This is a genomic window from Vibrio hepatarius, from assembly GCF_043642085.1.
GTDB lineage: Bacteria > Pseudomonadota > Gammaproteobacteria > Enterobacterales > Vibrionaceae > Vibrio > Vibrio hepatarius_C.
The window spans coordinates 1-57671 of record NZ_JBHZSA010000012.1; the positions used below are offsets into that span (position 1 = coordinate 1).

Consider the following 57671-nt stretch of genomic DNA (forward strand, 5'->3'; position numbering starts at 1 on the left):
GGCCTGCCGCCAGCGTTCAATCTGAGCCATGATCAAACTCTTCAATTTAAGATTTTGTTCGGCTCAATGAATACTGACTTCAAAACTACTGTGTAATTTTAAAGCTATTATCGTTCCAACAGAACGATAATGAATTGACTGTGCCAAATAATCCCTCTCTATAAAGAAAGTAATTATTCGTATTGGTCACTTCGTTTCATTGAAACCTAATTTGAAACCGCTCTTTATTAAGAGAAATTTCTAATTGGATTATCATCAACGAGTGCCCACACAGATTGATAGGTTTATATTGTTAAAGAGCTTTTCTTTAAGAACTAAGCGTTAGCGCTTTCTCTCAAAGTGGACGTGCATTTTAGCGATTCAGACTTCAGTGTCAAACACTTTTTTGAAGTTTTTCTTAAAATCTATTTTGAAGAAGTTAAGTAGCTAAATTGTCTTATTCATCCTACCGACTTATCGCTGAGGCCTTGTGGCGTCTGCCGTGTCAGTGGATGCGCATTATAGGGAGTTCAGACTTAAGCGCAACCCCTTTTTCAAAAAAAAATGAAAAAAATGAGCGTTCGTTGAATTTATATTCAAAACCAAACAAAAAGGGAGCAAAACGCTCCCTTTTTCACCATATTTACTGGGTTTTAAATAAATGCATACGCATCAGCAAACATTCTTTCTGCTTGCGCCTGCTTATTTAAAGTGAATTGCTCTCTTGCAGCACCCGCCATTTCAAAACGGCCTGCTATATAGATATCAAATTCAGCCAGTGAGTCAAAATCTTGTTCAACCGCTTGAATTACATTGCCAGTCTTACCAGCCCACTCACTTGGCGCTTCTTCTACTACTGGCACAAAGTGCACATTGTTATGCTTCGCGGCGATCTCTTCTAATTCAGATTTCGCATACAGTTGGCATTCATCACGGCCACCCCAGTATAGGTGGATATCATTGTTTAGCTCTTGCGCCACACAGTGATCCAAAATTGAACGTACATAACTAAAACCAGTACCACCAGCGATAAGTAATAGTGGACGCTCACTCTCTTCTTGTATCCAAGCATCACCATGAGGAGCATCAATCGTGATCTCTCCATCTTGCTCAAGAGCGGCTTTCATTGCTTCCACCACTTCTAGCGCGTAAGCATTTTGCTCTGCGGCACCAATATGTAGTTCTAGCTCACCTTCATGGCGACATGGACTGCTCGCGATAGAGAAAGGTCTTTTATCCTTTTCTCCCATCACAACCATTAGGTACTGACCCGCTTTAAAGTCCACTGGGCTTTCTGGGTGTAATAATATTTGGTAAGTATTGCAAGCCAACGGCTGAATCGACTTTACTTTGCATTGAATAGTCATTTTGTTCCTCTTACTTACTCTTCAAAAGTAAGCACTAATTTACTTTCTGCGAAGGCTTGGCAAGCAAATATCCATCCTTGTTGTTGCTCTTTATCAGTGAGCATTGGTTCAAGGTGATAAGAGACTGTTCCTTCTAGTTTACGACACAAACAGGCAGCACATGCACCAACCTGGCAACGGTGTGGAAAATTAATATTATTGTTGAGCGCGGCTTCCAGCACCGTTTGTCCATCCTGCACTTCAAATTCTAGGTTATCAGGCTGCAAGATGACGGTATGCTTCATAGGATACCCAACTTATCCCAGAACGCATCGATTTTCGCTACGAGTTGAGGATCTTTCTTGATAGGTGTGCCCCATTCTCGAACAACTTCTTCACCTTCGACTTTATTGGTCGCGTCTAGTACTAAACGTGAACTATTTTTCTCGAAAGCTGATACTTGTTTCGTGTCTCGAGCAGGATCCATTCGAGTGGTGATCGCCCAGATAATGTCATTCCAATCTTTAGCGTTCACGTCACTATCACAAACAACAACAAACTTGGGTGCTCCTCGTTCTAGAAGAAACAGCTCAACCTTTTCGGCCAGTTGTTGTGATTGCCCTCCGGACTCTTTTTTCATCGTTACAATAGCAAAACTGTTATTCTCTGCTGTCGATGGAATATAGATATCAACGACTTCTGGATTTTGGGCGATAAAAGTATCTAGTTCGAATTGGGTTAGTTGAGGGCTTTGTTCACCGCCCTGCTCTGAACCCACCAACTCAGCTTCCCACTTAATGGTTGCATCTAATCCCATCTTAGAGCCAAGGCCAACCACTGGTGAGGCAAAATCAAGAGAGTCAATTGGCGTATTCTCAATGAACAAGGTATCTCGCACTGGGTCCATATGTTCTGTCATCGCTTTAACGACATCATCCCAGTTACGTGCATCGACTTTTTCATCACACACAACGACAAACTTGGTGTACATGAATTGACGCAAGAAAGACCATACTCCCATCATCACGCGTTTAGCGTGACCTGGGTATTGCTTCTTCATCGTCACTACAGCCATTCGGTACGAACAACCTTCCGGCGGAAGATAGAAATCTTCTATCTCTGGGAACTGCTTTTGCAGGATCGGCACAAACACTTCGTTAAGCGCAACCCCTAATACCGCTGGCTCATCAGGTGGGCGACCAGTGTAGGTGCTGTGGTAGATAGGGTCTTTACGCATGGTGATATGAGTAATGGTAAACACATGGTGCTTTTCTTTCTCATTATAATAACCAGTATGGTCACCATATGGACCTTCATCGGCAAACTCGTTTGGATCGATATAACCTTCCATCACAATCTCAGCACTAGCTGGGACTTCTAGGTTGTTACTGATCGATTTGACCACTTCCGTTTTACTTCCACGCAGCAAGCCTGCAAATGCATATTCCGATAACGTGTCTGGTACCGGGGTTACTGCGCCGAGAATCGTTGCTGGGTCGGCACCAAATGCGACCGAAACAGGGAAAGGTTCACCCGGGTTGGTTTCCATCCAATCACGTAGATCCAATGCACCGCCTCGGTGAGCAAGCCAACGCATGATAATCTTGTTCTTAGCAATTTTCTGCTGACGATAGATACCTAGGTTTTGGCGTTTTTTGTTTGGACCTTTAGTTACCGTTAAGCCCCAAGTAAGCAGTGGCGCAACATCGCCAGACCAACAGCTCATTACCGGAACTTTATCAAGATCGACTTCATCCCCTTGCCATACAATCTCTTGGCAAGCGGCTTTACGCAGTCGCTTAGCTGGCATATTCAATACCTGCTTAAAAACCGGTAGTTTATCCAGCGCATCTTTAAAGCCCTTTGGTGGTTCAGGCTCTTTTAAGTAGGCCAATAACTTACCTACTTCGCGTAGTTCTTTAACGTCTTGACGCCCCATGCCGATTGCAACACGCTCAGGTGTACCAAATAAGTTGGTCAACACTGGCATGTCATAACCAATCGGGTTTTCAAATAGGAGAGCGGGGCCACCTGCGCGCAGCGTGCGATCACTGATTTCAGTCATTTCATAATCAGGGTCAACAGGGTGAGAGATGCGTTTAAGCTTCCCTTCTTTTTCTAGATGAGCGATAAAATCGCGTAAGTCCTTAAAACTCATAGGCCTATTAGTGCACTGGTTAATCTGCAGGCAGTATAACAAAAAAGAGGAATCGACCGATCCCTCTTTTTATTGTGGTTATATCTCAAAATACTACTGACTGAGGACACTTAAAATCGCGCGGCTATGAACCCGCTGATTGCTACTTGCCAGCTCTTCTAGCCAGGAGGAGTAACCTTGACTCGCTAGCTCCCCAGCAATGAATTTAGCATCATCGGATGCGGCCATTCGAGCAATTAGAAAATCCTGAACCTCAGGAGACATTGGGCGTACTTTGGTTAACTCACTAATTGCACGTTCTTTAAGGCTGGGGTTACTCGCAGCTTGCATGACTTGGTTAAGCGAGAATTCATTCCCCACTCGCGCTAAACGCACCAACTCACGTTCACTATTAAAGTCTGCTTTCATAAGCCACAGTAGTTTATACACCTCAGCACTTTCACTCACTTGCGCCAATCTGACCATTACTTCCGATGAAGGTAACCAACTGGTGACCGCCTCCTGAGTTAACTGGTCAGTTAGTCCTTCAACCGCTTCTGGTGACAAGCTGTCTAGTTCACGTATCAAGAGTGCTTCACGAGCCTGAACCTGATATTCAGTACCCTTAAGCCAATCTTTGAGAATCAAATCTTTACGCTCAGCATCAAGTACAAACGCGAGAGTCGATTGATCTTGGTGCCATTGCTTAAGTAAGCGGTTAGCAATGGCTGGGTAATTAAAGGCTGGGACAGAAAACTCATAACCATCCCCTCTTTCCAATACTTGATAAGTAGGCACCATAGATTTTTGCTGCTCGACAAACAGCGCCATCTTAGGCGTTAAGATGAGATTCTGGTCTTCTATCTTTTTAAGTAGTAAGTAACGGGAAACTTCTTGGACAGGCAAAGCAAGCCTTTGCAGAGCAAAGTTGAGTCCATCAATATCATCTTCGACCACAAACTGAAGTAGTTCTGCGACCTTATCATGAACTTGTGACTCTTGAAGCCATTGCTCAACTCGCTGGGGCTGCATTTCCGTTGCAGTAGCGACTGGTACACCAATGAGTAGCGTTGCTGATAGGAGTACCGACGACAACATTCCTTGTTGCATGTTAACCTCCTTGTAACATTTATCTCATTGTGCTCGTTCTACTGAGATAATGCAAACAAAAACGCCACCGATAGCGGTGGCGTTCTATAAAATAGATTTTTCAGAATTTACTGACGACGCATCGCATCGAAGAACTCATCATTGGTCTTCGTCATTGCTAGCTTATCAATCAGGAATTCCATCGCATCGATCTCGCCCATTGGATGAACAATCTTACGTAGAATCCACATCTTCTGTAGCTCTTCGTTCTTAGTTAGTAACTCTTCACGACGAGTACCGCTGCGGTTGAAGTCGATTGCTGGGAATACACGTTTCTCTGCGATCTTACGGTTCAGGTGAATTTCCATGTTACCTGTACCTTTAAACTCTTCGTAGATAACTTCATCCATCTTAGAGCCAGTATCAACTAACGCTGTTGCAAGGATAGTCAAGCTACCACCCTCTTCAACGTTACGTGCAGCACCGAAGAAACGCTTAGGGCGGTGAAGTGCGTTTGCGTCTACACCACCAGTCAGTACTTTACCTGATGAAGGTACTACGGTGTTGTATGCACGAGCTAGACGAGTAATAGAGTCAAGCAGGATAACCACGTCTTTCTTGTGTTCAACAAGACGCTTCGCTTTCTCGATTACCATTTCAGCAACTTGTACGTGACGAGATGCCGGCTCATCAAACGTTGATGCGATCACTTCACCTTTAACCAAGCGCTGCATCTCTGTTACTTCTTCTGGACGTTCGTCAATAAGAAGTACCATCAACTCACAATCAGGGTGGTTATGGGCGATGCTTTGAGCAATGTTCTGTAGCAACATTGTTTTACCCGCTTTTGGCGGTGCAACAATCAAACCACGCTGACCTTTACCAATTGGTGAAGCCAGGTCAAGAACACGTGCAGTAATATCTTCTGTCGAACCGTTACCACGCTCCATCACCATACGCTCGTTAGCGTGTAGTGGCGTCAAGTTTTCAAATAGAATCTTGTTACGCGCGTTATCTGGTTTGTCATCGTTAACTGTATTGACTTTTAGTAGCGCAAAGTATCGCTCACCATCTTTTGGTGGACGAATCTTACCAGCAATTGAGTCACCTGTACGTAGGTTAAAACGACGAATCTGACTTGGAGAAACGTAAATATCATCTGGGCCAGCAAGGTATGAGCTGTCCGCACTACGTAGGAAACCAAAGCCGTCTTGAAGTATTTCCAGAACCCCATCGCCAAAAATATCTTCACCACTTTTCGCATGCGCTTTTAGGATGGCGAAGATAATGTCTTGCTTTCTTAGACGTGCTAGGTTTTCTAAGCCTAAGCTTTCGCCAAGTTTGACAAGATCAGACACAGGTCTGTTCTTCAGTTCTGTTAGATTCATAGTGGTGGATACTTGTTTAGTCAAAATAAGGATCTGTTTTTTGGTTAAGATGGATTTGGTCACAGGATCGACCAAGAAGAGAAAACTTGTTTAATTAACGTGCGATAAACTAGCACTAAATAGTAGCCTAGTCTAGATTTTGTTGGTATTCAAAAAACAAAACCGTGCACTATTCGATGCACGGTCTTATCTAACTATTATAGGTTAGCGTCTAGGAACTCTTTAAGTTGAGTTTTAGACAACGCGCCTACTTTAGTTGCTGCTACGTTACCATCTTTAAATAGAAGTAACGTTGGAATACCACGAATACCAAACTTAGGTGGAGTACCTGCGTTTTGGTCGATATTTAGTTTACCGATAGTGAGTTTGCCTTCGTACTCGTCTGCAATTTCGTCCAAAATTGGCGCAATCATCTTACAAGGACCACACCATTCTGCCCAAAAATCAACAAGAACTGGGCCTGCAGCGTTAATTACGTCGGCATCAAAACCGTCATCAGTTAGCTGCAAAATCTTATCACTCATCTTCCACTCCAATGTGTTTTTTCGGAACTGGTTGGATGATAACCAGTATTTAGATGCCCTATTGGAATGTATTTACTTTCGTATTGCAAGCTTAAGCTGATATTCTATAGCAATGAAAAAGACGCATATCACAGAGCAAAAGTTCGCCGATTTGGGCTTACACCCTCAAATTACTGAAGGTCTGGAGAAAAAAGGGTTCGAATTTTGTACCCCAATCCAAGCCTTGGCGCTGCCGGTACTGCTCACCGGCCAAGACATCGCAGGTCAAGCCCAAACGGGTACAGGTAAGACATTAGCCTTCCTGACTGCTACTTTTAACCACTTACTGACTACTTCTGAGCACGAAGGTCGTAAGCCAAACCAGCCGCGTGCAATTATTATGGCACCGACTCGTGAACTGGCGATTCAGATCTATAATGATGCTGAATCACTAGTCGCGAGTACAGGCATTAAAGCGGCACTTGCTTACGGCGGTGAGAGCTATGATAAGCAATTGACGAAGCTAGAAGACGGTGTGGATGTACTGATTGGTACAACCGGTCGTATTATCGACTTCTACAAACAGAAGGTATTTAACCTTAACCATATTCAAGCCGTTGTTCTTGATGAAGCTGACCGCATGTTCGATCTTGGCTTTATTAAAGACATCCGCTTCTTGTTCCGTCGTATGCCTGAGCCAAAAGAGCGTTTGAACATGCTGTTCTCAGCAACGCTGTCTTACCGCGTGCAAGAATTGGCATTCGAACACATGCACAACCCTGAGCATGTTGTGGTTGAGCCAGAAGTAAAAACGGGTCACCGCATTCAAGAAGAACTGTTCTACCCTTCAAATGAACATAAGATGTCTTTACTACAGACGCTTATCGAAGAAGAGTGGCCAGATCGCGCAATCATTTTTGCTAACACTAAACACAAGTGTGAATCTGTTTGGGGACACCTAGCAGCCGATGGACACCGTGTTGGTCTATTGACTGGTGACGTTCCACAGAAAAAACGTGAGCGTATCCTAGAGCAATTCACTAAAGGTGACGTCGATCTACTGGTTGCAACCGACGTTGCGGCTCGTGGCCTACATATCCCTCAGGTAACGCACGTATTTAACTTTGATCTACCAGATGACTGTGAAGATTATGTACACCGTATCGGTCGTACAGGTCGCGCAGGTGCAAGTGGTCACTCAATCAGCTTTGCTTGTGAAGATTACGCAATCAACTTGCCACCGATTGAAGAGTACATTGAGCACACAATTCCAGTATCCGACTACGACCCAAGTGCACTGATCGAAGAACTGCCTGCACCGATTCGCATGCGTTCTAATCGTCCGCAGCAGCAACGTCGTACCAATACTGGCGGTTCGCGTTCAGGAAATCGTCGTTCGAACCATCGCTCTCGCCCTCGTCAACAAAAGGATTCTTAAGTCGTCTATGAGCCAAGCAGTTTCATCTCCGCTTTACGCAGCCATCGACCTCGGGTCGAACAGTTTTCATATGCTCGTTGTGCGTCATATTGATGGCAGCATCCAAACTATGGCTAAAATCAAACGCAAAGTTCGCCTTGCCGCAGGTTTAGACGATACTAACGCGCTAAGCCTAGAAGCCATGCAACGCGGATGGGACTGCTTGAGTCTATTTGCAGAACGACTGCAAGACATTCCAACCGAAAACATCCGTATTGTTGGTACTGCAACATTACGTACCGCGACTAATGTGGATGTTTTTCTTGAGAAAGCGAATCAGATTCTCGGTCATAAGATCGAAGTCATTGATGGTGAAGAAGAAGCCGCCACTATCTATAAAGGTGTCGCGCACACTTCTGGTGGTAGTGGTCGCCGCTTAGTGGTTGATATCGGTGGTGCCAGCACTGAACTGATCATCGGTGAAGGTTTCGAAGCAAAAGCATTAACTAGCCTGAAAATGGGTTGTGTTACTTGGTTAGAGCGTCACTTTAAAGATCGCCAACTGACGGTAACCAACTTCAACAACGCGATTCAAGCGGCCAAAGAGACACTTCAGCCAATTCTAGAGCAGTACACAAAGATTGGTTGGGATGTATGTGTTGGCGCTTCAGGTACCGTTCAAGCTCTGCAAGAGATCATGCTGGCGCAAGGTATGGATGAGGTCATTACTCACGCCAAACTAAAGCGCCTACAAAAGCAGGCAATGTTAGCGGATCACTTGGAAGAGTTGGAAATCGAAGGCCTAACGCTTGAGCGTGCTTTAGTGTTCCCAAGTGGTTTGTCGATTCTGATTGCTATCTTTGAACTGTTAGAGATTGACTCTATGACCTTAGCGGGCGGAGCGCTGCGTGAAGGGTTAGTTTATGAGATGGTTGATGAGTTAAAGCAAGACGACATCCGTGCTCGTACTATCGCAAGCGTGCAGAGCCGTTATCAGATTGATGCTATTTACGGCGAGCAAGTGGCTAACATGGCCGCTAAACTGCTGTCTGAGTGTCAGGATGATTGGATTGCCGAATCTCAAGGTGACGTATTACTTGCCACGGCAGCCAAACTGCACGAAATTGGCTTAACCATCGATTTTAAGAAAGGTGGTGAGCACAGTGCTTACCTGCTGCAGCATCTTGATCTGCCAGGTTACACGCGAGCGCAGAAACATTTGCTGGGTGAACTAGCTCGTCGCTATAGAGAGCAGTTAACCTCGTTACCTGAGCAGCACGCCCTTTCTAGTACCAGCGCGAAACGCGTTTTACGCTTACTACGCTTAGCGGTATTGCTGACTCACCGTCGTAATCCTGAGCTAGAACCGAACATCAGTTTAAGTTCAGCGGATGACAAGCTAACTCTGACCATCAAGTCCCAGTGGCTGCAAGCAAATCCACTGACCGCGGCTGAGCTTGAAATTGAAGCCAACCGCCAGAGTGACATTGGTTGGCCGCTTTCTGTCGTAGAGTATTAGTGACTCCCAACAACGCAAATACAAAAAAGCCCGAGAGACTCAGTCCTCGGGCTTTTTCTTGCTCGTCATTTTAATTACGACTTAGCGCCAACCATTTTAAACTCTGGGTTCACTGCTGTTAGCTTACGTACTAAGTAGTTCAGTAGCACACCATACATAGGTACGAACAGACCTAAGCTGATCACTAGTTTAAAGCCATAGTCCACCAACGCGATCTCTGTCCAGTGCTCAGCCATAAATGGATCTGGACTTTGGTAGAACGCAATCGCAAAGAAAGCGATGGTATCTAGCGCATTACCAAATAGCGTCGAACAAGTTGGGGCTACCCACCACTGCTTTAGCTGACGCAGACGATTAAACACATGTACATCAAGAATCTGACCTAATAGATAAGCCATAAAGCTCGCGATCGCGATACGTGCAACAAATAGGTTGAACTCGCCTAACTGACTAAAGCCTTGGAATGCACCTTCGTAAAACAACACAGATAGACCATAAGAGACCGCTAACGCAGGCAGCATCACTAAGAAGATAATGCGACGTGCCAACTGAGCACCAAAGATACGTACGGTCAGGTCAGTTGCTAAGAAGATAAAAGGAAACGTAAATGCGCCCCACGTAGTGTGGAATCCGAATACGGTAAAAGGAAGCTGAACCAAGTAGTTGCTAGATGCAATGATGATCAGGTGGAATAGTACTAATAGAAAAAGGGCTTTGCGCTGCTGCGCAGGGGTAAAGTTACTCATGCGATACCTTTTTAGTTTGGTTTGGGGGTGAGGGAACCCAAATCGACACTCTCCGAGCCAGCGGAAATTGCCTTACCAACAATGTTAAATGAAAAAAGTGGCGACATTTGAATTATGACAAATATCGCGGCGGGCGATTATACATTAACCAATTTCACCTGCAATAGCTGAAATTGAAGCAATCGTTAGCGTGAATGTTCCTATTTAGAAGCCGCGTTGAAAAAGGGAGGCGAGGAAATCGAGTTCTTCTTTGGAATCATCAATAGCCAGCGCTTCAAACCAAACACTTTCGCTGTAATGTTCTGATTTAAGAAACAGTTGGCAACCTTCAAAATCAATCAACCATGAGTGAATATCCGCATCCCACTGTTTTTCAATTACTGAAGCGGATAACAGTTGAACTAGCTTTTCTGCCAATTGTGGAAAACTATCAAAGTCAAAACGAGGCGTTCGAATAATGATGCGCCCTTCTTGAGCCTGATAATCAACAAGACCAAATTCCGTTTGTTGCATTGAATCACCCATGATTAGTTAAATGCTCCTGAATCAAATCTAAGAATGGATCAGCGTACTTCTCTAGCTTACGTTGCCCCACTCCACTCACTGCTAACATTTCACCGTAAGAGGTTGGCAGAATCTCAGCCATATCAATCAAGGTAGCATCACTGAATACTACGTATGGCGGTAGACCATCTTCATCAGCAATCGCTTTACGCAGCTTACGTAATTTCGCAAACAGCTTCTTATCGTAGTTTTTGCTCGATAGCTTGTCTGACTTAGCAGCGCGTGCGGCAGTATCTAAACGTGGCACGGCTAATTCTAAGCTCATCTCGCCACGTAACAGTGGACGCGCTTCTTCGGTCAACTGCAGCGTTGAGTTACGGGTGATGTTTTGAAACAACAAGCCTTTATGAATCAACTGACGGAATACACTCACCCAATAGTCGTGACTGTTTTCTCGGCCGATACCATAGGTCGATAACTTATCGTGACCATTTTCTCGCACCCGGATATTTTGCATGCCGCGTAATACTTCAACCACATAGCCCATACCAAAACTTTGGTTGACGCGATAAACACACGACAGAGCTTTTTGCGCTTGCTCGGTAGCATCAAAATGCTTAGGCGGATCTAGGCAAATATCGCAGTTGCCACACGGCTTTTCTCGATATTCACCAAAGTAATTCAGTAGTACCTGACGTCGGCAGGTTTGCGCTTCAGCAAACGCGCTCATCGCATTAAGCTTATGCGCCTCGACCTGCTTTTGCGGGCCATCGTCTTTCTCATCAAGCATGCGGCGCAGCCAAGCAATATCCGCCGGGTCATAAAGCATCATCGCTTCAGCCGGTAAGCCATCACGCCCTGCACGGCCGGTTTCCTGATAGTAGGACTCTATATTGCGTGGAATATCAAAGTGAACCACGAAGCGCACGTTAGGTTTGTTGATACCCATGCCAAACGCCACTGTTGCAACAACGATTTGGATGTCATCACGTTGAAACGCTTCTTGAACGTAAGCGCGCTCATCGGCTTCAAGGCCAGCATGGTAGCTAGCCGCACGAAGGCCGTTATTGCACAGCTTTTCAGTCACCATTTCGACTTTCTTACGGCTACCGCAATAGATGATGCCGCAACTACCCCGTTGGTTTTCAAGAAAGCGCACTACCTGAGAGACAGGTTTGTGCTTTTCAACCAAGGTATAGCGGATATTAGGGCGATCGAAACTGCCGAGATAGGTATGCGGATCATTAAGCTGCAAACGCTGCATGATGTCCTTACGAGTGGCATCATCAGCTGTCGCGGTTAGCGCCATCACAGGCACATGCGGGAAGTACTGTTTAAGCTGACCCAGCGAGGCATATTCAGGTCTGAAATCATGCCCCCACTGAGAAATACAGTGCGCCTCATCGACAGCAATCATCGATAGAGGCAGACTTTCCAAACGCTCAATAAAGTCACGCATCAAGACGCGTTCTGGTGACACATAGACTAACTTAAGCGCACCAGAATGCATTCGATTGTAGACAGAGATAAGCTCTTCGCGCGACATGGTCGAGTTAATGCACTCAGCTGCAACGCCATTGGCTTTGAGCTGATCCACTTGGTCTTTCATTAAAGAAATAAGCGGAGAAATCACTAACGTCAGGCCACTGCGTGCCAAGGCTGGGATCTGGTAACACAGCGACTTGCCACCACCAGTAGGCATAATCACTAAGCTATCTTGTCCACCCACCGCCAGCTCTATCACTTCTTGCTGACCGTCACGGAAGCTCTGGTAGCCAAAAACATCTTCGAGAATGCTTTGTGGCGTAGGCAGTTCTTCCATAGGTTGTGATGCTAAAAGTGTCGAGGTCATGAGTTATCTCAGTATGAATGCAGGTCGAATGCGTGCTGAACGCAAGGGGCACATTGTAGAGGGGTTTAGGGGCGAATAAAACCGCAAATTGTTAGGTGATTTTGGGTCACGTTCGTATACTGCATGTTTCAATTTGTAAATTCATTCAATCTGAGCACACAACTATGACTCCAGACGAACAACAGCGAGCCAAGCAAGGTGTCCTTCTCGCGATTGGTGCCTACACGATGTGGGGGATCGCACCAATCTACTTCAAAGCGCTCGGTGATGTTTCTCCGCTAGAAATTTTAAGCCACCGCGTCGTATGGTCGTTCTTCCTACTGGCCGCTCTACTTCACTTCGGTCGTCGTTGGCGCAATGTACGAGACGTGCTCAAATCGAAACAAAAGCTGATGTATCTAGTTACGACTGCGGTATTGGTTGGAGCAAACTGGTTGATCTTCATTTGGGCGGTCAATTCCGATCATATGCTCGATGCGAGTTTGGGCTACTACATCAACCCTTTGATAAATGTACTGCTCGGGATGCTCTTCTTGGGTGAGCGACTACGAAAACTACAGTGGTTTGCTGTCGCTCTTGCCGCTTGTGGCGTGCTGGTGCAACTATTTGTATTTGGTTCGATTCCAACTGTTGCGATCGCTTTAGCTCTGAGTTTTGGCTTTTATGGTCTGCTGCGTAAAAAGGTCAGCCTTGAAGCACAAACAGGCTTATTCGTTGAGACCTTAGTGCTGTTGCCTGCTGCCGCTATTTACTTAATATGGATCGCCGATACTCCGACTTCAAACTTCACAGAGAACCCGCTAAATCTAAACCTACTACTGATTTCGGCTGGCATCATTACCACTCTACCGCTACTTTGTTTCACTGGCGCAGCAACACGACTTAAGCTGTCGACGCTCGGCTTTTTCCAATACATCGGCCCAAGTTTAATGTTCCTGCTTGCCGTACTGATTTACGGTGAAGCCTTCACCACGGATAAGGCCATCACCTTTGCCTTTATTTGGGGAGCTTTGGTGGTATTTAGCTTTGATGGGTTACGCAATAATAAAAAATCGAAAAAGGCAGCTCAAACGCACTGATCGTTTTTTACAAGACATTCAAGATGAGTAACGCTAAGCTTGGTGAAATATTCACCAAGCTTTTTTTGTTTTTATGGATAAGGTTCAATACCAAACAGTGCCCAATCAAGAGATAGGTTTGATCGACGCAAACTACCAGACGTTTGCCTTTCAGCGCCACTATCATCTTGATTTTCACATTGGCCTTATTACCCAAGGGGAACAAAAATTCCATTATCAGGGTGAGTCTCATCACGCTGGTCAAGGACAGATAGTATTAATGCCACCGGATGAAATGCACGACGGCCAATCCAAACTCGACTCTGGCTACAAGGTAAAAGTGTTTTCTCTCGATCCTCAATGGCTGAGCGATCTTTCCGATCTAAAACGATCTTCGGACATCATCGGCTTTAATCAACTTGTGATTGATGACCCACATGTTTTCAATACCTTATCTCAACTGCACCAAAATCTGACTGACACTAATCTAAGCCAACTTGCTCAAGACTGTCTGCCTTATGAGGGTTTTAGCCAGCTGTTCGAACGCTACGGTGCAAAAGAGCAAAGAAGTATCGTGCCGCTGGGCAATCAATCCGTCGCTACGCTCAAAGAGTACCTGATGGCCAACCTCGATCAGCCAGTTAAACTCGAGCAACTGTCTAAGCTGTGCCAACTGAGCCCGACGCAGTTTCAACGTCACTTCAAAGCCAAAATCGGATTAACGCCTTATGCCTGGTTGAGCCGATTGCGTATGGAACAAGGGATGAAATTATTGAAAGCAGGTGTGAAAGGCACAGAAGTCGCCCATCAAGTCGGCTTTTACGATCAGGCGCACTTCAGCAAAGCGTTTAAAGCGGTGTATGGCGTCAGCCCATCTCAAATCAACTAGTGTCGATTATTTACAATCTTTTGCTTGGCGCTGCTGGCACAATTGCGTGATACATCACTAATCACTACTGCTATGAACGAATTAACCATCCTAACCACTCTTGCCGTTGTCCACTTTGTTGCGCTGATGAGCCCAGGGCCAGATTTTGCTCTAGTGGTACAAAATGCCACGCGTTACGGACGCCAAACTGGCCTTTATATTGCGCTCGGTTTGTCTTGTGGCATCTTGCTGCATTCATTATTAAGTCTCACTGGAGTCAGCTACTTAGTCCACCAGCAGCCGACTTTATTTGCCCTATTACAACTGGCAGGCGGAAGCTATCTGTTCTATCTAGGCTATGGGGCTCTAAAAGGTACATGGGCAAAAATTAACTCCCCAACAACAACCGAACAAGAAAGCGAACCAACCAGTTTGCTATTAAACAATAAACGTCAGGCGTTTTCCCGTGGCTTTGCGACCAACATTCTCAACCCGAAAGCTTTAGTGTTCTTTGTCAGCTTAATGTCGAGCTTAGTGCCGGCCACTATGTCCTTATCCGGAAAAGGCATCGCACTGATTATTCTGTGGAGCTTGTCTTTGCTGTGGTTCTCGTTTCTTGCTTGGGCACTGTCCACTCAACGGATGCAGCGTAAAATCAAATCACTCGCAATCTATATTGATGGGCTGTGCGGTTTGTTGTTTAGCTTTATTGGCCTGAGCATTTTGTGGCAGTCCACCACTGCCCTTGCGGCTCAGTTTTGAGTCAGAAAAAATATTAAGTTTGATTCAAGGTTAAATTTTGAACAAAAACGTTTAGACCTACGCCCTTTCCACTGCCAATCTATTCTTCGCATAACAACAAGGAGAATAAGATGCAGTGGAAAATGAAATGCCTTACCACTTATTTATTACTGTCGTCAGCCAGTACCTTCGCTAATCAAGCCGCCGACTCCGTTGCTCCAGAACGCAGCAGTGGTTTAGAACAAAAACAGCTGGTGACCGCCAAAGATTGGATGGTTACCGCAGCCAACCCACTCGCCACTCAAGCAGGAGCCGACATTCTTGCCCTGGGTGGTAATGCGATTGACGCCATGGTCACGACGCAATTAATGCTAGGTTTGGTTGAACCGCAATCTTCCGGTATTGGTGGTGGTGCATTCTTGGTTTATTGGGATGCTAAAAACCAAAAACTGACCACTTATGATGGTCGAGAAACCGCACCACTCGATGCAACCCCTCGTCTGTTTCAAGATGAAAAAGGTGAGCCGCTCAAGTTCTATGATGCCGTAGTGGGTGGACGCTCTGTCGGGACCCCGGGCACCGTTAAATTGATGTGGGATACCCATCAAAAATATGGCCAGCTAGAGTGGCATAAACTGATTGAGCCAATCATTGAGGTAGCAACTAAAGGATTTGAGATCAGCCCGCGTCTTGCGACCTTAATTGAAAACGATGCCGAGCGTTTAAGTCGCTTTGCCACAACCAAAGCGTATTTCTTTAATCCTGATGGCTCACCGAAAACGGCTGGGACGCTACTTAAAAATCCTCAATATGCTGAGACGTTAACTGCAATTGCTAAACAAGGGGCGAAAGCTTTCTACCAAGGGCCAATTGCTGACAGCATTATCGAGACAGTACAAAACGCAGCGGGTAACCCAGGGGTATTGGCACAAAAAGATTTTGATGCCTATAGCGTCAAGCAGCGCGAACCTGTCTGCTCTGCCTACCAAAATTATGACATCTGCGGCATGGGACCACCGAGCTCTGGTGCACTGACAGTCGGTCAGATACTGGCGATGACGGAACAGTTTGATTTAAAAGGCTGGGGAGCCAATGACGCTAGATCGTGGCAAGTGATTGCAGACGCCTCGCAACTGGCGTTTGCCGATCGAGGCATGTATATGGCCGATGAGGATTTTGTGCCAATGCCAACCCAAGGCTTGTTAGATCAAGAGTACCTCAAGCAACGCGCACAATTAATCAAACCGGGCAAAGCTTTGGCGGCGGTAAGTGCAGGTAATCCTCCATGGAATTACGCTCAGCGTCAAAGCAGCGATGAATCAATTGAGCTGCCTTCCACCAGCCATTTTAATGTGGTGGATAAACAAGGAAATATCGTTTCGATCACTACCACGATTGAAAATGCATTTGGTTCTCGCCTAATGACCAATGGTTTCTTACTCAACAATGAGCTCACTGACTTTTCATTCCGAACTCACAAAGAGGGCAAACCGATCGCCAACCGCTTAGAGCCAGGTAAGCGTCCACGGTCATCGATGGCGCCAACCATTATCATGCAAGATGATAAACCCTATATGGCCATTGGCTCTCCCGGTGGTAGCCGCATCATAGGTTATGTCGCTCAGGCCATCATTGCCCATACCCAATGGGGAATGGATATCCAACAAGCGGTGAATCAGCCTCACCTACTTAATCGCTTTGGCACATTAGATATCGAGCAAGGAACGAAAGCTGAAACATTCAAAGCTGAGTTAGAAAAGATGGGCTTTAAGGTCAACGTACGTGACTTAAACTCGGGCCTGCACGCTATCTTAGTCCAAGACGGTCAACTGCAAGGCGCTGCTGACCCAAGACGAGAAGGAGCTGCGATAGGCAAATAGCGCCGATCGCCTCACTTGCTTGTGCGAGATCTCTCACAAGCAAGTGAGTAAATATAGCTTTTTTGCTGAGAGAAATGTAAACAATGAAGCGTAAATCACTGATTATAAACAACATGTATATTTTCAGTTCGAATTTTTATGTAGAAAAACGTTTGCGTCGTATTGCTGAAAATCGCCAAAAGCGTAATATTAATCCTGTCGGAAGGATACTGACACGGAACAGGAAATTACCACGGATTAGGTAATCTTCAGGAAGAAGATACGGTTACTTAGGATGAGTAGTCGGCATGGAAAGCAAATAGGACATTGAACGGACGCAATAGTAACTAGGATGGTTGCTACTAAGGATGGGAAATGGACACCTCTGGACGAGGAAAGGACTTATCATCAGGATGATGAAAAGGACACCGCTCAAGGAACAAGCGACGTGAGCTAACGAGGATTGTTAGTGGACCAGGATAGGGTCAAATACGGACACCGCTAGGATGGCGAGTAAAGGATTGAGCTGAAGGACATCAGCATACTATCAAGGATTAGATGCATGGAGCACCTATAGTAGCCGGATTGCTGCGAGTAAGACTATAACCCCGATGGGCTCACGCCCTCGGGGTTTTTCTTTATCCTTTCTCTGCATATTTGAACTTTAGACTGCGTTGTCTGCTTTCACTCCCAGTGTGCTGGCCCAGTCCCATCACATCAGTTCCCTATTTCTGCCGCGACACCGCTCTGTAAGCTTTTAGATCATCATAGGCCAAATAGTATAAAGGCATACCGAAGCATGCCTTTAGAAGTTACTTTCACTGAAGATTAAAGCTGCTCTAACCGAGCGTAAGCGGTCACCAACCACTTAATCCCTTCACCATTAAAGGCGACTTGAACTCGGCTTTGTGGACCACTGCCTTCAAAGTTGATGATGGTGCCCTCTCCAAATTTTGGGTGCATAACGCGTGAACCCAGACTAAAGCCAGTTTCGTTAAAGCTCTCTTTCACTACGGTTTGGCTAAAGCGGCCAGAGCTTGCTGGGCGGCTCACTTGTGCTTTCATACGAACTTCATCCAGACACTTCTCTGGTAGCTCACGAATAAAGCGTGATGGCTTATGATACTTATCTTGACCATACAGACGACGCATCTCAGCGTAGGTGATGTAGAGTTTCTCCATTGCACGGGTCATGCCCACGTAACAAAGTCGGCGCTCTTCTTCCAGACGGCCGGCTTCTTCTGCTGACATCTGGCTCGGGAACATACCCTCTTCGACACCGACAATAAACACCAATGGGAACTCCAAACCTTTCGCACTGTGCAAGGTCATCAGCTGAACGGCATCATCAAATTCGTCCGCTTGACCTTCACCTGCCTCTAGCGCTGCGTGAGTCAAAAACGCCGTCAGCAGCGTCATGTCTTCTGCTTCTTCTGGCTTTTCAAACTGACGTGTTGCAGTAACAAGTTCTTCCAAGTTCTCAATACGTGCTTTCGACTTCTCGCCTTTCTCTTGTTCGTACATCGCGAACAGACCAGAGTATTTGATCACATGGTCAGTTTGTTCATGCAGCGACAATTCGCAGGTGTCATCTTCAAGTGCATTAACCAATTCAATAAAGCGACTGAGTGCGCCGGCTGCTCGCCCTGGCAACACTTGGTTTTCTAGCAAATGCAGACTCGCTTGCCACATGGTGCTGCCTTGGTCGCGCGCGGCAAAACGAATTGTCTCAAGGGTTTTATCCCCTAGACCACGCGTTGGTGTATTCACCACACGCTCAAAAGCCGCATCATCATTACGATTCGACATCAAACGCAAATAGCTTAAGGCATCTTTGATCTCTTGACGCTCGAAGAATCGCATCCCGCCATAAATACGATATGGCAGACCTGCTTGAATCAAAGCTTCTTCAAGAACACGTGACTGGGCGTTATTGCGATACAGCATTGCGGCATCATTGAGTACGCCGCCTTTATCCTGCCACTCTTTGATTTTATTGACCGCAAAGCGTGCTTCATCTAACTCGTTGTATGCAGAATAAACCGAGATCGGCTCACCTTCTGCGCCGTCAGTCCACAGCTCTTTACCCATACGCTCAGTGTTATTGGCAATCAGTGTGTTTGACGCTTCGAGAATGGTCTTAGTCGAGCGATAGTTCTGCTCAAGACGAATGGTATTAACGCTAGGGAACTCATGAGTAAACTTCTCAATGTTCTCAATCTTAGCGCCGCGCCAACCGTAGATAGACTGGTCATCGTCACCAACAATCATCACATGTGAGTCAGGGCCGGCCATCATACGTAGCCAAGCGTACTGAATGTTGTTGGTATCTTGGAATTCGTCGACCAGAATATGCTTAAAGCGAGCTTGGTAATGTTCGCGGATATGTTTCTTATCGCGCAATAACTCATGGGCACGGAGTAAGATTTCCGCAAAGTCGACTAAACCTGCGCGGTCACACGCTTCTTGGTAAGCGGTATACAGTTGTAGATAAGTCTTGGTAATCGGATCGCCGTAGGCATCAATGTGACTTGGGCGCAAACCTTCATCTTTTTTGCCATTGATCCACCACGCGACTTGCTTCGCTGGCCACTGCTTTTCATCTAAGTTCTGTGCTTTAATCAAGCGACGCAATAGACGAACCTGATCATCGGTATCAATGATCTGGAAATCTTCTGGCAGCACAGCATCAAGATAGTGAGCACGTAAAATACGGTGACATATCCCATGGAAAGTACCGTTCCACATCCCCGAAGCACTGCCCATCATTATCTCTTCAATACGTCCGCGCATTTCCGCTGCCGCTTTGTTGGTGAAGGTAACGGACATAATTGAGAATGGTGACGCTTGCTCAACCGACATCAACCACGCAATACGATGCACCAGCACGCGCGTTTTACCACTGCCTGCACCAGCTAAGATAAGTGAGTTTTCTAGTGGGGCGGCAACAGCTTCACGCTGCTTGTCATTTAGACCATCGAGAAGTAATGAAGGATCCATTCGGGGCTCAGCTACTGTTTATCTATACATGAAAAGGCATTATACCCGAGTGACTTTAAGATGCTAGGCGAGAAACACCTCCGTTACGCAGCAAGCCCGACGATGACTGCATCAGCAATGAAAAAAAGCAGAAAAAATCACACAATTATTCTCTCTATAAAACAACACCTTAGATAATCAAGACAAATAAAAACCAACGAAAAGATAATTTTTTTGAAAGTTTTCCGCCTCCTTCTCTATCCTTTTAACTAAGCAAGTTGATGAATTCACACATGATTCACTTGCCTACATAAGTAAAGGAATTAAGTCTGAGGAAATGAATATGAAAAAGTCTAATCTTGCTGTTACCGCTGCTGTTACAAGTCTTATTGCTTTTGGTGGTGCTGTGCTCACAGCGGCTCCAGCAGTCGCAGCCGAAAAAGAAAAATGCTACGGCGTGGCAAAAGCTGGCAAAAATGACTGTGCAACAAAAACCAGTTCTTGTGCCGGTACAGCAAAAGAAGATAACCAAACGGATGCATTTGTTGTCGTACCTAAAGGCCTATGTGGCAAGTTGGTGGGCGGTAGCACTCAATCATCATAATTTCTACCGATGACTATAGGCGGTCTAGGCTCAACTGACCGCCTTGTCTCATCCCATCACTATTCAAGGATGGCGTTTGTGAAATCAACCACTTTTCATCCCCAAGTCGGCGTAGGGCTACGCTCTCCACACCTAGACTACTTTGTCGCACAAAAACCACCGCTTTCTTGGTTAGAGATCCACAGCGAGAACTATTTCCAACCCTACTCAAAAGCAAGGCAACAACTGGAATTACTGGCTAACCACTATCAAATTAGCTGCCACGGTATTGGTTTATCACTGGGTAGTGTTGAGCGCGTGAGTCAACAGCATCTGACACAACTTCGTAGCCTGATTAACGATATTGAACCGTTTTTGGTTTCCGACCATCTCAGTTGGAGTCAAACTGGCGGCCACTACTTCAATGATTTATTACCACTGCCTTACACCGAAGAAGCACTCAAGGTCTTTTGCCGCAATGTTGAGGAAGTTCAAGATGCCATTCAACGACCTCTGCTGATTGAAAACCCTTCTAGCTATCTCAAGTTCAATCACTCGACCATTAAAGAGTGGGAGTTTTTGACCGAAGTACAAAAACGCACCGAGTGTCGGTTGCTACTCGATTTAAACAACATCCACGTTTCCGCCTTTAACCATGGCTTCGATAGTGTTGAGTACATCAATGCTATCCCTGAATATGCCGTGGATGAGATTCACCTCGCTGGATTTACCGTCAAGCAACTCGACCAAGGTGAGATCTGGATTGATACCCACAGCCGCCCGGTCAGTGATGAAGTGTGGCAACTCTATCAATATTGGCTCGAGTCGTATGGCGAGCGTCATACCCTGATTGAGTGGGATTTAGATATCCCTGAGCCAGAGGTATTGTTAAACGAGGCAAGCAAAGCCAGCCATCAACTGCAACGTTGGCAAGATAAGCAAAGGAAGGTCTCATGAGTGATGTGTCTCTTGCCAAGCTGCAACAGACGTTTGCCACTGCCTTGCACTATCAAGCCAGCGGTGAGGTGTGCAATATTGCTAGCGATACCTTCACGGCTGATGAGCGAATGCAGATTTATCGCAATAACTTTGTCGTTAGCCTTAGCGAAGTATTGGCTGCGACCTATCCTATGGTGTCGGCTCTGGTTGGCGAGGAGTGCTTTAATCAAATGGCCCGTCAGCATGTACTCAACAACCCTTTGAGTTCCGGTGATGTCAGCCACTATGGCGAGCATTTCAGTGACTCGATCAGCCACTTTCCTGCGGTGGTCGAAGCGGCCCCGTATGCCGCAGAAGTGGCGCGATTTGAATGGTGTATAGATTTAGCGCAGCAGCAACAGGGGCAAATATCCCTTTCCAATCAATTGTTGCCGCTCGCCAAGCTAGCCGAACTTGAGCCAGCGCAGCAAACATCTATTCATCTGCATCTATTGCCGGGCATGGTGCTGTTCCAATCTTGCTATGCCGTGTATTCACTACAGAAAGCCATTGCTGACAACCAGTTTGACGACTTGCAATTACACCAAGCGGAGCAAGGCTTTATTTGCTGTTCAGCTCAGGGGGAAGTTTGGACACAAAAGCTCGACAGCAATGCGTTTGACTTACTGCAGTACCTACATTCCGGCTGCACACTGGGTGAGATACCGCCAGAACAACTACAACACATCAATCTGATTTTTGACAGCAATGTAATTGCTGGATTTACACTTGCGTATTAAGGGGGATAAGCATGTCTGATTCAATCAAAAATATGCTCAACACTTACGACAATATTATCAATGCGACTCAGAGTGCTTTCGTTCCTCTATTGCTGCTGTTTTGCCGCCTTTGGGTTGCCTGGGTATTCTTTAATTCGGGGCTGACTAAGATTGCCACTTGGGATAGCACTCTCTATCTGTTTGAGTACGAATACCAAGTCCCGATTTTGCCATGGCAGTTAGCCGCTTATATGGGTACCGCGGCAGAGCTGATTCTGCCTGTGTTTGTGGCGTTTGGATTATTAACACGACCAATGGCTGCGATCTTGTTTGTATTTAATATTATCGCTGTGGTGTCCTATCCTGTGTTGTGGGAGCAAGGCTTCTTTGACCACCAATTATGGGGATTAATGATCCTAATCGTGGTGGTATGGGGACCAGGACCATTCTCTATCGATAAACTGCTAAGGGCTAAGTTCGCTCGCTAGCCATCGCTATTTAAATCATCGTTGACCGAGTTAACCGCATCACGAGAGGCGTGACCTATCGCTTTGGTCGCATCTCGTGTTGCGTGGCCGATAGCCGTCGTGGCATCACGAGTCGCGTGACCAATGTCAGTCCCCGCTTGCTTTAACTCAGCACAACCAGACGCACCTAGCAGTACGCTCAATATCAACATCTTACCTAGTTTCAGCATATTACCTCCTTGCATGCGGCGCTGATTATCATATCAATAAAAAACGCCCCTGACTCATCAAGTCAGAGGCGTTTTGTTTATTTCTCAAAAAGGAATTAAGCGCTAATTCCTGAATGACGCAGCAAAGCATCAATTTGTGGCTCACGACCGCGGAAGCGTTTAAACAGCTCCATCGGCTCTTCACTGCCACCCATCTCTAGGATGTTATTAAGGAAGCTTTGACCCGTTTCGGTGTTGAAAATGCCTTCTTCTTCAAAGCGAGAGAACGCATCCGATGACAACACTTCTGCCCACAAGTAGCTGTAGTAACCAGCGCTGTAGCCACCGGCAAAGATATGGCTAAAGCTGTGTGAGAAGCGGTTCCACTCCAAGCTTGGCAGTACTGCCACTTTCGATTTCACTTCCGCCAACGTTTCTAATACGCGAGGGCCCACTTCGGGATCAAACTCAGTGTGGAGCGTGAAATCAAACAGACCAAACTCTAGCTGACGCAAGATAAACATCGCTGACTGGAAGTTCTTCGCTGCCAGCATTTTTTCTAGCATCTCTTTTGGCAATGCTTGACCCGTTTCATAGTGACCAGAAATGAACGCCAGCGCCCCTTCTTCCCAACACCAGTTTTCTAGGAACTGACTTGGTAGCTCAACCGCATCCCATGGCACACCGTTAATACCTGATACCGCACCAGTGTCGACTTGAGTCAGCATGTGGTGAATACCATGACCAAATTCGTGGAACAGAGTTACTACTTCATCGTGAGTAAATAGCGCCGGCTTATCACCGACTGGGCGGTTAAAGTTACAGGTTAGATACGCGACTGGCGATTGCAGCTCACCGGTAGGGGTAATACGGCGCACGCGGCATTCGTCCATCCACGCACCACCACGTTTATGCTCGCGAGCATATAAGTCGAGATAGAAGCTACCACGCAGTTTGTCATCAGCATCAAAGATATCGAAGAAGCGCACTGACTCATGCCAAGTATCCACACCTTCACGCTCTTTAACCGTCATGCCAAACACGCGCTTCAGTACTTCAAACAGACCGCTTACCGCTTTCGCCTCTGGGAAGTATGGGCGCAGCTCTTCATCTGAAATTTGGAATAGGTGCTGTTTTTGCTTCTCGCTGTAATAAGCAATATCCCACAGGTTAAGCGCTTCAACGCCAAACTCTGCTTTAGCAAATTGGCGCAGCTCTTCCACTTCGCGTTCACCTTGAGGTTTTGCTTTGTTGGCTAAATCGTTCAAGAAACCCAGCACCTGTGAAGGGTTTTCTGCCATCTTGGTTGCCAGAGACTTTTCACTGTAAGTGTTAAAGCCGAGCATACGCGCAATCTCGCAACGCAGTTTTAACTGCTCGTTGATGATCTCTGTGTTGTCCCACTCACCCGCTTTAGGGCCACGATCTGACGCGCGAGTGACGTACGCTTCGTACAACTCTTTACGCAGCTCTTGGTTATCACAGTAAGTCATTACTGGTAGGTAAGATGGGATATCAAGAGTTAACAAGTAACCATCTAGCTGCTTAGATTCAGCCGCCGCTTTCGCTGCCGCCAGTGCCGACTCTGGCATGCCCGCCAAGTCTGCTTCATCGGTCACATGCTTGTTCCAACCCATAGTCGCATCAAGCACATTGTTCGAGAACTTAGAGCCTAGCTCTGACATACGCTTGCTGATCTCACCATAACGATGCTGCTCATCAGCAGGTAGGCCAATGCCTGACAATTCAAAATCACGTAGCGAATCAGTGATGGTTTTCTTTTGCGCTTGAGAAAGAGCTGCAAAGCTCTCGTCCGCCTTTAGCGCTTTATACGCTTCAAACAGACCTTTATGTTGGCCAACCCAAGTACCGTACTCAGACAATAGCGGCAGACAACTTTCGTAAGCGTCACGCAGTTCATCACTGTTGACCACCGAGTTCATGTGGCTCACAGGAGACCAAATACGACTTAAGCGGTCATCCACCTCTTCAATTGGCGCCACGACGCTTTCCCATGTTGGGGTAAGATCCTCGGCAAGTACCTGTTCGATTTTAGCTCGACAGTCAGCAATCACCTGCTCTACCGCTGGTTTAACATGTTCTGGTTTAATCTGTGAAAACGGGGGCAAATCGGTAAAACTAAGAAGTGGATTCGACATAAATCATTCCTTTTGTTAGCCAAAGCGAACTACGGGTTCGTCTATTGAGTATATTCAACATCTTAAAGATTAAATATAGGTGCGTTGAGCATTTTTCAATAGCGAGCGGCGGCTAAGTTGTTGCTAAATACGAGCATCGTGACGCCACTGAGTATATAATCGGCGAATCGTTCGTATTAACTTCAATATGGTTGCAAGACCATTTCGAGAGAGTCATTTTGTTAAGTTACCGCCACAGTTTTCACGCTGGTAACCACGCCGACGTGGTTAAGCATATCGTTCAAAGCCTTATTCTGGATGCGCTCAAGCAAAAAGATAAGCCATTTGTTTACCACGATACCCACTCAGGTGTAGGTCGTTACGACCTGACTCACGAGTGGTCAGAAAAAACTGGCGAATACAAACAAGGTATCGCTCGCATTTGGGATCAAGCGGATATCCCTCAAGATATTCAAAGCTACCTTGAGTCGATTAAAACGCTCAATAACGGTGATGCTCTGCGCTACTACCCAGGCTCACCCCGCGTGGCCCGCGCTCAACTGCGCCCGCAAGATCGCATGGTACTAACTGAACTGCACCCTGCCGATCACCCGCTGCTTGAGCAAGAGTTCCACCGCGATCGTCAGGTATCCATCTACAAAGAAGATGGCTTTCAACGTCTAAAAGCAAGCCTACCGCCAAAAGAGCGCCGCGGTCTTGTGCTGATTGATCCACCTTACGAATTGGCAAAAGAGTACCGTGACGTAGTGACAGCTATTGCTCAAAGCCATAAACGTTGGGCAACCGGTATCTACGCAATTTGGTACCCGGTAGTTAATCGTTGTGACATCGAAGATATGATTGAAGGATTAGAAGGCTTAGACATTCGCAAGATTCTGCAAATCGAATTAGGCGTGTCACCAGATACCAACGAGCGCGGTATGACAGCGTCAGGCATGATCGTAATTAACCCGCCGTGGAAGTTGGAAAGTCAGATGAAAGAAATTCTACCGTTCCTGCAAGAAGCAATTGCTCCTGCAACCGGTCACTTTAAAGTGGAATGGATAGTACCGGAGTAAGATTACTCTAGCCTAAATAGTTGGAGTTGCAGCTAGGCGACAAGTAAATACAGCCCTATGCGCATAGGTGTTCTATGTAATTAGGGTGGATTTACGCAGTCAACAACGCTGCAGCTTCAAATATGACGGCTATTATCGCTATTTGTCATAACCAACCTCACTTTTTCCCATTGGGAAATCAGTCAGAGTCGATTTATGATAAGAATCAAGGACAGCTCTGAGTGGCGGATTGAGTTTGCTCAAATTCATCCCTATATACTCAGTAGCAATCAAATAAATTAATAAGCTCGGAGAAAGTAATGGCGACTCATTTTGATTACATCTGTATCGGCGGCGGCTCAGGCGGCATCGCATCGGCTAACCGTGCAGCTATGTACGGCGCAAAAGTCGCGCTGATTGAAGCTCAAGACCTAGGCGGTACGTGTGTCAACGTTGGCTGTGTACCGAAGAAGGTTATGTGGCACGGTGCGCAAATTGCGGATGCAATGAACCTATACGCTGAAGACTACGGCTTCGATGTAGATGTAAAAGGCTTTGACTGGAGCAAACTAGTTGAAAGTCGCCAAGCTTACATTGGTCGTATACACCAGTCTTACGATCGTGTTCTGGGTAACAACAAAGTCAACGTCATCAAAGGCTTCGCTAAGTTTGTTGATGAGAAGACGGTTGAAGTAAACGGTGAACACTACACAGCGGATCATATCCTAATCGCTGTTGGTGGCCGTCCGACTATTCCAAACATTCCAGGTGCGGAATACGGCATCGACTCTAACGGTTTCTTTGAGCTAAACGAGCAGCCAAAACGCGTTGCTGTGATTGGCGCAGGTTACATTGCGGTTGAAATCGCAGGCGTACTGAATGCACTTGGTACAGAAACTCACCTGTTTGTACGTAAAGAATCTCCACTACGTAGCTTTGACCCAATGATCATTGAAACGCTAGTTGAGGTAATGGACGCAGAAGGTCCTAAGCTGCACACCCAATCTATTCCAAAAGAGATCGTTAAAGAAGCGGATGGCAGCCTGACTCTTCACCTAGAAAACGGCAACACACAAAACGTTGACCAACTAATCTGGGCAATCGGCCGTCACCCAGCAACGGACGCAATCAACCTTGCATCTACTGGCGTTGAAACCAACGACCGTGGCTACATCAAGGTAGACGAATACCAAGAAACCAATGTGAAAGGCATCTACTGTGTAGGTGACATCATGGAAGGCGGTATCGAACTGACTCCAGTTGCGGTTAAAGCAGGTCGCCAGCTTTCTGAGCGTCTGTTCAACGGCAAAACCAATGCGAAAATGGACTACAACCTAGTTCCTACTGTTGTATTTAGCCACCCACCTATCGGCACTATTGGTCTAACAACTCAAGAAGCTGAAGAGAAATACGGCAAAGACAACGTGAAGGTTTACACCTCTGGCTTTACGGCGATGTACACAGCAGTAACTAAGCACCGTCAACCATGTAAGATGAAGCTAGTATGTGCTGGTGAAGAAGAGACTGTTGTTGGTCTGCACGGCATCGGTTTCACAGTTGATGAAATGATTCAAGGCTTCGGCGTAGCTATGAAGATGGGCGCAACCAAAGCAGACTTCGACTCTGTTGTGGCGATTCACCCAACTGGCTCAGAAGAGTTTGTTACGATGCGCTAATCGCTCACTGTCACTTTTTGGCAGATAAGCGTTCTAACTATAACGGGCCGTGCATTCTATGCACGGCCCGTTTTTTATTTTGAGGTTAAAGCTAACAGCGACTCGGCTGATATTCCAACAGCGCGATAAACGCCTCTAGATAGTGCTCAATGGTGAAATCTGCCGCAACGGGGGGAAGCTCCAAGGTGATACAAGGCAAATTCCTTTCGTCGCACCAAGAGCCAAATGAACCCGGGGTTTCATAATCAACATCGTCAACCATGGGCAAATCAAACTTCTTAGACAGCCAAGCCGCCAATTCTGAGCGATGTGGGTCATCGACACAGGCAAGCGGCTCGTGAAACGACACCACAAACTCAGGCTGCCTTTGCTCAATCAATTCAATCAGTGCCTGAATCTCGGGCTCTAATAGATCCTTTTTTCCAGTTCCGATTTTCACATCTCGTACTGACGTGTTTGAGCTCCAACGATACACAGTGCCCTCTTTGACCCAATTTTGCGTAGGAAAAGCGCGGTTAAGGTCAACCTGATTGGCATTAGCTCGGGTGCCTAATTGGTTACCATCAGGATTAATCGACAAGATGACATCATGGCACAACCTCTCTGCTGGCAGGCTGCGCAATGCACAAGACAGGCCTGCTATTGAGGCCGTTTCATCACCATGGGTTCCGGCTAAAATCAGGCCACGCGACTCACTCTCTACTTGAGCGGGGAAATAAAGCAACTTCGCGCCAAGTACTGAGTTTCCATATGACAGCGGCGTAATTGAAAATGCCGCTCTTTCCGTTCTTGGAATTAAACTCACCATAATCTCCTGATTTGTTGAGTAGTATGATGTGATACGCGCATCTTGGTGTAGCGACTCCAATGAAGCATAAACCTGCTCAGCATGCTACGTTCAAACTCACCTGGTGATTTTGTCCGTTACCACAGTAGCTATAATAAGTTTATCTCGCGGATACAAAAAAGCAGGCCAATTAGCCTGCTTTTTTATTGCTTAGTGACTACTTCACACACATTACATTGAGCAGTGAAGTGCCTTTTAGCTGATTGGTCTTGCCACTGGTAAATAAGCCAATTTTGTTGCTCCCCCAATAAGGTAAATGCATTGGCCATTGGCTCTTTTCCATCTCTCCCGATTTGAGCAGCGCCTGCCACTGCTCTATCGTCGCCATTCCCATGCCAAGGCGATAACAGGTCTTATACGCTTCGTCATAATCCATACGGTTCCACGGCAGTGAGTGCTCCATATAGAACTGATCATCACTAAACATCACGTAAGGGACTTTATATTCCACGCCATTAATGGTGGTCGCTAAACGAATCGCAATTTCTTGCTGTTGCTTTTTCGGCTCAGGGGAAGAAACAACAGTTGGCTTAGCCGGTTGTTTTATCGGTGCGGGTAATACCGTTGTAGACTGAGCTGCTGGCTTAGGTGACTTTTTGGTTTTGGCTGGTGGTGTCGCTTTCACTGGTTTCCCGCTCACCACTTCACGAATAAAGGCTTCTTTATAGCCCTTTTCCGTTTTTACATTCGCAAGGTCCTGCTTCACCTCAGCGAAATTGGTGTAAGGCCCGATTAAGCAGCGCCATCCTTTAGCTTCAGGCTTTATCCATACATCAGTGCCGATGTGCTTATACAAGGCCTTAGCTTTCTCCAATGACAACGGCTTACCAAACACACCACACTGAATCCAAAAAGTAGATTCACTGCCACGCGGCTTAGAATTGCCCCATATCCCTTTGCCGATCGGACAGGCTTTATCTAGTACCGGCAGTTCATTCGCATAGGCTTGGGTTGCATCACAGAGGAATTCTTGAGCCAGTGTCGGCGTAGGCATAACTGGCAAGGCCAATAGAGCTATAAGGCTCCATCGCTTAGAAAAAAATTGCTTTGGCTTTGCTGCCATATCGATATCCATAAACTTCATTCTTTTATCCACTATGCAGACAAATAGTGTGACATTATTACTTGTTCACTGTTGAGAAAAAGTGAATGCAAAAAAAGAGCCGTAATCAATTACGGCCCCTAGTGTAGTGAGAATCTACACGCTAAATCCAAGGCTCAGATCACCCTTTAAGCAATTGATATCCTCACAACTTAACCCGACACGCAGAAAAGATATCTTTCTCTACCTGATAGGTTTCCGTTTCGACATCCATTATGCCTAATAAAGAGTGAAACAGGTTGTCTTGCGAATAATGCTCGCGCAGCTTGGCGCCTTGCTTGAGACAATCGTAGTTGATATTTTTCGCCTGCTGGAAACCTGGTGACATCCAAACAATAAGTGGTACCGTGGTTTGATAATCTGGCGCGAACGCGTACGGCGCACCATGTAAATACATGCCACCCTCGCCCAGCGATTCACCATGGTCAGACAGGTAGATCACCGCAGTATTGTATTTCGACTCTAGACCCTTGAGCTGTTCAATCACCTGACTCAGAACAAAATCGGTATAACGAATGCTGTTGTCGTAACTATTGAGTATCTGTTGCTGAGTACAATTTTCAATATCAGCTCTCGGGCAATCAGGCTGGAACACCGCCATATCCTTTGGATAGCGCTTATAGTAGGTTGGCCCGTGGCTGCCAATAAGATGCAAGGCAATCAGCTCATTACCCGAAAGCCGTTCGATATTCGGCAATAAGTTTTCTAGTAGCACCATGTCGTAGCAGGTATTGCCATCACACTCACTGTCTTTACGCGAGCGTTGCATCATCTGAACTTCGATATGTCGAGCTACGTTCTTATCCCCACCGTCATCGTCTTCCCAAATCATCGACACTCCGGCACGATTGAGAATATCGAGCACATTATCTTGGTTATTGGCCTGATCATGATCGTAGCTGTCGTGGGTCAAGATGGAGAACATACACGGCAATGACACCGCAGTAGCCGTACCACAAGAGCGCACATCTTGAAACGACACCACGTCTAACTTGCTGGTGTAAGGGTTGGTGTCACGTGAATAGCCATTAAGCTGATAATTTTGCGAGCGTGCGGTCTCGCCGACCACTAATACCACCAAATTGGGCTTGTGCTGAGCTTGCTCTAAGGCTTGCTTAGACTGATGCGCATCCAGTCCCAGTTCGACATAAGGTTGTGGGGTGGTGAAGTAAGTCTGCTTGATATAGCTGCTGGTGGCATAAACAAACTGCGTTGGCACAATCATTTTCTTTAAATAGCTGTGATTGCGGCCAAACGAAGCGTAATCCTGATAGTAAAGTCCGGCAATGAGCGCCAACATCAACACCGAGCCTAATATAGAGAGTAGTTTTTTCCCAATCAGTTTAAGCCAGGGTTCACGCTTAATCGGCACCATGATCAGCAGCACTGCAGGCAAAACACCGAGCCCAACGACCCATAATATCGAGTAAAGACTGAGATAAGAGCTCGCCTCACTGCTGTCAGTCTGCATGATATTAACGATCATATTGGTGTCAAAGATGGTGCCATAGTTATAGCCGGCATAACTGACGAGCGCCGAAAGGACCAACAGCAAGCTAAAAAAAGGCTTAGTCACTAAAGGCCAACTCAACAAATTGAACAGCAAGTTGAGCACTGCAAAGAAGAACAGCGGAATAGAGAGGATAAAGCCAAGCTTTACCGCATCCATCGCTGAGAAAAGTTGTAGCAGCTCTTTATAAATAGGCAGGTTTAACGCCAGAGAGAAATAGACCGCCAGTAACGCACTCAATGCCACATAGCTAAGCTTGATAGAGTGTCGACCAATCCAAGCTGTCATAGTAGACCTCCAACAATGATTCCCCAGGTTAGCAATGCCAACATCAAGGCAATAAACACCGCGGCTGAGGCGATATCTTTCGCTCGACCGCTCAACTCGTGCAGCTCACTGCCGATGCGATCAACCACAGCTTCGATTGCTGAGTTAAGCAGTTCAACAATCACGACAATAAACAGACTGCCAATCAGCAATACCTTTTCAACCGCGGTGACAGGTAGCCACAACGCCACTACTAGCATAGCTAAACCAATGATGATCTCTTGCCTAAATGCCGCCTCATGTTGCCATGCCGCCTTTAGCCCCTTGATTGAATATCGCGTTGCATGCAGCACGCGGACAATTCCCGTTTTTCCAGGCTTCACTCACTTACCTTCTTGATGACTTAATTATTATGTTTATGTTCAAACCACCTCAGTTGTAAGAGATGGCCTACTACTCATTTTAATAATCAGACACGAAATCGGCGTAAAACGCTCCGTCCAATGCGGTAAACATTGATTACCGAATTGAAATACACCAAAAACAAAAAAGCCGCGAATAATCGCGGCTTTATCGATAAGGAGAAAATTACCCTTTGTAGATCTTCGGGTTAAATACATCACGTAACCAGTCACCCAGTAGGTTGATAACCAATACCAGCATAACTAGAACGATGCCAGGGAAGGCAGTAATCCACCATGCACCTGAGAAGATGTAGTTAAAGCCGATACTGATTAAAGCACCTAGTGATGGTTGATCGACCGGTAGACCTAAACCAAGGAAAGACAGCGCCGCTTCCGACATGATCGCATTGGCCACCTGAACCGTCGAGATAACCAAGATCGGTGATAGACAGTTTGGCAGAATGTGGCGGAACATAATGCGTGGTGCTTTAAAGCCCATTACACGTGCCGCTTCAACATACTCTTTCTTCTTCTCAGCCAATACTGAAGCACGGATAGTACGTGCATACTGCGGCCATTCAGCCACACCAATGATCACCACCAGCATCACCACCGCATACTGACTATAGAAGTCACTGCCAAAGCTGGCTTTAAAGATAGCCGAGACGATGATCGCGACCATCATGGTTGAGAACGAAAGCTGTACATCAGCAAAACGCATTAGGAAACTATCGATACGGCCACCGAAGTAACCCGCAGATAAACCAATCACGATACCTAGGAATAACTGTAGACCTACAGCTAAGAAACCAATCGTTAGTGACAAACGAGAGCCGTAAAGAATGGTCGACAAAATGTCACGGCCCTGCTCATCGGTACCAAGCAAGAATCGCTCATCACCATCTTCCATCCATGATGGTGGCAGCTCTGAGTCCATAATATCAATCGATGATAAATCGTATGGGTCAGTTGGCGATAAAACTGGCGCAGCCAAAGCCATCACCAAGAAAAGCATGAACACAGTAAAACTTGCCATCGCGACGTTATCGCGCTTGAAGTAATACAAGAAGTCCGACTGTTTAAAACGCTCCCAGCGAGAAGGAGCTACTGCTGTTTGACTCATGATTAAGCTCCTTTACCTGTTAGATTTACGGTCGGGTTGATGATGCCGTATAGCAAGTCAACAATCGTATTGGTTACCACGAAGATTAGGCCAACAAAAATAACGTAAGCCGTGATAAGCGGTGTATCTACACGGTTAATTGCTTCAAGGAAAAGGAAACCTGTACCAGGCCACTGGAAAACTGTTTCAGTTAGGATGGTATAAGCCACCATAGTACCAATCTGTACACCACCGACCGTTAATACTGGCAGCATGGTGTTTTTCAATGCGTGTTGGTAGTAAATCTTGTTCAGTGCAAGGCCTTTCGCCTTACCAAACTTAATGTACTCAGAGCTAAGAACTTCAAGCATCTCTGAACGTACCAGACGAATAAATAGCGGCAGCATGATAGATGCCAGTGCAATACATGGCAGAACCAAGTGAGCTAGTCCATCAAGGGTAAAGTAGCCTGACTCCCAGCCAAATATATTAGCTGTCTCACCTCGGCCATAAGATGGCAACCAGCCTAACTCAATCGAAAACACATACATCAGCATGATGGCGGTTAAGAAAACAGGAATCGAGATACCGATACTACTGCCAGCCATCACTAGCTTAGTAAAGAAGCTTTTTGGATGAATTGCCGAGTAGACGCCAAGAGGAATCGAACAGAAAACAATGATAAGCGTGGCACCAAACACTAACTCGAGTGTCGCTACCAATTTATCAAGAATCACTTCAACCGCAGGGCGCTTGAAGAAGTAAGATGTACCTAAGTCACCTTGTAGCGCATTGCCGACAAAGCGAGTGTATTTTGTAATGAAGGGATCATTCAGACCTAGATCATCACGTAGCGCTTGGCGCTCGGCTTCTGAAACCGACTGACCAACCAACTCACGTAACGGGTCGCCTAGGTTATCCTGAATGGCAAACGCCACTAGACTGATCACAAACATCACTATCAGTGCCTGAAACAGGCGCTTGACCAGAAACGAAAACATTCCTTGCCCCTTAAACTTTCCATAGATTTCAGTCTTAAAAATGGTACTTAACCCGACTGAAACAAAGCTAAGCACCAAAAATCGACCAAGCACTCACCGAATCATGAATACTTGGTCTGGTTCACTCGTGATTATTTAACCACTAGGTCACCGAAGTATGGGAAGTTCATACCGTTGATGATTGGACCAATCTCAACGTTACCTTTCGCTGCCCATGATGGATCTTGCCAGTGTAGAGGTACGAACGCCGCTTCGTTGTATAGAATCTCTTCTACTTTCTTCAGCGATGCACTACGCTTCTCAAGATCAGTCATTGTGTTCGTTTCTACAATCAGCTTATCAACTTCAGCATTTGAGTAGTGACCACAGTTGTACTGACCTTTACCAGTTTCTGCGTTACGCGTCATTGCGAGGAACTCAGTAAAGTTACCTGAATCCTCTGTATCTGGGTGCCAGCCGATCATTAGCATATCTGCCGCACACTTATCGAATTCAGGCCAGTATTGAGCTTTTGGCATTGTCTTCAGATCAACCTTGATACCGATCTTAGACAGCATTGCTGCAGAAGCTTGAGCAATCTTGTCATCGTTCACGTAACGGTTGTTTGGTGCCATCATAGTTAGCGTGAAGCCTTTCTCGTAACCCGCTTCTTTCATCAGCTGTTTCGCTTTCTTAAGATCGTAGCGAGGTTTAAGGTCTGCGTTGTGACCAACGAAACCTACTGGGCTCTGTTGACCCGCAGCCGTTGCCGCACCCTTCATTACTTTCTTAGTGATACCTTCGTTGTTGATTGCGTAGGTAATCGCTTGACGAACACGCACGTCTTTCAGTGCAGGGTTGCTGTTTTGGTTCATTTGGAACGTGATAACACGCGTACCTGGCATAGTGTAAAGATCTACACTGTCCGCTTTCTCAATACGCTTGTAGTCGTTTGGTGCAACAGGAGCAATCATGTCAACGTCGCCAGAAAGAAGTGCTGCAACACGTGTTGCGTCTTCTTTGATTGGTACTAGCGTTAGCTTGTCTACGTTACCGTCAGACTCTTTGTCCCAGTAATCGTTGAAACGCTCAAACGTTACTTTAACGCCTTGCTCACGCTGAGTGATAATGAAAGGACCAGTACCAGAAACATTGGTCGATGCGTAAGAGTTACCGTGCTTAACTAGCTCAGCTTTGTCTTTACCATCTTCGGTCTTACCTGAGTAGAACTTGCTGTCCATTGGGAACAGGTAAGTCATTACGTTTTCTACTAGCGGGTAAACACCTTCAGTTTTCACTTCTACTGTGTAATCACCAGTTTTAGTGATCGAAACGATTGGGCCAAAGATACCTTTGAAGTCAGGAGAGCTTTTCAGACGGTCAAATGTCCACACTACGTCATCTGCAGTTAGTGCATTACCTGAGTGGAATTTAACGCCTTGGCGGATATTAAACTGCATCGTTTCGCCATCAATACGTTCCCAAGATTCAGCCAATCGTGGTTCAAATTCCATTTTCTGGTTAAAACGGATTAGTGGATCAAATACCATGTGAGACATTTGCAGTGTACCGCCAGACAGTTGCTCATGCGGGTCAAGTGACACTGGGTCTGCATCATAAGCGACGGTAATATCTGCTGCCGCTGCGCCAAAGCTAAGGCCAGCTGCCATTAAAGCCACTGCTAGTTTGCTTTTCATGGTTTTCATTGCATAACTCCTTATGCGGGATTTCTATCCCTAGTTGTTGTATTTGCGTCTGTTTAATACCTGATGCTGCTTGTATCAGGAAAGGTCTACGACTTACGCCGTTTTTATTTCTTCTCTTAAGCCCGTAAATTCAGGCATTAGGGAAATTAGTTGCTTACTGTATTCATGCTGTGGCGCGGTAAATAGCTGCTCTGTTGGGGCAACTTCTAACAGCGTACCCATCTGCATCACACCCACTCGGTCACACATTTGACGAATAACCGGTAAATCGTGACTGATAAACAGCATGGTGAGATTTAACTCATCTTGGAGGTCTTTCAGTAAGTTAAGGATCTGAGCCTGTACCGATACATCCAATGCCGAAGTCGGTTCATCACAGATAAGTAGACGTGGGCGAGTTGCCAATGCACGCGCAATCGAAATACGCTGACGCTGACCACCGGAGAATTCGTGTGGGTACTTCACACCCGCCATTTTGCCCAAACCTACGTGATCAAGCAGATCGTTCACGATCGTGCGGGTTTCCACTTCACTGTTGGTTAGTTTATGGAAACGAATGGGCTCTGCGATGATATCGAAGATCTTCATGCGCGGGTTCATTGAGGTATACGGATTCTGGAATACCATCTGCATTTGACGGCGCAGAGGACGACGTTCTTTCTCTGACTTCAATGACGTCAAGTCGATACCTTCAAACGTCACCTTGCCTGAATTTGGCTCATACAGACCAGCAATAATGCGTGCGATAGTCGATTTACCTGAACCTGATTCACCTACAAGGCCAAATGTCTCACCTTCAAACACGTCAAAGCTCACATTGTTCGATGCTTGCACGTATTCACGGCGACTTTCAAACAGAGAGTCTTTGGTCACAAAGCGTAAATTAACGTTCTCAACACTCAGTAGAGAACCGGTGTAATCACGGTGATCTTGGCTTTGACCTAACCAGTGGTTTTTAACATCCAGTGGTTCCATCTCGTGAGCTTCTTCGATGTAGCTCACCAATGGGAAGCGATCCAGCTTCATATCTGAACGAGGAACGGCTGAAATTAGGCTGCGCGTATAAGAATGGTCAGGGTCGCCAAGCACTTTCGCTGTTGGACCAAACTCAACCAAATCACCGCGGTACATTACCGCTACGCGATCGGTCACGTTAGAGACCACACCCATATCATGAGTAACCAACATACAACCGACATTGTTCTTAATACACAACTCGCGGATTAAGCTAAGAATTTGGTCTTGGATAGAGACATCCAGTGCGGTGGTTGGTTCATCAGCGATAATAAGGTCAGGTTCACCTGCCAGTGCAATCGCAATCACCACACGCTGACGCATGCCGCCTGAAAATTGGTGAGGGTATTGTTTTAAACGGTTTTCTGGCTGTGGGATGCCCACTTGTTCCATCAATGACAGGGCGCGTTTGTATGCCTCTGCGTCAGTGACTTTCATGTTGGCGTGGATGGTTTCTTTTAGCTGTTGCTCAACAGTGAACAGTGGGTTGAGCGATGTCATTGGGTCTTGGAAGATAAAACCAATCTTAGAGCCACGCACGCTACGCATTTGCTCTGGAGTCAGACCTGAAATCTGTTCGCCATCTAAATAAACGTCGCCACTTGCAATGCGACCGGGAGGGCTAAGTAGATCGATCACGGCATTACCGACCGTTGATTTACCTGCACCTGATTCGCCTACTACGCCGACGATCTCACCACGCTCAATATTAAAAGAAAGCGATTTAACCGCGGCATGTACACCATGACGCGAAGGGTACTCTATTCGAAGGTTTTTAACTTCTAAAAGTGACATTACCAGACCTCTACTGCTTCGGCAGCTTTCTGCCCTGTCTGAAAAGTGAATCCATTCTTACCAGAATATCGTTCTAGTAATTTACAAGCTCATCAATTTGGCAAAAAATTCACAGAAAAGCAACAAACATAGGACAAAAAGTTGAATTCGAACAAAAACCAAGCAGCTTATGAAAATAAATATGCAATAGAGCTAGATCATCGTTTGGTCCAACCTGATGAAAATCAGCAACAAAACACCGTAAATACTAAACTTTTAGCTATTTCATAAAACTTATGGCAATAAGAAGAAGTGAATATAAATTCAAGACAATACAACACAGCCAAGTTAACAACTTCAAAACAATTAGTCGAATATTAATTATTATTTAGTGAATTAATTTAAATTTAGACCAACAACTGGAATTTAACCAACACCAAAAACAAATAATACAGCTCAATTATCTGTGAAAATTATCAATAAATGATACCTTCATGTTTGAACATAATGCTTAAGTATGAAGATATAAGAGACAAGAAGACTGAAAGGGTTAGATCAAGAGGTGAGGATTCTAAGGACGAGTGAGAAGCTAACGATTTAGCGGAAACTAGTACTCGGTGGTAAAGGATAAGAGATTCCTTACTCCCTCATGCTTCGGTCTATGGAATGACGGTGTATTGGGTATGAAGTTAAGAATTCTAGATGTAAAAAAGCCCTAGTCTTTCGACTAGGGCTTCAATAGTACTTCGGTGAAGAGCCATTCTCTGAACATCAGGCGAACCCCACCCTGGATTCAAATCAGTATCCAACAGCTGGAAAGTAAAAAGCCTCGTCATTTCTGACGAGGCTTTCTAATAGTGGTCGGTGAAGAGGGATTCGAACCCCCGACCCTCTGGTCCCAAACCAGATGCGCTACCAAGCTGCGCTATTCACCGACTTATATTTTGTCTCGTTTTCACAAGAAAGGGAGCAAAGCTACCTGAATAATGGGGTGGCTAACGGGACTTGAACCCGCGACAACTGGAATCACAATCCAGGGCTCTACCAACTGAGCTATAGCCACCGCTAATTTGTGTTGTTTACCGCCATCAGCGTTAAACGAAAGAGTGGTCGGTGAAGAGGGATTCGAACCCCCGACCCTCTGGTCCCAAACCAGATGCGCTACCAAGCTGCGCTATTCACCGACATAGTATTTTTTTACTTGGTTTACGTTATAGAGAGTCAACCCTCTGGTCCCGCTTATTCCAAGAGCCGAGATGCGCTACAAACACGCTATTCACCGACTTATGTTTTATCTCAAAGTTAATCAAGAAAGGGAGCAAAGCTACCTGAATAATGGGGTGGCTAACGGGACTTGAACCCGCGACAACTGGAATCACAATCCAGGGCTCTACCAACTGAGCTATAGCCACCACTGATATTTTTACCGATAAACCTTAAGGCGATTGGCACGCCCGAAAGGATTCGAACCTTCGACCTTTGGCTCCGGAGGCCAACGCTCTATCCAACTGAGCTACGGGCGCATGCCCCATCGGCGGAGTGGAATAATACGTATATCACACTATGTCGTCTAGTACTTTTTCAACTTTTTTTATCGTTTGGCGCCTTTTTCAACAATTAAAGTGTGATAAACCCCTATTTCCCATTAGATAACTGATTACAAGGAGGTAACTTGCTGTTTATTGCAACAAGTTAACAGGATATAATCACCCATTATTTACATTGATTTAACAGCAATTCGCCCTTTGTATACGAAGTGTGTACTGCCGTTGGTCATAATCACACTCTAATAAATGGGTAAGCACGAACTTACCTTCAGGAATGTAAAGTGAGTTTAATGGATATGTCTCGAAAATTATTAACCGCTTTGGTCGCTGCAATCACTTTTTCTAGCGCCTCTTTTGCAGCAAGCGTAAGCCAAGAAGAATATGATGCAATTGCAGAACGTATTAAGCCTGTTGGTGATGTTTACCTAGCAGGTGCTGAGCCAGTAAAAGTGGAGCCAACTGGCCCACGCGACGGCGCAGCAGTTTACGGTATGTTCTGTACAGCATGTCACAGTTCTGGCGTGAGCGGCGCACCTAAGACTGGTAACGCTGGCGACTGGGCACCTCGTATCGCACAAGGTAAAGACGTACTAAAAGACCACGCAATTAACGGCTTCAATGCGATGCCAGCGAAAGGTTCTTGTATGGACTGTTCAGACGACGAAATCGTTGCAGCAATTGATCACATGATCAAAGGCCTATAAGCCCACTAGACTGTAATAGATAAAAGAAAGGCTTGAGTGAATCGCTCAAGCCTTTTTTGTTTCCCTCTATATAGAAGCAACTTAGTTACTTCTTAAACATGGCGCGCAAGTTGGCAATGTGTGCCTGACCTTTTTCCATTCGCTCTTCTGCCGAGACTGGTTTCTTAGTTTGCTCCCATTCGACATCATCAAACGGCAGCTCGTCTAAAAAGCGGCTCTGAGTCGGCTTAATGAGCTCACCAAACTGACGACGTTCCTTACACATGGTAAAGGTCAGTTCACGTTGAGCACGCGTAATCCCTACGTACATCAAGCGACGTTCTTCTTCGACATTGTCTTCATCGATACTGGTTTGGTGTGGCAAGATGCCTTCTTCACTACCAATTAAGTACACGTATGGGAACTCAAGGCCTTTAGAAGCATGCAGCGTCATTAATTGCACTGCATCGCTCTCTTCATCTTCTTCACCACGCTCCATCATGTCGCGCAGGGTTAAACGCTGAACCACTTCTTTAATGGTCTTCTCTTCTTGGTCGTAATTGTCACCCTCAAGGTCAGCGACAATCCAAGAATAGAGGTCAGAGACGTTCTTCATGCGCATTTCTGCCGCTTTCGGGCTCGCAGACGTTTCATATAACCAATCTTCGTAGTTGATATCACGCACCAATGAACGCACCGCATCCACCGCATCACCACGCTCAGCTTGGTCGGCAATTTTCACCAGCCAAGCCGTAAAGCGACGTAGATTTTCCAGGCCGCGGCCTGACAGAGTTTGTTCTAAGCCCATTTCAAAACTGGCTTCAAACAAGCTCTTACCACGCATATTGGCATAGCTGCCGAGCTTCTCTAACGTCACCGGACCAATTTCACGGCGCGGCGTATTCACAATGCGCAAGAAAGCATTGTCATCATCTGGGTTCACCAGTACTCGCAGGTAAGCCATGATGTCTTTGATTTCTGCACGAGCGAAGAAAGACGTACCACCAGATAACTTGTACGGCACACGGTTTTGCATCAGCGACTTTTCAATCAAACGTGATTGGTGGTTACCACGGTAAAGCACGGCGTAATCTTTATACTCGGTACGATTAAGGAACTTATGTGCGATAAGTTCACCAGTCACTCGCTCCGCTTCATGCTCTTCGTTTTTCGCCAGCAACACTTTGAGTTTTTCACCATCAGGAATTTCCGAAAACAGTGACTTGTCATAGACATGGGGGTTGTTGGCAATCAAGATGTTGGCCGCGCGCAAGATTCGACTGGTTGAACGGTAGTTCTGCTCTAGCTTAATTAAACGCAAGTTTGGGTAATCTTCGCCAAGTAACACCAGGTTTTGCGGTTTAGCGCCACGCCATGAGTAGATTGACTGGTCATCATCCCCTACCACGGTCAAACGACCACGCTCACCAACAATTAACTTCACTAAGTCATATTGGCTAGTGTTGGTATCTTGGTATTCATCCACCAACAGGTAGCGGATACGGTTCTGCCAACGCTGACGCACCTCTTCATTGGTTTTAAGCAAAAGCACTGGCAGAGAAATCAGATCGTCAAAGTCGAGTGCGTTATAAGCCTTCATCTGCTTTTGATACATTTCAAAGCAGAAAGCAAAAAGCTGTTGCTGCTCACCCTTAGCCTGCGCTTTGGCTTGATCGGGAGTCAGCATGTCGTTTTTCCAATTGGAAATGGTACTCAGCAGCTGACGCAGTAAGTCCTTATCACCATCAAGCTGCTTTTCGGTTAACTCTTTCAGCAGCGCCATCTGATCTTGGTCATCGAATAACGAGAAGCCAGACTTAAGTCCGAGTGCTTTGTATTCGCGCTTGATGATATTCAGGCCTAAAGTATGAAAGGTTGAGACCATTAGGCCCTTGGATTCATTTTTGCCTAATGTCTGGCCAACACGCTCTTTCATTTCTCGAGCGGCTTTGTTGGTAAAGGTTACCGCGGCGATGTTACGCGCTTTGTAACCACACTGCTGAACCAGGTAAGCGATCTTATTGGTAATTACACGTGTTTTACCTGAGCCCGCACCAGCAAGCACCAAACATGGGCCTGATACGTACTTAACGGCTGCGTCTTGATTGGGGTTCAGCTTCATGGTCATCTCTGAAGTACAAAAAGGTGGCGCATATAATAATAGTGCAACAGGCAGATTGCTATGTTTACTCAACGATACCTAAGCGTCTTATTCACAATTTTTTTGCCTAAATCATGCAATAGTTTGTTGCATATGTGGTGACACTTTAGGCTATAATGAATGAACGTTCATTCATCAACCCACGTATGTTAACTGTCTGGTTCTGTTTCTATGAAAGATAAAAGACAAAAAATCATAGATGCCGCCGAAACTCTGATTGCAGAATCAGGCTTTCAAGGCCTCTCGATGCATAAGTTGGCCAAAGAAGCTGGGGTCGCAGCAGGAACGATTTATCGCTACTTCTCTGATAAAGAAGATTTACTGCAACAGGTTCGTTTAGAGGTTGCTCAACGTAACGCCGAAGCTATTCAGCGTGGCGTTGACGAATCTATGCCGCTAAAAGAACGTTTTCGTAAAATGTGGTTAAACATTTTTGATCTCTCGGTGTCGAATATCGACAACTTAAAGAACCGTGCTCAGTACGACTCTTTACCTTGTGTTCGTAGCCACGAGACCAAAGAAATTGAGCGAAAGATGTTCAGTAAAGTCGATCAACTTTTCACTGAAGGGCGTGAGACGGGGGTATTCAAACCCTTAGGTAACCCAGTGTTGGCTGCTCTTAGTTTAGAAGTCAGTGTCACCCTGGCTCGTAAACAATCGCTTGGATATTACCAACTGGATCAAGATGCCATTGAAGCGGCAATTGAAGCCAGTTGGGATGCAATCATTACACATTAACTTGGAGTTCTAATTAGAATGAAAAAGTGGACTTTCTTTATGTTACTTATCGCGGTACTGCTGTTTGGCAGCGTGATAGGTTTCAATCTCTTTAAGCAACAGAAGATCGCTGAATACATGGCGAATCGACCTGAACCTGAGTTCCCGGTAACGGTAACCGAAGTTCAAGCGGTTGATTGGGTACCTGTGATTGACGCGATCGGTTTTATCGAACCTAACCAAGGTGTTACGGTTGCAAACGAAACGAGCGGTGTGATCGACAAAATTTCATTTGAGTCTGGTACTCAAGTAGAAGAAGGTCAGCCTTTGGTATTGCTTGACTCAGCAGTTGAAAAAGCAAACCTAAAGAGCGCTCAAGCTAAGCTGCCAGCAGCTCAAGCGAAATACAAGCGCTACCAAGGCCTATTCAAGAAAGGCTCGATTTCTAAAGAAGCGTATGATGAAGCAGAAGCTAACTACTTCTCTCTTCAAGCAGACATTGAAAGCCTAAAAGCATCAATTGATCGCCGCGAAATCAAAGCGCCATTCGCTGGTGTGGTTGGTATTCGTAACGTTTACCTAGGTCAATACCTCCAAGCGGGTACTGACATTGTTCGCCTAGAAGATACTAGCGTGATGCGCCTACGCTTTACGGTTCCTCAAACGGATATCTCGCGTATTTCGCTAGGTCAAGAAGTCGATATCTTTGTTGATGCTTACCCAGAGAAACCATTTAAAGGTTCTATCTCAGCGATTGAGCCTGCGGTAAACATTCAAAGTGGTTTGATCCAGGTTCAAGCAGATATTCCAAACAGTGATGGCCAGCTACGTAGTGGCATGTTTGCACGTGCGAACATCATCCTGCCTAAACTTGAAAACCAAGTAACTCTGCCACAAACCGCGATCACCTTTACTCTATACGGCGACAACGTATACATCATCTCTGATAAAGATGGTGAGAAGCGCGTAACACAGCAAGTGGTTAAAGTGGGTGAGCGTACACAAGACATCGCACACATCCTTGAAGGTGTGAAACCTGGTGATGTTGTTGTTACGTCTGGCCAAGTACGTCTAAGTAACCACGCCAAAGTTCGTGTAGTAGAAAGCGATGCAACTACTCCACCAGCTGAAACACCAATGCTGTAACTGGAGGCCTCATGCGCTTTACTGATGTTTTTATTAAACGTCCAGTTTTAGCGGTATCGATCAGCTTTTTGATTGCCCTGCTTGGTTTACAAGCAATCTTCAAAATGCAGGTCCGTGAATACCCTGAAATGACGAATACTGTGGTAACGGTTTCGACCAGTTACTACGGTGCCAGTGCAGACTTAATCCAAGGCTTTATTACTCAGCCATTGGAACAAGCGGTCGCGCAGGCAGACAATATTGACTACATGACTTCTCAATCGGTTTTGGGTAAATCCACCATTACCGTCAACATGAAGTTAAACACCGACCCGAACGCGGCACTGTCTGACGTTTTGGCTAAGACTAACTCGGTTCGCTCTCAGCTTCCTAAAGAAGCCGAGGACCCAACCGTAACCATGTCTACCGGTTCGACAACTGCGGTACTTTACATCGGCTTTACCAGTGATGAGCTTTCTTCAAGCCAAATCACTGACTACCTTGAACGTGTAATCAACCCGCAGCTATTCACGGTTAACGGTGTATCTAAGGTCGACCTCTACGGTGGTATGAAGTACGCACTGCGTATTTGGTTAGATCCATCGAAAATGGCGGCACTAGGCCTAACGGCAACGGATGTCATGGGCGTACTCAATGCGAACAACTACCAGTCAGCAACTGGTCAGGCTGTCGGTGAGTTCGTGCTTTACAACGGTAGCGCTGATACTCAGGTATCGAACGTTGCCGAGCTAGAAAACTTAGTCGTAAGCTCTGACGAAGGTGATATCACCCGTCTAAGCGACATTGCCAAAGTTTCCCTAGAGAAAAGCCACGACGTTTACCGTGCAAGTGCTAACGGCCAAGAGGCGGTGGTTGCCGCGATTAACGCCGCGCCGAGTGCGAACCCCATCAACATTGCAGCAGATGTACTCGAGCTACTACCTCAACTAGAGCGTAACCTGCCAAGTACCATCAAGATGAATGTGATGTATGACTCAACGATTGCGATCAATGAGTCTATCAACGAAGTAATCAAGACGATTGTTGAAGCAGCGGTTATCGTACTTATCGTTATCACCCTGTTCCTAGGTTCGTTCCGTGCGGTAATCATCCCTATCGTTACTATCCCGCTATCACTAATTGGTGTTGCGATGGTAATGCAAGGTATGGGCTTCTCATGGAACCTGATGACACTACTGGCGATGGTACTGGCTATCGGTCTGGTAGTAGATGATGCGATCGTTGTTCTAGAAAACGTCGACCGCCATATCAAGCTGGGTGAATCACCATTCCGAGCAGCGATTATCGGTACTCGTGAAATCGCAGTACCGGTTATTGCAATGACTCTGACGCTAGGTGCGGTATATGCGCCAATCGCGTTGATGGGTGGTATTACTGGCTCGCTATTTAAAGAGTTCGCCTTAACCCTCGCAGGCTCGGTATTTGTATCGGGTATCGTGGCACTAACACTATCGCCAATGATGTGTTCAAAAATGCTTAAGGCTAACGAAGAGCCAAGCAAGTTTGAGCAGAAAGTTCATCATGTCCTTGATGGCATGACGAACCGCTACGCGAAGATGCTAAAAGCAGTCATGCAGCATCGTCCAGTGGTGATTGGTTTTGCAATCATCGTATTCGCCAGTCTGCCGATGCTGTTTAAGTTCATTCCAAGTGAACTTGCGCCATCAGAAGATAAAGGCGTAGTGATGCTGATGGGTACAGCGCCATCAAACGCGAACCTAGACTTCATGCAGAACACCATGAACGACGTAAACAAAATTCTGTCTGATCAGCCAGAAGTAGCGTTTGCGCAGGTGTTTACTGGTGTACCTAACTCAAACCAAGCATTTGGTATTGCGTCTATGGTGCCTTGGAGTGAGCGTGAAGCGAGTCAGTCTGAAGTAGCAAACCGCGTGGGTGGTCTAGTGGGTAACGTTCCAGGTATGGCGGTAACCGCATTCCAGATGCCAGAACTACCAGGTGCAGGTTCAGGCCTACCGATTCAGTTCGTTATCACCACACCAAATGCGTTTGAGAGCCTATTCTCAATCGCAACCGACGTGCTAACGGAAGTGAAATCGAGCCCGATGTTCGTGTATTCAGATCTCGATCTGAACTACGACTCAGCTACGATGAAAATCAACATCGACAAAGACAAAGCCGGCGCTTATGGCGTGACCATGCAAGACATCGGTATCACACTAAGTACTATGATGGCCGACGGTTACGTAAACCGTATCGACCTGAATGGCCGCTCTTATGAGGTAATCCCTCAAGTTGAGCGTAAGTGGCGTCTAAACCCTGAATCGATGGACAACTACTACGTACGCTCTGCTAACGGCAAAGCAGTACCACTAGGCAGCTTGATCACGATTGATGTTGTAGCAGAGCCTCGCTCTCTACCTCACTTCAACCAGCTAAACTCAGCAACGGTTGGTGCGGTTCCAGCACCGGGCACGGCTATGGGTGATGCAATCAACTGGTTTGAAGGTATTGCGGCAGAGAAACTACCAAGCGGCTACAACCACGACTACATGGGTGAAGCGCGTCAGTACGTGACAGAAGGTAGCGCACTCTACGCAACCTTTGGTCTAGCACTGGCGATCATCTTCTTGGTTCTAGCGATTCAGTTTGAATCACTGAAAGATCCGCTGGTTATCATGGTGTCAGTACCACTAGCGATTTGTGGCGCTCTGATTGCCCTCGCTTGGGGCGCGGCAACCATGAACATCTACTCTCAGGTTGGTTTGATTACCCTAGTTGGTCTGATTACCAAGCACGGTATCTTGATCTGTGAAGTAGCTAAAGAAGAGCAGCTACACAACAAACTGAGCAAGATGGACGCGGTTATGGAAGCGGCAAAAGTACGTCTACGCCCTATCCTAATGACCACTGCAGCGATGATTGCAGGTCTTATCCCGCTGATGTACGCAAGTGGTGCAGGTGCAGCGCAGCGCTTTAGTATCGGTATCGTAATCGTAGCTGGTCTAGCGATTGGTACCATCTTTACGCTATTCGTACTGCCAGTGATTTACAGCTACCTAGCTGAAAAACACAAGCCACTACCAGTGTTTGTTGAAGACAAAGATTTGGAAAAGCTGGCGCGCGTTGATGAAGCAAAAGCAGCTCACCGTGAGCTAGCAGATAACAAATAATCTGCGAAAAATTGAAAAGGTCACTTCGGTGACCTTTTTTATTTGCCTCATTTAGCTGATATTAGCTTCGAATTTTTACTATCGAGGTAGCGACTTTCGCGTATCAATTACATAGAATGAGGGCAAATCGAAAGGAGTTTTAGTCACATGTTTGACCCAAAGAAACTAGAGCAAATTGCTAAACAAATTCATGACTCTATGCCTGCGCCAGTAAAAGAGCTTGGCTCAGACGTAGACCAGAAGGTTCGCCAAGTCATCCAAGGTCAGCTTAATAAGCTAGACGTAGTTAGCCGCGAAGAGTTCGATGTACAGACACAAGTCCTACTACGCACTCGTCAAAAGCTTACCGAGATGGAAAAGAAACTAGCTGACTTAGAACAAAAGCTAGCAGATAAATAATAAAAAACGCTTCCAGATTGGAAGCGTTTTTTATTATTGCTGTTTCGCTTTGAGAGCTTGTAATGAGGCTTGCTTAAAGCCCAGCGCAGAAACGGTATAGGTGTAATACTCCATCACTGTCTGCTCAACGATATCAATGCTGCCTATCTTTACCTGCTTATTGCCAATAAAGTGACCATTGAGGAAGTTCTTACCTGCCACTGTTGCAGGGGAATATTGACTAAAGCCATCGTGGCAAACCCCTTTCATCTCGATAAACTGACCGTCAACGGCAATCTCTCGATTAGGCAACGGACGGTTATCAGAACCTGGTTCATCTTCACCGTTGCAACGATGGCCGCGGTCAACAAAGTACAAAGTAAAGTCACCATCAAAACGTATCGTCAAATGACCATAGCTATGATCGTCAGCGGGTATGTCAGTAGAGGCGACTTGAGCCCCAGAGCCTTCAACAAACCGCCATTGCTGAGTATCAAACTGGCTTGTATCTAGCTCTGGTAGCGGACGGCCCATAGCAAAGCACGATGCAGATGTAAGACCAAGAACCATACCGACGATATACTTATTCATTGTTAACTTTACCTTTTTATTACCACTCCTTTTATCTAACCACACTCACTGATTAATTTGTGCCCCACTTGTAGGACGCCTACAAAATCTTGACCAAGTTTTCACCAACTTTACGTCGCACAAACAAAAAGGCTTGGTCAACGGAGACCAAGCCTTTTAATTAGATGTTGTGTTTTATTTTGTATTTATCGACCCCAGTCTACCTGGAGTTCTTACTGCTTTGCTTTAATGCAATTACGCAGATTGTATATTCGAAGCTAAGAGCTTAAGTCCCTTAAACAAATTACGCTGAATTAAGTCTTCACAGCTAAGAACTTAAGTTCGCGGAGGTAACACGGAGTTTGCGCTAGCAAATGAGTATTACCGACAAAGAAATTAAGCTCCTTAGCGAAGAAGATTAGCCGCCTACCGCGATATTCTTCATATCAGTCATATAACCACGTAGCTCTTCACCGATGTACTCAACTGGGTGGTTACGGATAGTATCGTTTACTGCGATTAGCGTAGCGTTATCTACTTGGTTAGACGTTTCGCCTAGACCTTTACCAATCACGTCTGTTGATACTGAAGGCATGAACTTCTCACGTAGTAGCGGAGTTGCTACGTTAGCGAATAGGTAGTTACCGTATTCTGCTGTATCTGAGATTACTACGTTCATTTCGTATAGACGCTTACGTGCTACTGTGTTTGCGATTAGTGGTAGCTCGTGTAGTGACTCGTAGTACGCTGACTCATCGATGATGCCTGATGCAGTCATTGCTTCGAACGCTAGCTCAACACCGGCACGAACCATTGCTACTAGTAGGATACCGTTGTCAAAGTACTCTTGCTCAGAGATTTCAACGTCACCTGCAGGGTAGTTTTCAAATGCTGTTTCACCTGTCTCTTCACGCCAGCCTAGTAGGTTTGCATCATCGTTCGCCCAGTCAGCCATCATAGTGCTTGAGAACTCACCTGTGATGATGTCATCCATGTGCTTGTTGTAAAGCGGACGCATTAGCTCTTTAAGCTCTTCAGATAGCTCGAATGCTTTGACTTTCGCTGGGTTTGATAGACGGTCCATCATGTGCGTGATGCCACCGAATTTCAGTGCTTCTGTGATGGTTTCCCAACCGTACTGAAGAAGTTTACCTGCGTAGCTTGGGTCGATGCCGTCAGCGATCATCTTCTCGTAAGATACGATAGAACCCGCTTGTAGCATGCCACATAGGATAGTTTGCTCACCCATTAGGTCAGATTTAACTTCTGCAACGAATGAAGACTCTAGACAACCTGCGCGGTGGCCACCTGTACCTGCTGCCCATGCTTTTGCGATGTCCCAACCTTCGCCTTTAGGGTCATTTTCTGGGTGAACAGCGATTAGTGTCGGAACACCGAAGCCACGCTTGTACTCTTCACGTACTTCTGTACCTGGACACTTAGGTGCAACCATTACAACCGTTAGGTCTTTACGGATTTGCATGCCTTCTTCAACTACGTTGAAACCGTGCGAGTAGCCTAGTGCAGCGCCTTGCTTCATTAGCGGCATTACCGTTTCTACAACGTTAGTGTGCTGCTTGTCTGGAGTCAGGTTGATTACTAGGTCAGCTTCAGGAATAAGCGTTTCATAGCTTGCTACTTCAAAACCGTTTTCTTTTGCGTTCTTGTAAGACTGACGCTGCTCGTCAATCGCTGCCTGACGTAGTGCGTACGCTACGTTTAGGCCAGAGTCACGCATGTTTAGACCTTGGTTTAGGCCCTGAGCACCACAACCAACGATAACGACTTTCTTACCTTTCAGGTAATCCGCTTCTGTTGCAAATTCGCTGCGGTCCATGAAACGACAACGACCTAATTGGTCTAGCTGCTCGCGTAGGTTTAAAGTATTGAAATAGTTAGCCATCTGGGCGCTCCTTTAAAGAATTTTTCCGTTGAGGTCGGTCGTTTTGTTACCGAATGAGTTCATACTAAAACAGACATTCTGTTGCTTAAAGTGATATATTCACAATTAGTAATTGCAATTAATGCAACAAGGATGTAACCCTTTCATGAACATTAAGTGTCTGCAGTTGTTCATTCATCTGTGTGATAGTAAAAGTTTTGCCAAGACCGCCTCGGCGATGCATATCAGCCCTTCTGCACTCAGTCGCCAGATCCAAAAATTGGAAAGCGATACTGGGCAAGCACTGTTCCTGCGCGACAATCGCAGTGTCGAACTCACCCCTGCGGCGAAAAAGCTGTTGCCCGTGGCGTTGAATATTTTGGGAGAGTGGCAAAACTACAATGCGCAGCTAAAAGGTCATGAAGAAGAATTAAAGGGCGAGATTCGCTTGTTCTGCTCAGTGACGGCCAGTTACAGCCATTTGCCAGAGCTACTCTCAGAGTTTCGTCTCCAGCACCCTTTCATTGAATTCAAACTCTCGACTGGTGACCCCGCTCAAGCAATTGGCAAGGTGTTAGCTGATGAAGCAGATATCGCTATCTCAGCTCAGCCAGAGCAGCTACCTGCACGAATCGAGTTTGAAACCATCAGTGAAATCCCCCTGTCTGTGATTGCCCCGGTTGGGGTGAGCAACTTTGCAGAAGAGCTAAGAAAAGATAAGCCTGATTGGTCTGCGATTCCGTTTATTGTCCCAGAATCAGGTACCGCCCGAGACCGCGCCAATGCTTGGTTTAAGTCAATGAAGATAAAACCTAACATCTATGCTCAAGTGTCAGGGCATGAAGCGATTGTCAGTATGGTCGCGCTAGGATGTGGTGTCGGCATTGCACCTGATGTGGTGATCAATAACAGCCCAGTAAAAGAGAAGATTGAACGGCTTAAAGTCGCTGCGTCAGTCAAACCGTTTAAACTTGGGGTATGCTGCAAACGCTCACAGCTGGATAACCCATTAGTCAAAGCGCTGTGGCAAATGGCCCACGATACCTATATCGCTCCATAATCTAAGCGCCAGATACAACAAAGCCACCGCTTTTTCAGAAATCAAAAAACACGGTGGCTTTTACAATTAAAGCTGTTTTCTAAATAGTTGGAGTCACAGCTAGGCGTCAAACAACCTTATTCCCCTGAGCATAGTGCGCTATGTGATTGGGATAAGGGTGTGAAGGCAACGACGCTGTGGCTTCAAATATGACGAAAACTTAGATGACGCGAGAGAACTGCTGCTGACGCGCCTTAGCTCTTAAATACTTATCGAAACACATACAAATGTTACGAATCAGTAGACGGCCACGCAGTGTTACGCGAATTTCTTCGTCATCCACTTCCACTAGCTCATCATTAATGAAGGTCTGCAGTAAACCTAAGTCTTCTTTGAAGTATTGATTAAATTGCACCTTAAACGCAGACTCAATCATGGTCTTATCCAGTTTAAAGTTACAAATAAGCTGCTTAATCACTTCACGACGAAGTAAGTCATCACTATCAAGTGCTACGCCTTTCCATAATGCATGGCGCTGGTCAGTCACTTGCGCATAGTATTTCTTCAACTCTTTCTGATTTTGCGCATACGCATCACCAATCATCGAAATTGCTGAAACACCGAAACCAACTAAGTCCGCTTCACCTTGTGTAGTGTAACCTTGGAAGTTGCGGTGCAACACGCCATTACGCTGCGCTACGGCCAATTCATCATCCGGCTGAGCGAAGTGGTCCATACCGATAAACTGATAATCAGCGCCAGTTAGCGTTGCAATCGTGTCTTGCAGAATCGCCATCTTCTCTTCGGCGATCGGCAGATCTTCATCTTTAATCTTACGCTGCGCAGCAAACAGTTGCGGCATATGCGCGTAGTTAAACACAGATAAACGACCCGGCTTCATTTCCAAAACTTGCTTAAGCGTCTCAGCAAAAGAGTCTTTGGTTTGCTTTGGCAGGCCGTAAATCAAATCTAAGTTAGTTGAACGGAAGCCGAGCTCTTTGGCGCGATCGACCATGGCGAAGATAAATTCTTCATCTTGCTCGCGGTTAACTAGCTTCTGCACTTCTTTATTGAAGTCTTGAACACCAATACTCAAACGGTTGAAGCCTTCACCACGTAGGTGATCCAGCACATCTAGCTCGATTTCACGCGGGTCAACTTCGATACTGATTTCAGCATCGCCTTCAAAGTAGAACTCACCGCGAAGAATCGCCATCACACGGCTAATTTGTGCTTTGGTTAGGAAAGTTGGAGTACCGCCGCCGAAGTGAAGCTGAGTCACTTTTCGACCTTGAAGCAACGCCGCGCGAGTACGGATCTCTAGCTCAAGCACATCAAGATACTCATCTGCTTTATGGGCATGACGAGTGATAACCTTATTACAACCACAGTAGTAGCAAAGCTTGTGGCAGAAAGGGATGTGGATATAAAGAGAAAGCGGTCGCTCTGGATACTGAGTACACGCCATGTCGTAGTCTGCGACAGTAAACGCTTCATGGAATTCTAAAGCTGTTGGGTACGAGGTATAACGAGGACCTGAATAGTTGTACTTATCAAGAACCGCTTGATCCCAGACAATTTGTTGGCTTGCGACGACTGGCTGCGACATGATGGTATTTCCGTTTGGGCTTTAATGCTTATGTGACCAATAGGGTCATTGTAATTAGCAGGCTATTTTGCCACACCTAACAGTGAGTCGTCGGTGTGCAGGCTGCTTTTTGAGTAGCAATACTCAGAATTGATAACTCGATCACTACCCTTTTAGTGTAAGCGATCGAGTTATAAAAGTTGCGCGCTAGATCATTTGAATGTTGATCTGGTTATTTAGCGGTTTCACTTTTTTCTGCAGACGTTTTAGCTCTTCAGTAATATCTTGCTGAAGGCGCGACTCTGCTTTGTGGCGCTCAAGGTTTTGCTTCATGCGCTCTTGCTTAGCCAACTCCTGACGAGCTTCGCCACGCGCCATATCTTTAACGATATGGAACAGCTCTGACGTCGCTGGGTATTCTTGGTCGAAATCGACACGTTCTTCACCTTGGACGTAGTCCATGATGTTATATAGACGAATACTGATCTCAGATAGGTCACACTGCTCTTGAATGCCGGCTAAACAAAGAACGTTGACGCTTTCAAAGATGTTGGCATTACGCTTTTCAATTGCCAGCTTTTGTTGCTGCAATTGCAATTCCTTTTGCTTCTTGAGCTGGAGCAGAAGGTAACCAGCATAAGAGGCTAAACCCAGAACAATTACGCTGCCTGCGATAGCTAATAAGGTTACATTCATCGTGCTCTTTACCCTTTAAATTGGTTCAGATCCAAACCTTCAAACTGAGAAAGAAGCTCATCATCTGAATTCGCTTTTTTGCTCGGCTTCTGTTTTGCTACTGGCTCAACAACTTCTTCTTCCTCGAACTCTTCTTCAGGTTCTTCGTAGATACCAAGTTGCTTCATCAGGATTTCAATACGCGCAAGTTTTTCATCGACGTACTTCTGTAGACCTGCACCTAGGTTGTCACCATTATCTAGGCGGTCCAATAGCACGTTCAGTTGCGCGTCATTCTCAAGCATTTCTAGCTCTTTCTCAGCGCTAATACGACGCTCAACTTTGCTTGGTTTTTTCATCGCTTCAACAACTAAAGGAATCTTCTTTTTGCTGCCTAAACGAGGGTCACGCTTTTGGCCCGCAGTCTGTTGCTTTTGCGTTTTCGCTTCAGAGTTACGACCGCCAGTCTTTAGACCTTTGCGCTTTTTGTCTTTTTTACGTAGACGTCCTTCAACGTCTGATTCAGTACGGTTGCGAACAACGATTACGTCGCTATTACCGCCTGATCTTGCTTTCTTACTACGGCTCATTACTGGGCTTTCCTCAGTAAAATTACATCATTACTAATAAATTCAAGCTCGAGCTGATCCCGCTCTGCCAAGTATTGAAACGTTTTACGACTGAAAAAGACCACATGGGTCAGATCGTTTTTGTAGTGCCATGAGGCAAACGCTTCAACATCAATGACCATCTTAGTCATAAGACCAATCCAGCCACCCGGCTTAACTAAATTCAACCATTGCTGCCACACTTTATTGGGCTCATAAAGATGCTCAATAACTTCTGTGGCAGTGATAAAGTCATACGACGTATCTAACACCAAGCGATCTGGGTGATAGTAAAGGTCATACAAACTCATGGTGTGTCCTTGCTCTTCCAACATTAAAGATAACGTTGGTCCTGGGCCACAACCAAAATCTAACCCGTGAGAGTTAGGAGCGATACGCGTTAATATGGGGTCAGAAACCCGAGATAAAAAGCGTCGATATCCTTCGTCATTTGGATCATTCTCATGCAGATCGTAGTGGGCTTTTTCCGCTTTTGCATCCAAACGCTGGTCTGGATTGACGAACACAAGCTCACACTGCTGGCACTGAAGATACTCTCTACGCTTATCTTCATAATAGTGCTTGATGTCTAAGCTCTGACAAAGGGGGCAATTATGCATATCGGCTGCGTAAACTCATCCTCAAACAGGGATGCGAAACATACCAGAAACTGACGTTAGAGTGGAGCACTATTGCGCAAATAATCATCGATTTTTGAAAAATAGGAATAAAAAAAGCGATAGAGTGTCTCTATCGCTTTCTAAATGCCTTGCGGCAAAACTGTGTTGTACTGAGTTCAGTACACCAATAATCCATTTGTTTTTAGCGCTTTCCCTGCCAAAAGTGTTGTTTGCCACCGTCCTGGTGAGTTTTGGCTTTCCTTTAACTTCCTGCTATCTGGGCTAATCCTTAGCCTGATCCTTTACGCTGTCTTAAACCATTAGACAAGTCGACCATCCGTATCAAGTAGGTGTCCTACCTACCCTGATTCCATTCTTCAACAACCAAGCATCCTTCGCTTGCGTCCTTGGAGACCTCCTGGTCTGAAATCCTTCATCAGCGCCCTGCCGATAACGATACTTTACCGTGATAGCGAGTTTGAACAATCCTCAAAAAACAATATTTGCAGTTAATTTCTCGCCTCTAAATCATAGCCTTAAATTTCAACATCTTGCGGAGTTCCCACAGAAAATGGATGAGTAATGTATGGACGATCTCTTACAAACAGAGTGGCGAGAAAGAGCATTCGCTTCCACTAGCGAGAGTGATCGCGATCATACGAAAAAGCCCAGACCGAAGTCTGGGCTTTTTCAATACAACTTATGCTCGAACAAATTCAAAGGGCTTAGTGTAGGCCACCAACATATTTTGAAAGAGTATCGATATCTTCATCCGTTAGCTTCTTAGCGATATCACGCATCATTTCGTTCATATCGTTTGCACGAGAGCCGTCACGGAATTTTTCTAGCTGAGCTTTAATGTAATCAGCATGTTGACCTGAAATTTTCGGGAAACCAGATAGCTCAGTACCATCACCACGAGGACCGTGACATGCAATACAAGCTGTTAGACCACGTTCAGCATCGCCAGCGGTATAAAGAGCCTTACCAGCGTCAACAACATTTTCAGGTGTTGTGTTGTCCGAGATAGGTAGAGATGCGTAGTAAACCGCAAGATCTTTCATATCTTGCTCAGACAGTGGCATAGCCATACCACCCATCACAGGGTCTACACGACCTTGTTTACCACCACTAGTCATACCCAACTTGAATTCTTTCAGCTGCTTTTCAATATATTTAGCATGCTGACCAGCAATTTTCGGGTACATTGCGAGTTGACTGTTGCCGTCAGCACCGTGGCAGGCAACACAGGTTTGAGATTTTGCTTTACCAGCTTCTATGCTGCCTTGGGCCCATACGGAGCAGCTGGCTAAAAGACTCAATATTAGCGCTAATTTCTTCATGACATTCCATTTATAATTATCAAGCTTCCAGTACCACTCATGGTACAATAGGCGACCTTATGCCGAGCACGGTTATTTTACACAATTTCACAAAAAAGTAATCAATCGACTACACAAAGTCGAGATGGAGTTAACAGTGAGCGTAAAAATTCATTATCAAAACACTCATTTCATCACAAGTGCGCCGGATATCCGCGCCTTGCCAGCAGATGAAGGTATCGAAGTTGCGTTTGCAGGACGCTCCAATGCGGGCAAATCAAGCTCTCTTAATCGCTTGACCAACCAGCGTAGCCTTGCAAAAACCAGTAAAACGCCTGGTCGTACGCAACTTATTAACTTATTTAAAGTGACTGACGGTTGTCATATTGTTGACCTTCCTGGGTACGGCTTTGCACAAGTCCCGTTAGAATTGAAAAAGAAATGGCAAAAATCGTTAGGTGAATACCTACAGAAACGCGCATGCCTAAAAGGTCTAGTGGTACTGATGGATATCCGTCACCCGATGAAAGACCTCGATCAGCAGTTGATTTTCTGGGCTGTAGACAGCGGTATTCCAGTCCAAGTGTTGCTTACTAAAGCCGACAAACTGAAAAGTGGCGCACGTAAGGCACAAGTATTGAAGATAAAGAAAGACGCGGTTGGTTTCGGTGGTGATGTCAGCGTTGCGGCTTTCTCTTCACTAAAAGGACTCGGTGTTGACGTATTGCGCAACAAACTCGACGAATGGTTTGCACCAGCACTGGCAGAGTCAGTGGTTGAAGAGATCATTGAAGAAGAAAATATCGACGACGAGCAGAAATAATAGCGATTCGATAAATCACTTCTATATAGATAGGCCCTGCAGCAATGCGGGGCTTTTTTATACCTGGTGTGTAATTCAGGGGACGCAGAAACAAAACGCCCCACCATCCTGGCGGGGCAACGGGAGAGAAATAGTTGTTATAAATTATTGTGCGCTCTAGATTACGAATATCTCAGCTAAGGTCAACTCGGCGACCCCCACTCCAGCCCAAAACCAAACCAATAAAATTTTCAATTAAAAACAATCACTTAAACAAAAAGCCCACCAATAAACTCAGTAAAAACTGGATTGTTTTTCTATCCAAAATAACCAAACTGTGAATGGAGTAAAGTTACAAAGTTTTGTGTGATTACAGAACGGTAAATCAATGGCTTGTCATGACAGTGATTATCGACAAAGAGATAGGAAAATAGCGAGATATCGGGAGATATTTAGGTAGCATATTGATTTTATTGAATTTTTCTTTCGCCCAATAAAAAACGCCCCAGTCAAAAACTGACTGGGGCGGCTGAATCAGCCTAATCCAATAACGTGAAACAAAAGGTCTGAAAGATAGAACATCTTACCTCTGTACCCTACGCAGATTAATGTACAACAATTGGTCAGAAATGAAAACTACTTTTGTAAGTTTTTTTCATTAAAATTTTATTAAATAACATTTTGACAAAATCATCAGAAACTTATTTCTTGATAAAAAAAAGCCAGTGTTTGTGCACTGGCTCATGTTATTTATTGGTATTTGCCTATTTTTTGTCTAGTGAGCCTGATCCCAGTTATCACCATGCCCCGCTTCAGCGACAAGAGGAACATCCAACTCTACAGCCGATTCCATTAATTCTTGTACTTTACTTTCAATTTCGGTCAAAGCTGACTCTTGAACTTCAAATACTAATTCATCGTGTACTTGCATCAACAACTTAACGCGACCGTCACCTTCAGTTTGAATCCATTCATCAACCAACAGCATCGCTTTCTTAATGATATCTGCCGCAGTGCCCTGCATTGGCGCGTTGATCGCCGCACGTTCTGCCGCTTTACGACGCATACCATTACGTGATTGGATTTCAGGTAGATGTAAGCGACGGCCAAAGATGGTTTCAACATAGCCTTGCTCAGAGGCGGTACTACGCGTGTCTTCCATGTACTGCATTACACCAGGGTAACGCTCAAAGTACTTGTTCATGTAATCTTGCGCTTCACCACGAGGAATGCCCAATTGCTTCGCTAGACCAAACGCACTCATACCGTAGATAAGACCA

At 45.8% G+C, this 57671-nt stretch carries 49 protein-coding genes and 5 tRNA genes (1 of these 54 running past the window's edge); 19 read left to right on the top strand and 35 right to left on the bottom strand.

Annotated features, from left to right (window positions below; genetic code table 11):
- Nucleotides 1-632: 632 nt before the first annotated feature.
- The 6 genes from fre to trxA all read right to left on the bottom strand — a co-directional run bounded on the left by fre (nucleotide 633) and on the right by trxA (nucleotide 6463).
- The gene (gene fre, locus ACHUFZ_RS17750; RefSeq protein WP_394128189.1) at nucleotides 633-1346 is read right to left on the bottom strand and encodes an NAD(P)H-flavin reductase; all 714 of its coding nucleotides are present in this window, start codon (nucleotides 1344-1346) and stop codon (nucleotides 633-635) included.
- Nucleotides 1347-1360: 14 nt separating this feature from the next.
- Nucleotides 1361-1630: a 2Fe-2S iron-sulfur cluster-binding protein gene (locus ACHUFZ_RS17755; protein WP_004409626.1), complete on the bottom strand. Its 270-nt coding sequence runs from the start codon at nucleotides 1628-1630 to the stop codon at nucleotides 1361-1363.
- Nucleotides 1627-3483 (bottom strand): 4-hydroxy-3-polyprenylbenzoate decarboxylase, encoded by a 1857-nt coding sequence (gene ubiD, locus ACHUFZ_RS17760; protein ID WP_394128190.1) that lies wholly within the window; start codon nucleotides 3481-3483, stop codon nucleotides 1627-1629. Before ubiD ends, ACHUFZ_RS17755 begins: the two co-directional genes overlap by 4 nt.
- A 93-nt stretch (nucleotides 3484-3576) precedes the next feature.
- On the bottom strand, nucleotides 3577-4572 hold the full coding sequence (locus ACHUFZ_RS17765) for a hypothetical protein (protein WP_394128191.1): 996 nt from the start codon (nucleotides 4570-4572) through the stop codon (nucleotides 3577-3579).
- A gap of 107 nt (nucleotides 4573-4679) precedes the next feature.
- A complete protein-coding gene (rho, locus tag ACHUFZ_RS17770) occupies nucleotides 4680-5939 on the bottom strand; it encodes a transcription termination factor Rho (protein ID WP_394128192.1) in 1260 nt (419 codons plus the stop codon).
- Nucleotides 5940-6136: 197 nt separating this feature from the next.
- Entirely contained in the window at nucleotides 6137-6463 is a 327-nt protein-coding gene (gene trxA / locus ACHUFZ_RS17775) for a thioredoxin TrxA (RefSeq protein WP_053440774.1), read from the bottom strand.
- A 112-nt stretch (nucleotides 6464-6575) separates the two neighbouring features.
- Here trxA and rhlB point away from each other — a divergent pair, with 112 nt between their 5' ends.
- Nucleotides 6576-7880: an ATP-dependent RNA helicase RhlB gene (gene rhlB / locus ACHUFZ_RS17780; protein WP_394128193.1), complete on the top strand. Its 1305-nt coding sequence runs from the start codon at nucleotides 6576-6578 to the stop codon at nucleotides 7878-7880.
- A gap of 7 nt (nucleotides 7881-7887) precedes the next feature.
- On the top strand, nucleotides 7888-9378 hold the full coding sequence (gene gppA, locus ACHUFZ_RS17785; protein ID WP_394128194.1) for a guanosine-5'-triphosphate,3'-diphosphate diphosphatase: 1491 nt from the start codon (nucleotides 7888-7890) through the stop codon (nucleotides 9376-9378).
- Between the two features lie 74 nt (nucleotides 9379-9452).
- Here the strand turns inward: gppA and ACHUFZ_RS17790 are convergent, their stop codons facing one another.
- From ACHUFZ_RS17790 to recQ, 3 genes are all read right to left on the bottom strand, one after another.
- The gene (locus ACHUFZ_RS17790; protein ID WP_394128195.1) at nucleotides 9453-10124 is read right to left on the bottom strand and encodes a 7-cyano-7-deazaguanine/7-aminomethyl-7-deazaguanine transporter; all 672 of its coding nucleotides are present in this window, start codon (nucleotides 10122-10124) and stop codon (nucleotides 9453-9455) included.
- Between the two features lie 204 nt (nucleotides 10125-10328).
- The gene (locus ACHUFZ_RS17795) at nucleotides 10329-10649 is read right to left on the bottom strand and encodes a DUF3630 family protein (RefSeq protein WP_053440770.1); all 321 of its coding nucleotides are present in this window, start codon (nucleotides 10647-10649) and stop codon (nucleotides 10329-10331) included.
- Nucleotides 10642-12480: an ATP-dependent DNA helicase RecQ gene (gene recQ, locus ACHUFZ_RS17800; protein WP_394128196.1), complete on the bottom strand. Its 1839-nt coding sequence runs from the start codon at nucleotides 12478-12480 to the stop codon at nucleotides 10642-10644. Before recQ ends, ACHUFZ_RS17795 begins: the two co-directional genes overlap by 8 nt.
- 164 nt (nucleotides 12481-12644) lie before the next feature.
- Here recQ and rarD point away from each other — a divergent pair, with 164 nt between their 5' ends.
- The 4 genes from rarD (at nucleotide 12645) to ggt (ending at nucleotide 17027) form a co-directional block, all read left to right on the top strand.
- On the top strand, nucleotides 12645-13559 hold the full coding sequence (gene rarD / locus ACHUFZ_RS17805) for an EamA family transporter RarD (RefSeq protein ID WP_394128197.1): 915 nt from the start codon (nucleotides 12645-12647) through the stop codon (nucleotides 13557-13559).
- A 73-nt stretch (nucleotides 13560-13632) separates the two neighbouring features.
- Nucleotides 13633-14427, top strand: a complete 795-nt coding sequence (locus ACHUFZ_RS17810; RefSeq protein WP_394128198.1) for an AraC family transcriptional regulator — start codon at nucleotides 13633-13635, stop codon at nucleotides 14425-14427.
- A gap of 72 nt (nucleotides 14428-14499) precedes the next feature.
- A complete protein-coding gene (locus tag ACHUFZ_RS17815; RefSeq protein WP_394128199.1) occupies nucleotides 14500-15168 on the top strand; it encodes a LysE family translocator in 669 nt (222 codons plus the stop codon).
- 110 nt (nucleotides 15169-15278) lie between these two features.
- Complete coding sequence (gene ggt / locus ACHUFZ_RS17820) at nucleotides 15279-17027, top strand: gamma-glutamyltransferase (protein ID WP_394128200.1); 1749 nt, start codon at nucleotides 15279-15281, stop codon at nucleotides 17025-17027.
- Nucleotides 17028-17834: 807 nt separating this feature from the next.
- Here the strand turns inward: ggt and uvrD are convergent.
- Nucleotides 17835-20006, bottom strand: a complete 2172-nt coding sequence (gene uvrD / locus ACHUFZ_RS17825) for a DNA helicase II (RefSeq protein ID WP_394128201.1) — start codon at nucleotides 20004-20006, stop codon at nucleotides 17835-17837.
- Nucleotides 20007-20328: 322 nt separating this feature from the next.
- On the opposite strand from uvrD, the gene ACHUFZ_RS17830 reads away from it, so the two are divergent.
- From ACHUFZ_RS17830 to ACHUFZ_RS17845, 4 genes are all read left to right on the top strand, one after another.
- Entirely contained in the window at nucleotides 20329-20589 is a 261-nt protein-coding gene (locus ACHUFZ_RS17830; RefSeq protein WP_394128202.1) for a BufA1 family periplasmic bufferin-type metallophore, read from the top strand.
- A 69-nt stretch (nucleotides 20590-20658) separates the two neighbouring features.
- Nucleotides 20659-21525: an MNIO family bufferin maturase gene (gene bufB / locus ACHUFZ_RS17835; protein WP_394128203.1), complete on the top strand. Its 867-nt coding sequence runs from the start codon at nucleotides 20659-20661 to the stop codon at nucleotides 21523-21525.
- Nucleotides 21522-22286: an HvfC/BufC N-terminal domain-containing protein gene (locus ACHUFZ_RS17840; protein ID WP_394128204.1), complete on the top strand. Its 765-nt coding sequence runs from the start codon at nucleotides 21522-21524 to the stop codon at nucleotides 22284-22286. The genes bufB and ACHUFZ_RS17840 overlap by 4 nt, the downstream gene beginning before the upstream one ends.
- Nucleotides 22287-22297: 11 nt before the next feature.
- Nucleotides 22298-22753 carry a DoxX family protein gene (locus ACHUFZ_RS17845; RefSeq protein ID WP_134835782.1) on the top strand — a complete coding sequence of 152 codons (456 nt, stop codon included), beginning with the start codon at nucleotides 22298-22300 and terminating at the stop codon, nucleotides 22751-22753.
- Here the strand turns inward: ACHUFZ_RS17845 and ACHUFZ_RS17850 are convergent.
- The gene (locus ACHUFZ_RS17850) at nucleotides 22750-22962 is read right to left on the bottom strand and encodes a hypothetical protein (RefSeq protein ID WP_053440757.1); all 213 of its coding nucleotides are present in this window, start codon (nucleotides 22960-22962) and stop codon (nucleotides 22750-22752) included. The genes ACHUFZ_RS17845 and ACHUFZ_RS17850 overlap by 4 nt on opposite strands.
- 95 nt (nucleotides 22963-23057) lie before the next feature.
- Nucleotides 23058-25100 (bottom strand): oligopeptidase A, encoded by a 2043-nt coding sequence (gene prlC, locus ACHUFZ_RS17855; protein ID WP_394128205.1) that lies wholly within the window; start codon nucleotides 25098-25100, stop codon nucleotides 23058-23060.
- A gap of 218 nt (nucleotides 25101-25318) precedes the next feature.
- On the opposite strand from prlC, the gene ACHUFZ_RS17860 reads away from it, so the two are divergent.
- Both ACHUFZ_RS17860 and gorA read left to right on the top strand, forming a co-directional pair.
- Nucleotides 25319-26158 (top strand): 23S rRNA (adenine(2030)-N(6))-methyltransferase RlmJ, encoded by an 840-nt coding sequence (locus ACHUFZ_RS17860; RefSeq protein WP_394128206.1) that lies wholly within the window; start codon nucleotides 25319-25321, stop codon nucleotides 26156-26158.
- A gap of 299 nt (nucleotides 26159-26457) precedes the next feature.
- A complete protein-coding gene (gene gorA / locus ACHUFZ_RS17865) occupies nucleotides 26458-27813 on the top strand; it encodes a glutathione-disulfide reductase (protein ID WP_053440754.1) in 1356 nt (451 codons plus the stop codon).
- Nucleotides 27814-27904: 91 nt separating this feature from the next.
- On the opposite strand, the gene mpaA is transcribed toward gorA, so the two are convergent.
- From mpaA to ACHUFZ_RS17930, 13 genes are all read right to left on the bottom strand, one after another.
- Entirely contained in the window at nucleotides 27905-28618 is a 714-nt protein-coding gene (gene mpaA, locus ACHUFZ_RS17870; RefSeq protein ID WP_394128248.1) for a murein tripeptide amidase MpaA, read from the bottom strand.
- Between the two features lie 199 nt (nucleotides 28619-28817).
- Nucleotides 28818-29735 carry an SPOR domain-containing protein gene (locus ACHUFZ_RS17875; RefSeq protein WP_394128249.1) on the bottom strand — a complete coding sequence of 306 codons (918 nt, stop codon included), beginning with the start codon at nucleotides 29733-29735 and terminating at the stop codon, nucleotides 28818-28820.
- A 172-nt stretch (nucleotides 29736-29907) separates the two neighbouring features.
- On the bottom strand, nucleotides 29908-31560 hold the full coding sequence (locus ACHUFZ_RS17880; RefSeq protein WP_394128207.1) for a phosphoethanolamine transferase: 1653 nt from the start codon (nucleotides 31558-31560) through the stop codon (nucleotides 29908-29910).
- Nucleotides 31557-31922, bottom strand: coding sequence for a diacylglycerol kinase (locus ACHUFZ_RS17885; protein WP_394128208.1), 366 nt, complete (start codon nucleotides 31920-31922; stop codon nucleotides 31557-31559). The genes ACHUFZ_RS17880 and ACHUFZ_RS17885 overlap by 4 nt, the downstream gene beginning before the upstream one ends.
- Nucleotides 31923-32127: 205 nt before the next feature.
- Nucleotides 32128-33066 (bottom strand): ABC transporter permease, encoded by a 939-nt coding sequence (locus ACHUFZ_RS17890; protein ID WP_394128209.1) that lies wholly within the window; start codon nucleotides 33064-33066, stop codon nucleotides 32128-32130.
- A 2-nt stretch (nucleotides 33067-33068) separates the two neighbouring features.
- Nucleotides 33069-34046, bottom strand: coding sequence for an ABC transporter permease (locus ACHUFZ_RS17895; RefSeq protein ID WP_053440748.1), 978 nt, complete (start codon nucleotides 34044-34046; stop codon nucleotides 33069-33071).
- A gap of 131 nt (nucleotides 34047-34177) precedes the next feature.
- Complete coding sequence (locus tag ACHUFZ_RS17900) at nucleotides 34178-35731, bottom strand: ABC transporter substrate-binding protein (protein ID WP_394128210.1); 1554 nt, start codon at nucleotides 35729-35731, stop codon at nucleotides 34178-34180.
- Between the two features lie 93 nt (nucleotides 35732-35824).
- Nucleotides 35825-37540, bottom strand: coding sequence for a dipeptide ABC transporter ATP-binding protein (locus tag ACHUFZ_RS17905; RefSeq protein WP_394128211.1), 1716 nt, complete (start codon nucleotides 37538-37540; stop codon nucleotides 35825-35827).
- A gap of 837 nt (nucleotides 37541-38377) precedes the next feature.
- A tRNA-Pro gene (locus ACHUFZ_RS17910) sits at nucleotides 38378-38454 on the bottom strand.
- 52 nt (nucleotides 38455-38506) lie between these two features.
- Nucleotides 38507-38582 (bottom strand) — tRNA-His (locus ACHUFZ_RS17915).
- 44 nt (nucleotides 38583-38626) lie between these two features.
- Nucleotides 38627-38703: transfer RNA gene (locus tag ACHUFZ_RS17920), tRNA-Pro, on the bottom strand.
- Nucleotides 38704-38855: 152 nt separating this feature from the next.
- Nucleotides 38856-38931, bottom strand: a tRNA-His gene (locus ACHUFZ_RS17925).
- Nucleotides 38932-38965: 34 nt separating this feature from the next.
- Nucleotides 38966-39042 (bottom strand) — tRNA-Arg (locus ACHUFZ_RS17930).
- A gap of 314 nt (nucleotides 39043-39356) precedes the next feature.
- Between ACHUFZ_RS17930 and ACHUFZ_RS17935 the strand changes: the two genes are divergently transcribed.
- Entirely contained in the window at nucleotides 39357-39770 is a 414-nt protein-coding gene (locus tag ACHUFZ_RS17935; RefSeq protein WP_134835769.1) for a c-type cytochrome, read from the top strand.
- Nucleotides 39771-39855: 85 nt separating this feature from the next.
- Here the strand turns inward: ACHUFZ_RS17935 and rep are convergent, their stop codons facing one another.
- Nucleotides 39856-41871 carry a DNA helicase Rep gene (rep, locus tag ACHUFZ_RS17940; protein WP_394128212.1) on the bottom strand — a complete coding sequence of 672 codons (2016 nt, stop codon included), beginning with the start codon at nucleotides 41869-41871 and terminating at the stop codon, nucleotides 39856-39858.
- 210 nt (nucleotides 41872-42081) lie between these two features.
- Here rep and ACHUFZ_RS17945 point away from each other — a divergent pair, with 210 nt between their 5' ends.
- From ACHUFZ_RS17945 to ubiK, 4 genes are all read left to right on the top strand, one after another.
- Complete coding sequence (locus tag ACHUFZ_RS17945) at nucleotides 42082-42648, top strand: TetR/AcrR family transcriptional regulator (protein WP_134835767.1); 567 nt, start codon at nucleotides 42082-42084, stop codon at nucleotides 42646-42648.
- Nucleotides 42649-42666: 18 nt separating this feature from the next.
- On the top strand, nucleotides 42667-43773 hold the full coding sequence (locus ACHUFZ_RS17950) for an efflux RND transporter periplasmic adaptor subunit (RefSeq protein WP_394128213.1): 1107 nt from the start codon (nucleotides 42667-42669) through the stop codon (nucleotides 43771-43773).
- 11 nt (nucleotides 43774-43784) lie between these two features.
- On the top strand, nucleotides 43785-46907 hold the full coding sequence (locus tag ACHUFZ_RS17955) for a multidrug efflux RND transporter permease subunit (RefSeq protein WP_394128214.1): 3123 nt from the start codon (nucleotides 43785-43787) through the stop codon (nucleotides 46905-46907).
- A 147-nt stretch (nucleotides 46908-47054) separates the two neighbouring features.
- On the top strand, nucleotides 47055-47306 hold the full coding sequence (gene ubiK, locus ACHUFZ_RS17960; protein WP_004409681.1) for a ubiquinone biosynthesis accessory factor UbiK: 252 nt from the start codon (nucleotides 47055-47057) through the stop codon (nucleotides 47304-47306).
- Between the two features lie 33 nt (nucleotides 47307-47339).
- On the opposite strand, the gene ACHUFZ_RS17965 is transcribed toward ubiK, so the two are convergent.
- Nucleotides 47340-47876, bottom strand: a complete 537-nt coding sequence (locus ACHUFZ_RS17965) for a hypothetical protein (protein WP_394128215.1) — start codon at nucleotides 47874-47876, stop codon at nucleotides 47340-47342.
- Between the two features lie 397 nt (nucleotides 47877-48273).
- On the bottom strand, nucleotides 48274-49758 hold the full coding sequence (gene ilvC, locus ACHUFZ_RS17970) for a ketol-acid reductoisomerase (protein ID WP_394128216.1): 1485 nt from the start codon (nucleotides 49756-49758) through the stop codon (nucleotides 48274-48276).
- A 145-nt stretch (nucleotides 49759-49903) separates the two neighbouring features.
- On the opposite strand from ilvC, the gene ilvY reads away from it, so the two are divergent.
- Nucleotides 49904-50797, top strand: coding sequence for an HTH-type transcriptional activator IlvY (gene ilvY, locus ACHUFZ_RS17975; protein WP_394128217.1), 894 nt, complete (start codon nucleotides 49904-49906; stop codon nucleotides 50795-50797).
- A 199-nt stretch (nucleotides 50798-50996) separates the two neighbouring features.
- Here the strand turns inward: ilvY and hemN are convergent, their stop codons facing one another.
- From hemN to ACHUFZ_RS18000, 5 genes are all read right to left on the bottom strand, one after another.
- The gene (hemN, locus tag ACHUFZ_RS17980; protein ID WP_394128218.1) at nucleotides 50997-52385 is read right to left on the bottom strand and encodes an oxygen-independent coproporphyrinogen III oxidase; all 1389 of its coding nucleotides are present in this window, start codon (nucleotides 52383-52385) and stop codon (nucleotides 50997-50999) included.
- Nucleotides 52386-52571: 186 nt separating this feature from the next.
- Nucleotides 52572-53060 carry a DUF2489 domain-containing protein gene (locus tag ACHUFZ_RS17985; RefSeq protein WP_134835761.1) on the bottom strand — a complete coding sequence of 163 codons (489 nt, stop codon included), beginning with the start codon at nucleotides 53058-53060 and terminating at the stop codon, nucleotides 52572-52574.
- A gap of 8 nt (nucleotides 53061-53068) precedes the next feature.
- On the bottom strand, nucleotides 53069-53629 hold the full coding sequence (yihI, locus tag ACHUFZ_RS17990; RefSeq protein WP_394128219.1) for a Der GTPase-activating protein YihI: 561 nt from the start codon (nucleotides 53627-53629) through the stop codon (nucleotides 53069-53071).
- Entirely contained in the window at nucleotides 53629-54267 is a 639-nt protein-coding gene (locus ACHUFZ_RS17995; protein WP_394128220.1) for a class I SAM-dependent methyltransferase, read from the bottom strand. The genes yihI and ACHUFZ_RS17995 overlap by 1 nt, the downstream gene beginning before the upstream one ends.
- Before the next feature lie 725 nt (nucleotides 54268-54992).
- Complete coding sequence (locus ACHUFZ_RS18000; protein WP_394128221.1) at nucleotides 54993-55610, bottom strand: c-type cytochrome; 618 nt, start codon at nucleotides 55608-55610, stop codon at nucleotides 54993-54995.
- Between the two features lie 136 nt (nucleotides 55611-55746).
- Here ACHUFZ_RS18000 and yihA point away from each other — a divergent pair, with 136 nt between their 5' ends.
- Complete coding sequence (yihA, locus tag ACHUFZ_RS18005; RefSeq protein WP_394128222.1) at nucleotides 55747-56412, top strand: ribosome biogenesis GTP-binding protein YihA/YsxC; 666 nt, start codon at nucleotides 55747-55749, stop codon at nucleotides 56410-56412.
- A 513-nt stretch (nucleotides 56413-56925) separates the two neighbouring features.
- On the opposite strand, the gene spfP is transcribed toward yihA, so the two are convergent.
- Nucleotides 56926-56973 (bottom strand): small protein SpfP, encoded by a 48-nt coding sequence (spfP, locus tag ACHUFZ_RS21245; protein ID WP_438356636.1) that lies wholly within the window; start codon nucleotides 56971-56973, stop codon nucleotides 56926-56928.
- Nucleotides 56974-57166: 193 nt separating this feature from the next.
- Nucleotides 57167-57671, bottom strand: partial view of a DNA polymerase I gene (gene polA / locus ACHUFZ_RS18010; RefSeq protein ID WP_394128223.1) — the final stretch only. It continues 2291 nt past the right edge of the window; only the last 505 of its 2796 coding nucleotides appear in the window; its start codon lies beyond the right edge, outside the window; the stop codon is at nucleotides 57167-57169.

Excerpts from the sequence above, each read along its gene's own strand:
- rep (WP_394128212.1), bottom strand. The coding sequence starts at position 41,871 with ATGAAGCTGAACCCCAATCAAGACGCAGCCGTTAAGTACGTATCAGGC.
- hemN (WP_394128218.1), bottom strand. The coding sequence starts at position 52,385 with ATGTCGCAGCCAGTCGTCGCAAGCCAACAAATTGTCTGGGATCAAGCG.
- rho (WP_394128192.1), bottom strand. The coding sequence starts at position 5,939 with ATGAATCTAACAGAACTGAAGAACAGACCTGTGTCTGATCTTGTCAAA.
- yihI (WP_394128219.1), bottom strand. The coding sequence starts at position 53,629 with ATGAGCCGTAGTAAGAAAGCAAGATCAGGCGGTAATAGCGACGTAATC.
- ACHUFZ_RS17900 (WP_394128210.1), bottom strand. The coding sequence starts at position 35,731 with ATGAAAACCATGAAAAGCAAACTAGCAGTGGCTTTAATGGCAGCTGGC.
- ACHUFZ_RS17985 (WP_134835761.1), bottom strand. The coding sequence starts at position 53,060 with ATGAATGTAACCTTATTAGCTATCGCAGGCAGCGTAATTGTTCTGGGT.
- uvrD (WP_394128201.1), bottom strand. The coding sequence starts at position 20,006 with ATGGATCCTTCATTACTTCTCGATGGTCTAAATGACAAGCAGCGTGAA.
- ACHUFZ_RS17890 (WP_394128209.1), bottom strand. The coding sequence starts at position 33,066 with ATGAGTCAAACAGCAGTAGCTCCTTCTCGCTGGGAGCGTTTTAAACAG.
- ilvY (WP_394128217.1), top strand. The coding sequence starts at position 49,904 with ATGAACATTAAGTGTCTGCAGTTGTTCATTCATCTGTGTGATAGTAAA.
- ACHUFZ_RS17840 (WP_394128204.1), top strand. The coding sequence starts at position 21,522 with ATGAGTGATGTGTCTCTTGCCAAGCTGCAACAGACGTTTGCCACTGCC.
- ubiD (WP_394128190.1), bottom strand. The coding sequence starts at position 3,483 with ATGAGTTTTAAGGACTTACGCGATTTTATCGCTCATCTAGAAAAAGAA.
- ACHUFZ_RS17995 (WP_394128220.1), bottom strand. The coding sequence starts at position 54,267 with ATGCATAATTGCCCCCTTTGTCAGAGCTTAGACATCAAGCACTATTAT.
- prlC (WP_394128205.1), bottom strand. The coding sequence starts at position 25,100 with ATGTCGAATCCACTTCTTAGTTTTACCGATTTGCCCCCGTTTTCACAG.
- bufB (WP_394128203.1), top strand. The coding sequence starts at position 20,659 with ATGGCGTTTGTGAAATCAACCACTTTTCATCCCCAAGTCGGCGTAGGG.
- rarD (WP_394128197.1), top strand. The coding sequence starts at position 12,645 with ATGACTCCAGACGAACAACAGCGAGCCAAGCAAGGTGTCCTTCTCGCG.
- trxA (WP_053440774.1), bottom strand. The coding sequence starts at position 6,463 with ATGAGTGATAAGATTTTGCAGCTAACTGATGACGGTTTTGATGCCGAC.
- ACHUFZ_RS17810 (WP_394128198.1), top strand. The coding sequence starts at position 13,633 with ATGGATAAGGTTCAATACCAAACAGTGCCCAATCAAGAGATAGGTTTG.
- ACHUFZ_RS17945 (WP_134835767.1), top strand. The coding sequence starts at position 42,082 with ATGAAAGATAAAAGACAAAAAATCATAGATGCCGCCGAAACTCTGATT.
- gppA (WP_394128194.1), top strand. The coding sequence starts at position 7,888 with ATGAGCCAAGCAGTTTCATCTCCGCTTTACGCAGCCATCGACCTCGGG.
- ACHUFZ_RS17880 (WP_394128207.1), bottom strand. The coding sequence starts at position 31,560 with ATGACAGCTTGGATTGGTCGACACTCTATCAAGCTTAGCTATGTGGCA.
- ACHUFZ_RS17905 (WP_394128211.1), bottom strand. The coding sequence starts at position 37,540 with ATGTCACTTTTAGAAGTTAAAAACCTTCGAATAGAGTACCCTTCGCGT.
- ACHUFZ_RS17965 (WP_394128215.1), bottom strand. The coding sequence starts at position 47,876 with ATGAATAAGTATATCGTCGGTATGGTTCTTGGTCTTACATCTGCATCG.
- ACHUFZ_RS17950 (WP_394128213.1), top strand. The coding sequence starts at position 42,667 with ATGAAAAAGTGGACTTTCTTTATGTTACTTATCGCGGTACTGCTGTTT.
- ACHUFZ_RS17815 (WP_394128199.1), top strand. The coding sequence starts at position 14,500 with ATGAACGAATTAACCATCCTAACCACTCTTGCCGTTGTCCACTTTGTT.
- ACHUFZ_RS17845 (WP_134835782.1), top strand. The coding sequence starts at position 22,298 with ATGTCTGATTCAATCAAAAATATGCTCAACACTTACGACAATATTATC.
- ACHUFZ_RS18000 (WP_394128221.1), bottom strand. The coding sequence starts at position 55,610 with ATGAAGAAATTAGCGCTAATATTGAGTCTTTTAGCCAGCTGCTCCGTA.
- ACHUFZ_RS17765 (WP_394128191.1), bottom strand. The coding sequence starts at position 4,572 with ATGCAACAAGGAATGTTGTCGTCGGTACTCCTATCAGCAACGCTACTC.
- gorA (WP_053440754.1), top strand. The coding sequence starts at position 26,458 with ATGGCGACTCATTTTGATTACATCTGTATCGGCGGCGGCTCAGGCGGC.
- ACHUFZ_RS17795 (WP_053440770.1), bottom strand. The coding sequence starts at position 10,649 with ATGGGTGATTCAATGCAACAAACGGAATTTGGTCTTGTTGATTATCAG.
- ACHUFZ_RS17850 (WP_053440757.1), bottom strand. The coding sequence starts at position 22,962 with ATGCTGAAACTAGGTAAGATGTTGATATTGAGCGTACTGCTAGGTGCG.
- ubiK (WP_004409681.1), top strand. The coding sequence starts at position 47,055 with ATGTTTGACCCAAAGAAACTAGAGCAAATTGCTAAACAAATTCATGAC.
- ACHUFZ_RS17830 (WP_394128202.1), top strand. The coding sequence starts at position 20,329 with ATGAAAAAGTCTAATCTTGCTGTTACCGCTGCTGTTACAAGTCTTATT.
- rhlB (WP_394128193.1), top strand. The coding sequence starts at position 6,576 with ATGAAAAAGACGCATATCACAGAGCAAAAGTTCGCCGATTTGGGCTTA.
- ggt (WP_394128200.1), top strand. The coding sequence starts at position 15,279 with ATGCAGTGGAAAATGAAATGCCTTACCACTTATTTATTACTGTCGTCA.
- recQ (WP_394128196.1), bottom strand. The coding sequence starts at position 12,480 with ATGACCTCGACACTTTTAGCATCACAACCTATGGAAGAACTGCCTACG.
- ACHUFZ_RS17935 (WP_134835769.1), top strand. The coding sequence starts at position 39,357 with ATGGATATGTCTCGAAAATTATTAACCGCTTTGGTCGCTGCAATCACT.
- ACHUFZ_RS17875 (WP_394128249.1), bottom strand. The coding sequence starts at position 29,735 with ATGGATATCGATATGGCAGCAAAGCCAAAGCAATTTTTTTCTAAGCGA.
- ACHUFZ_RS17895 (WP_053440748.1), bottom strand. The coding sequence starts at position 34,046 with ATGTTTTCGTTTCTGGTCAAGCGCCTGTTTCAGGCACTGATAGTGATG.
- ilvC (WP_394128216.1), bottom strand. The coding sequence starts at position 49,758 with ATGGCTAACTATTTCAATACTTTAAACCTACGCGAGCAGCTAGACCAA.
- fre (WP_394128189.1), bottom strand. The coding sequence starts at position 1,346 with ATGACTATTCAATGCAAAGTAAAGTCGATTCAGCCGTTGGCTTGCAAT.
- ACHUFZ_RS17790 (WP_394128195.1), bottom strand. The coding sequence starts at position 10,124 with ATGAGTAACTTTACCCCTGCGCAGCAGCGCAAAGCCCTTTTTCTATTA.
- ACHUFZ_RS17955 (WP_394128214.1), top strand. The coding sequence starts at position 43,785 with ATGCGCTTTACTGATGTTTTTATTAAACGTCCAGTTTTAGCGGTATCG.
- ACHUFZ_RS17755 (WP_004409626.1), bottom strand. The coding sequence starts at position 1,630 with ATGAAGCATACCGTCATCTTGCAGCCTGATAACCTAGAATTTGAAGTG.